This is a genomic window from Paraburkholderia lacunae (assembly GCF_003353175.1).
In the GTDB taxonomy this organism is placed as follows: domain Bacteria; phylum Pseudomonadota; class Gammaproteobacteria; order Burkholderiales; family Burkholderiaceae; genus Paraburkholderia; species Paraburkholderia lacunae.
The window spans coordinates 1-49,358 of the sequence record NZ_QHKS01000042.1 but is presented as its reverse complement, the minus strand read 5'-3'; the positions used below and the strand labels follow the sequence as shown (position 1 = coordinate 49,358).

General features: G+C 61.4%; 38 protein-coding genes and 1 pseudogene. 19 read left to right on the top strand and 20 right to left on the bottom strand.

The features are described 5' to 3' along the window. Positions 1-191 precede the first annotated feature (191 nt). The 8 genes from tnpC to DLM46_RS35555 all read right to left on the bottom strand — a co-directional run bounded on the left by tnpC (position 192) and on the right by DLM46_RS35555 (position 12,070). A complete protein-coding gene (tnpC, locus tag DLM46_RS35590) occupies positions 192-557 on the bottom strand; it encodes a Tn3 family transposase post-transcriptional regulator TnpC (RefSeq protein ID WP_115109036.1) in 366 nt (121 codons plus the stop codon). Next, positions 554-3,550: a Tn3 family transposase gene (locus tag DLM46_RS35585; protein ID WP_115109034.1), complete on the bottom strand. Its 2,997-nt coding sequence runs from the start codon at positions 3,548-3,550 to the stop codon at positions 554-556. The genes tnpC and DLM46_RS35585 overlap by 4 nt, the downstream gene beginning before the upstream one ends. A 607-nt stretch (positions 3,551-4,157) precedes the next feature. Further along, positions 4,158-5,012, bottom strand: a complete 855-nt coding sequence (locus tag DLM46_RS35580) for a 3-hydroxybutyryl-CoA dehydrogenase (RefSeq protein ID WP_115109031.1) — start codon at positions 5,010-5,012, stop codon at positions 4,158-4,160. Between the two features lie 38 nt (positions 5,013-5,050). Continuing rightward, positions 5,051-6,244, bottom strand: a complete 1,194-nt coding sequence (gene bktB / locus DLM46_RS35575) for a beta-ketothiolase BktB (RefSeq protein WP_115109029.1) — start codon at positions 6,242-6,244, stop codon at positions 5,051-5,053. 49 nt (positions 6,245-6,293) lie between these two features. Next, positions 6,294-7,919, bottom strand: a complete 1,626-nt coding sequence (locus DLM46_RS35570; protein WP_115109053.1) for an electron transfer flavoprotein-ubiquinone oxidoreductase — start codon at positions 7,917-7,919, stop codon at positions 6,294-6,296. A 76-nt stretch (positions 7,920-7,995) separates the two neighbouring features. Beyond that, positions 7,996-9,786, bottom strand: a complete 1,791-nt coding sequence (locus DLM46_RS35565) for an acyl-CoA dehydrogenase (protein WP_115109051.1) — start codon at positions 9,784-9,786, stop codon at positions 7,996-7,998. A gap of 398 nt (positions 9,787-10,184) precedes the next feature. After that, complete coding sequence (locus DLM46_RS35560) at positions 10,185-11,333, bottom strand: AraC family transcriptional regulator (protein WP_244306497.1); 1,149 nt, start codon at positions 11,331-11,333, stop codon at positions 10,185-10,187. 122 nt (positions 11,334-11,455) lie between these two features. Further along, positions 11,456-12,070, bottom strand: a complete 615-nt coding sequence (locus DLM46_RS35555; RefSeq protein ID WP_244306496.1) for an enoyl-CoA hydratase/isomerase family protein — start codon at positions 12,068-12,070, stop codon at positions 11,456-11,458. 89 nt (positions 12,071-12,159) lie between these two features. On the opposite strand from DLM46_RS35555, the pseudogene DLM46_RS41395 reads away from it, so the two are divergent. The 3 genes and pseudogenes from DLM46_RS41395 to DLM46_RS41390 all read left to right on the top strand — a co-directional run. Continuing rightward, positions 12,160-12,675 (top strand): annotated as a pseudogene (locus DLM46_RS41395) (FUSC family protein); the annotation flags it as partial. 311 nt (positions 12,676-12,986) lie between these two features. Further along, on the top strand, positions 12,987-13,310 hold the full coding sequence (locus DLM46_RS35545; RefSeq protein ID WP_165848141.1) for a hypothetical protein: 324 nt from the start codon (positions 12,987-12,989) through the stop codon (positions 13,308-13,310). 171 nt (positions 13,311-13,481) lie between these two features. After that, entirely contained in the window at positions 13,482-13,868 is a 387-nt protein-coding gene (locus DLM46_RS41390) for a site-specific integrase (RefSeq protein ID WP_165848140.1), read from the top strand. 333 nt (positions 13,869-14,201) lie between these two features. On the opposite strand, the gene DLM46_RS35530 is transcribed toward DLM46_RS41390, so the two are convergent. From DLM46_RS35530 to DLM46_RS35505, 6 genes are all read right to left on the bottom strand, one after another. Beyond that, positions 14,202-15,995, bottom strand: coding sequence for a methyl-accepting chemotaxis protein (locus tag DLM46_RS35530; protein WP_115109014.1), 1,794 nt, complete (start codon positions 15,993-15,995; stop codon positions 14,202-14,204). Between the two features lie 132 nt (positions 15,996-16,127). Further along, complete coding sequence (locus DLM46_RS35525; protein WP_115109012.1) at positions 16,128-16,913, bottom strand: cupin domain-containing protein; 786 nt, start codon at positions 16,911-16,913, stop codon at positions 16,128-16,130. Further along, positions 16,910-17,902, bottom strand: coding sequence for a M14 family metallopeptidase (locus DLM46_RS35520; protein WP_208866411.1), 993 nt, complete (start codon positions 17,900-17,902; stop codon positions 16,910-16,912). Before DLM46_RS35520 ends, DLM46_RS35525 begins: the two co-directional genes overlap by 4 nt. Before the next feature lie 2 nt (positions 17,903-17,904). After that, the gene (locus DLM46_RS35515; protein ID WP_115109047.1) at positions 17,905-19,383 is read right to left on the bottom strand and encodes an NAD-dependent succinate-semialdehyde dehydrogenase; all 1,479 of its coding nucleotides are present in this window, start codon (positions 19,381-19,383) and stop codon (positions 17,905-17,907) included. A gap of 53 nt (positions 19,384-19,436) precedes the next feature. Beyond that, the gene (locus tag DLM46_RS35510; protein ID WP_115109009.1) at positions 19,437-20,360 is read right to left on the bottom strand and encodes a 2-hydroxyacid dehydrogenase; all 924 of its coding nucleotides are present in this window, start codon (positions 20,358-20,360) and stop codon (positions 19,437-19,439) included. A gap of 6 nt (positions 20,361-20,366) precedes the next feature. Beyond that, on the bottom strand, positions 20,367-21,254 hold the full coding sequence (locus DLM46_RS35505) for a GNAT family N-acetyltransferase (RefSeq protein ID WP_115109007.1): 888 nt from the start codon (positions 21,252-21,254) through the stop codon (positions 20,367-20,369). Positions 21,255-21,525: 271 nt separating this feature from the next. On the opposite strand from DLM46_RS35505, the gene DLM46_RS35500 reads away from it, so the two are divergent. The 9 genes from DLM46_RS35500 to DLM46_RS35460 all read left to right on the top strand — a co-directional run bounded on the left by DLM46_RS35500 (position 21,526) and on the right by DLM46_RS35460 (position 31,465). Next, positions 21,526-22,140, top strand: a complete 615-nt coding sequence (locus DLM46_RS35500; protein ID WP_115109004.1) for a cupin domain-containing protein — start codon at positions 21,526-21,528, stop codon at positions 22,138-22,140. A 349-nt stretch (positions 22,141-22,489) separates the two neighbouring features. Further along, positions 22,490-23,986, top strand: coding sequence for an aldehyde dehydrogenase family protein (locus tag DLM46_RS35495; protein ID WP_115109001.1), 1,497 nt, complete (start codon positions 22,490-22,492; stop codon positions 23,984-23,986). Positions 23,987-24,123: 137 nt separating this feature from the next. Continuing rightward, on the top strand, positions 24,124-24,930 hold the full coding sequence (locus DLM46_RS35490) for an ABC transporter substrate-binding protein (protein ID WP_115108999.1): 807 nt from the start codon (positions 24,124-24,126) through the stop codon (positions 24,928-24,930). A gap of 230 nt (positions 24,931-25,160) precedes the next feature. Next, positions 25,161-25,817, top strand: a complete 657-nt coding sequence (locus DLM46_RS35485; protein ID WP_115108997.1) for an amino acid ABC transporter permease — start codon at positions 25,161-25,163, stop codon at positions 25,815-25,817. A 7-nt stretch (positions 25,818-25,824) separates the two neighbouring features. Continuing rightward, a complete protein-coding gene (locus DLM46_RS35480; RefSeq protein ID WP_115108995.1) occupies positions 25,825-26,601 on the top strand; it encodes an amino acid ABC transporter ATP-binding protein in 777 nt (258 codons plus the stop codon). Between the two features lie 36 nt (positions 26,602-26,637). Next, positions 26,638-27,966, top strand: a complete 1,329-nt coding sequence (locus DLM46_RS35475; RefSeq protein ID WP_115108993.1) for an NAD(P)/FAD-dependent oxidoreductase — start codon at positions 26,638-26,640, stop codon at positions 27,964-27,966. Between the two features lie 215 nt (positions 27,967-28,181). Continuing rightward, positions 28,182-29,594, top strand: coding sequence for a threonine synthase (gene thrC, locus DLM46_RS35470; RefSeq protein ID WP_115108991.1), 1,413 nt, complete (start codon positions 28,182-28,184; stop codon positions 29,592-29,594). 21 nt (positions 29,595-29,615) lie between these two features. Continuing rightward, complete coding sequence (locus tag DLM46_RS35465) at positions 29,616-30,593, top strand: homoserine kinase (protein ID WP_115108988.1); 978 nt, start codon at positions 29,616-29,618, stop codon at positions 30,591-30,593. Positions 30,594-30,901: 308 nt separating this feature from the next. Then, positions 30,902-31,465, top strand: coding sequence for an HAD family hydrolase (locus DLM46_RS35460; RefSeq protein ID WP_115108986.1), 564 nt, complete (start codon positions 30,902-30,904; stop codon positions 31,463-31,465). Between the two features lie 197 nt (positions 31,466-31,662). Here the strand turns inward: DLM46_RS35460 and pdxR are convergent, their stop codons facing one another. After that, positions 31,663-33,084: a MocR-like pyridoxine biosynthesis transcription factor PdxR gene (gene pdxR / locus DLM46_RS35455; RefSeq protein WP_165848138.1), complete on the bottom strand. Its 1,422-nt coding sequence runs from the start codon at positions 33,082-33,084 to the stop codon at positions 31,663-31,665. Between the two features lie 36 nt (positions 33,085-33,120). Between pdxR and DLM46_RS35450 the strand changes: the two genes are divergently transcribed. The 5 genes from DLM46_RS35450 to DLM46_RS35425 all read left to right on the top strand — a co-directional run bounded on the left by DLM46_RS35450 (position 33,121) and on the right by DLM46_RS35425 (position 41,541). Further along, a complete protein-coding gene (locus tag DLM46_RS35450; RefSeq protein WP_133300432.1) occupies positions 33,121-34,353 on the top strand; it encodes a four-carbon acid sugar kinase family protein in 1,233 nt (410 codons plus the stop codon). Continuing rightward, positions 34,350-35,375 (top strand): 4-hydroxythreonine-4-phosphate dehydrogenase PdxA, encoded by a 1,026-nt coding sequence (gene pdxA / locus DLM46_RS35445; RefSeq protein WP_115108979.1) that lies wholly within the window; start codon positions 34,350-34,352, stop codon positions 35,373-35,375. Before DLM46_RS35450 ends, pdxA begins: the two co-directional genes overlap by 4 nt. 1 nt (position 35,376) lies before the next feature. Continuing rightward, entirely contained in the window at positions 35,377-36,054 is a 678-nt protein-coding gene (locus DLM46_RS35440; protein WP_115108976.1) for a beta/alpha barrel domain-containing protein, read from the top strand. Between the two features lie 829 nt (positions 36,055-36,883). Continuing rightward, positions 36,884-38,563, top strand: a complete 1,680-nt coding sequence (locus tag DLM46_RS35430; RefSeq protein ID WP_115108972.1) for a phage integrase family protein — start codon at positions 36,884-36,886, stop codon at positions 38,561-38,563. Continuing rightward, positions 38,560-41,541, top strand: coding sequence for a Tn3 family transposase (locus DLM46_RS35425; protein WP_115108970.1), 2,982 nt, complete (start codon positions 38,560-38,562; stop codon positions 41,539-41,541). The genes DLM46_RS35430 and DLM46_RS35425 overlap by 4 nt, the downstream gene beginning before the upstream one ends. Before the next feature lie 1,039 nt (positions 41,542-42,580). Here DLM46_RS35425 and DLM46_RS35420 read toward each other — a convergent pair. Then, positions 42,581-43,006, bottom strand: a complete 426-nt coding sequence (locus DLM46_RS35420) for a GlcG/HbpS family heme-binding protein (protein WP_115109045.1) — start codon at positions 43,004-43,006, stop codon at positions 42,581-42,583. Positions 43,007-43,030: 24 nt separating this feature from the next. After that, positions 43,031-44,044: a zinc-binding alcohol dehydrogenase family protein gene (locus tag DLM46_RS35415; protein WP_115108968.1), complete on the bottom strand. Its 1,014-nt coding sequence runs from the start codon at positions 44,042-44,044 to the stop codon at positions 43,031-43,033. A gap of 97 nt (positions 44,045-44,141) precedes the next feature. Here DLM46_RS35415 and DLM46_RS35410 point away from each other — a divergent pair, with 97 nt between their 5' ends. Both DLM46_RS35410 and DLM46_RS35405 read left to right on the top strand, forming a co-directional pair. Further along, positions 44,142-45,080, top strand: coding sequence for a LysR family transcriptional regulator (locus DLM46_RS35410; protein WP_115109043.1), 939 nt, complete (start codon positions 44,142-44,144; stop codon positions 45,078-45,080). Positions 45,081-45,212: 132 nt separating this feature from the next. Continuing rightward, on the top strand, positions 45,213-45,839 hold the full coding sequence (locus DLM46_RS35405; RefSeq protein WP_115109040.1) for a tyrosine-type recombinase/integrase: 627 nt from the start codon (positions 45,213-45,215) through the stop codon (positions 45,837-45,839). 263 nt (positions 45,840-46,102) lie between these two features. Here the strand turns inward: DLM46_RS35405 and DLM46_RS35400 are convergent, their stop codons facing one another. From DLM46_RS35400 to DLM46_RS35390, 3 genes are read right to left on the bottom strand one after another with little or no spacing between them, the layout of a single operon-like run. Beyond that, positions 46,103-46,288, bottom strand: a complete 186-nt coding sequence (locus DLM46_RS35400) for a DUF2474 domain-containing protein (RefSeq protein ID WP_115108966.1) — start codon at positions 46,286-46,288, stop codon at positions 46,103-46,105. Continuing rightward, positions 46,245-47,252, bottom strand: coding sequence for a cytochrome d ubiquinol oxidase subunit II (gene cydB, locus DLM46_RS35395; protein WP_115108964.1), 1,008 nt, complete (start codon positions 47,250-47,252; stop codon positions 46,245-46,247). The genes DLM46_RS35400 and cydB overlap by 44 nt, the downstream gene beginning before the upstream one ends. Next, positions 47,252-48,694: a cytochrome ubiquinol oxidase subunit I gene (locus tag DLM46_RS35390; protein ID WP_115109038.1), complete on the bottom strand. Its 1,443-nt coding sequence runs from the start codon at positions 48,692-48,694 to the stop codon at positions 47,252-47,254. The genes cydB and DLM46_RS35390 overlap by 1 nt, the downstream gene beginning before the upstream one ends. Positions 48,695-49,358: the final 664 nt, after the last annotated feature.

Here is a 49,358-nt window from a genome sequence, read left to right as displayed (position 1 = left end):
TCGGGAAGGAGAAAGCTTTGTGTACGACTATCGCCTTGAACGAACCGCTTCATCTTGCTCATCCTCCGCTATCGGATGAAGAATTCTAGCGCTTCAAAAATGCGTTTTGACACAGTCTGGGCCGTCTGCGACCGCATAACACCGGCAGGGACTGGGCCACCCCATGGTCTCGATCAGTGGGCGGGCGCCGTTCAACCCTCGCCAAAACCGTCGTCCGGATGTAGCGCTTCGAGAGGCTCGAGGACCGCCCTTACCTGGGTGAGCTCCATGACAAATTCGTCAATCAGATCGAGCGCATCCTGTACCTGCTCCGGCAAGGTGCCATCGTGTTTCGACGGCACCGATGGCATACAGTTCAAGACCGAGTGCGCCATGCTATGGATTTGCAGCAGATCATCGCGCAGACCTTCTGGATCGTGCAACTGTGCGCGGACGCGATCGACGATATCGACGGCGGCCAGCAGGCGGGTTGTGTCGTAGCTCGATTCGAGCCGCTCGAGCGCGGCGGTGTCGACATCGCCGAAACAGGTCGCAGTGATGGCCGGGCGTGCAGTCATGGGCGGGATGCGTAGGTACGGGCAGCGTGGCCAAACAGCGGGTCCCTGATCCAGGCTTCCGGCCGACGATCCAGGTGCAGTTTATAGTGGCCGAAGCGTCGGATGTTGTGGGTCGGGTATGGGCTCAGAAACTCGATGTCTTCGGCGCGCACTTTCTCGCCGTTTGCCGCCATCTCGCGCAGCGCCTGCATCATGTCCACCGTGTTCTGCAGGATCACGGCCGACGCGACCAGGTCGTTGTAGCGCAGCCGCTTCTGCTGCTCCTCGGGCTCGTTCTCGGCGATCACGTCGCCACCGAACGACAGCCATTTGGAGAAGCCATTGTACGACTCGATCTTGTTCGTGTTCGCGGTGACCTCCTGCCGCAATTCGAGGCTGCCGATCCACTCGAGCAGGAACACCGTGCGCACGACGTTGCCGAGCTCGCGCGCGGCCAGGTACAGCCGGTTCTTGCGGCTTTCGGAGCCGAGCCGGCGCAGTAGCAGCGGCGACGAGATCGTACCCGCCTGAATCGACAGCGCGACCTGCATCAGCTCCTGCCAGTGCTGCTCGATCAGCACCCAGTCGATGGTCGCCGTGAACAGCTTGTCGATATGCCTGTATTTGGCCTTGCTGTCCGGGCGGTACAGGACGAGGTCCTTCCAGTTGCGAATCCGTGGCATCAGGTTGATGCCGAGCAGGTACGTGAACGCGAACACGGCGGCCGACTGCCCCTGCGTGTCGGCATGGACGGTATCGGCCTTGACCGACAGGCCCGCCTTCAGCAGCCCCTCGATCACATAGATCGCTTCCCACACGCCCGGCGGAATGAAGTGCTGGAACACGGCGATATAGTTGTCGGCGACGTGACGGTACGCGACCGCGCCCATTTTCCGGTAGCGGAAGTGGTAGCCGGCCAGCAGGTTGTTGTCGTAGAAGTCGTACTGCGTGCCGTCGGCGGCCACCGTCTTGCCATCGCCCCAGTGTTTCGGCAGATCCAGCCGCAGGTACAGTTCAATCAGCTCGCGCTGCGCGGTCTCGAGCTTGTCCAGACTCATATGCCGGCGGTTGACGAATGAGAGCATGTGCGCGGTCACATCAGAATCGAGATGGCGGGCCGCCTGGGTCGGGCCGAGATTGCAGCCCATCGCGAAAACGGTCAGCAGGTAGCGCTCGGTGGCCTTGCGGATCTGGGGATCGCTCCCGGACAGCGGCCCGAAGTGCCGCGTGAAATACGTCCAGTGTTCGATGTTCGTGAGGATGTCCAGCATGTTCCGCGTCGGCAGGCGGGCGTTCAGCCGCTCCTGCAGTGCGATCGCGCTCGCCGGGATCTCCTTCGCGACGGTTTTGCGCAGGATCGGTTCGCCGTGACGGTCGATCACGACGTGCTCGCGCTTGCGCGGCAATTCGTCGTCGAGCTTGCGGGCGGCGTCCGTCAGCCATTGACGGAGATACTGAACGAAGTCACTGCCGGTCGTCGGCATGCCGAGCTTGTCGCAATAATCCGGCAACTGCTGCTCGCATTGGCGCCATGGCAGCAGGTGGTCGCGATAATCCGCGTAGGCGTCGGAACCGGACACGCACAGATCGCCGACCCGTAACTCCTCGGCCATGTACGAGAACACGCAGAGTTCGAGGTACCGTCGATTGGTCGGCGCTCCGTCGCCGTGGGAGCGACGTGCGAGCTTGCGCCACCGCGGCGCGGCAAAGCCCAGATCAACGTCGGCCTCGATCCACTCGCGATGCCGCGATTCGTTTTCCAGCACGACATCGAGCGCATCGAGCAGCGAGCGGACCGGGCTGGTCGAATCCCATTCGAGCGTACGGGCGACGCGCATCATGACCGAACGGTGGGCCTTGAAGTGCTTCCAGAGCAGCGGCAGATAGTTGCGGCCGCTGAACGCGCGGATCGCCGCACAGCTCTCGCGCAACGGCTCCAGATCGCCTTTCGGCGCAAGCAGCTTCCTGACCGCCCTGGCGATGGCCGTCTCGTCGGATTCGTCGGCCAGGATGTCGGCCACGCCGTCAAGCAGGACCACGAGATCCTCGACCTGATCACGCTGCTTGCGCTGGATCCCGTCCAGCTCGTCGCTCGCGCGCTTGTGGATGGCGCCCATGCGCCGCACGAACATGTCGGCGAGATCGTCGCGGGCGCGCACGCGCATGCGGTTAAGCAGCGCGACGATCAATGTGTAGCGCTTCTCGGGCAGTGTGTCGTTCCTGAGCGCCGACGCGTCGAGCGCCATTGCCTGATTCGCGAGCGAGCGCAGCTTTGAGGCGGGAATCCCGGCGACGACCAGTGAAAAATCGCCGAGTTCGTCGAGCCAGGCAATCTGGTCGATCAGCAGGTCCAGATGCTGACGCGATGGGCGTTTCGCATGACGCTTGATCCGGTTGTAGGTGGTCTGCCGGCTCGACAGGTCGCGCGCGAGCAGCCGGTCGAGCGCGAGCCGCTGTTCATCGGTCAGGCGTCGTGTGACGCGCTTGAAGAGCCGGGACTGTGCCCGGGCGTGGATCTGCTCGGTCAGCCGGTCCAGCGTTGAGAACGCCGGCAGCTCGACATCGCGCGCGATGAGCTCGTCGATCGTCGCGTTGATGATGTCAACAGGCTGGTCCATCGTCAGCGACGCCGTGTGCGCCGCCCGTGTCGCGATCGCACTCGCATCGGTGCCGTAGTACGGCTTCACGTTCAGCCAGGCGCGTACCGCGGCGTAATGCCGGAACAGTGTCGGGGACGACGCCGTGTCGTAGCCAAATCGCACGGTGTCCGCAAAGTTGGCGGCCGCCCGGACATGATCGACGACGGCGGGTGGAATGCTGTCGACCGGCGGGAAATAGTGCAGTTGCTGAAAGACCTTCAGCAGCACGAGCAGGCCCAGTCGAGGCCGCTCGCCGCGCGTCGAACGGCGCGCCCATTCAAGTTCGTCGGACAGCGGCGTGTAGCAGGCTTGCAGTTCCCGGGGTGCCAGAACCTCGGGGAAGCGCGGGTATGCGGTGCGTTCGAGGGTAGCCATTGCGGATCGTCCGGATCGCAGAGGGCCGGTCAGATTAGCGCAAGAAAAATAGGGCTTACTGCGTCAAATCGTAATGATTGGCGCAATCTTTATAACCACAAAGCTTATGATAGGAAATTGCGTACCTTGTTCATCCCCGTTGACGGTTCCGTGGATCAGGGATGGAGTGCTGGCACTGCGAACAGGCTCGTGCCCGCGCAGCTAGGCCCAACGCGACATAGCTCCGGGCCGAGCGACTCGGCGGCCACGGGCAGGATTTTTATGTCGCGGTTCCGTGCTCGAATTCATTGACGCATGTCCAGTCAGTGGGACGGTCTACTGGTCGGCGGTTCGCGAGGGTGAACCGGCTAGTCGGGGAGACCTCAAATGATGGCCGCGGTTAGGAACCGTTCCCCGGTCCGTAGGAAGTCTCGGGTTCGGTCCCGCCTAACTGGTAGTGGTCAGGATGCGGCTCCATCGTCGGCCGACAAATTGAAAGTGCATAGACGCACCATGATCCATCGCTGTGTCCCTACGACGGGACGTGCGAACGCGCGGCACTCGGCCGGGCCGACCGAAAGGGTGCGGTCGCACTAGCGCGCATCGCGTGTCACTTGTTCGCGGCTGCTTATTTGCTGTAGTCGTACACCCCGCGCCCCGTCTTGCGCCCGAGCCGCCCCGCCGACACCATCTCGCGCAGTAACGGGCACGCGCGATACTTCGGATCACCGAAATCCTTCAGGAACACATCCATCACCGCAAGGCACACGTCGAGGCCGACGAGGTCCGCCAGTGCCAACGGCCCGATCGGGTGGTTCGCGCCGAGCTTCATCCCCGCGTCGATCTCCTCGGCCGATGCGATGCCTTCGGCCAGCACGAAGAACGCCTCGTTGATCATCGGCACGAGAATCCGGTTCACGACGAAGCCTGGCGCGTTGCGCACGCCGATCGGCGACTTGTCGAAACGCTCGGTCAGCGCACGCACGGCTGACGCAGTCGCGTCGCTCGTCTGAAGCCCGCGGATGATTTCGACAAGCGGCATCAGCGGCACCGGATTGAAGAAATGCATGCCGACGAAGCGCGACGGATCGGCGAGCAGCGCCGCGAGCGCGGTGATGGAGATCGACGACGTATTGGTCGCGATGATCGCGTCGGGCCGCGCGACCGACTCGATCTGCTTCAGGATGCGGCTCTTCAGCTCGACGTTCTCGGTCGCGGCTTCGATCACGATGTCGACCGCCGCGAGCTTCGCGTAATCGGTCGACGTCGTGATGCGCGCGAGGGCGGCATCGCGTGCGCCGGCATCGAGTTTCTGCTTCGACACAAGCCGCTCGAGGCTGCCCTTCAGTGCAGCAATGCCCTTGTCGAGCGCCGCATCGCTGACGTCGATCATCACGACGTTCAGTCCTGCAACGGCGACGGTCTGCGCGATGCCGTTGCCCATGGTTCCGGCGCCCACGACGCCGACGGTTTCGATGGCCATGACGATTCCTGTGTATTGGGGTGCTGAGCGGTCGATTATCAGATGTTCTCGAAGATCGCCGCAATGCCCTGGCCGCCGCCGATACACATCGTCACGAGCGCATAACGCCCGCCGATGCGCTTGAGCTCGTAAAGCGCCTTGACTGTGATCAACGCGCCCGTCGCGCCGATCGGGTGGCCGAGCGAAATGCCGGAGCCGTTCGGGTTGACCTTCGCCGGATCGGCGCCGAGTTCCTGCGTGACCGCGCATGCCTGCGCCGCGAATGCCTCGTTCGCCTCGATCACGTCGAGATCGGTGACCTTCAGGCCCGCACGCTCGAGCGCCTTCTGCGTGGCCGGCACCGGGCCGATACCCATGTATGCCGGATCGACGCCTGCGTGCGCATACGCGACGAGACGCGCGAGCGGCTTCACGCCCTGCGCGCGCGCGACATCCGCGCTCATCATCAGCACCGCGGCGGCCGCATCGTTGATCCCCGACGCGTTGCCGGCCGTCACCGTGCCGTCCTCCTTCACGAACACCGGCTTCAGCTTCGTGAAATCGTCCGGGCCCGCGTCGTGACGCACGTGCTCGTCGGTGTCGAACGCGACCTCGCCCTTCTTCGTGCGGATCGAGATCGGCAGGATCTGGTCCTTGAAGCGGCCTTCCGCGATCGCGCGCGCCGCACGACGATGCGATTCGAGCGCGAGCGCATCCTGCGCGTCACGCGAAATGCCGTACTTGCGTGCAACGTTCTCGGCCGTCACGCCCATGTGAATCGTCTGGAACGGGTCGTGCAACGCGCCGAGCATCATGTCGACGAGCTTCGCATCGCCCATGCGCTGGCCGAAACGCGCGGACGGCACGCTGTACGGCGCGCGGCTCATGCTCTCGGAACCGCCGCCGATCGCGACGTCGGCATCGCCGAGCATGATCGTCTGCGCGGCCGACACGATTGCCTGCAGGCCCGAGCCGCACAGCCGGTTCACCGTCAGCGCCGGCGTGTGCTGCGCGACGCCGCCGTTGATCGCCGCGACGCGCGCGAGATACATATCCTTCGGCTCGGTGTTCACGACGTGGCCGAACACGACATGGCCGACCGCATCGCCCGGCACGTTCGCGCGCGACAGCACTTCGCTCACGACATTCGCACCGAGATCGGTCGGCGAGAAATCCTTCAGGCTTCCGCCGAAATCGCCGATCGCGGTACGGACACCGCTCACCACCACGACTTCCTTCGCTGCATTGCTCATCGTCTCACTCCGGTTTGTTCGCGCCCGCAGGCGCGGAGATGCGTTTGCGTTACATGTTCGGGTAATTCGGCCCGCCGCCTTCCGGCGTGACCCACACGATGTTCTGCGTCGGATCCTTGATGTCGCAGGTCTTGCAGTGCACGCAGTTCTGCGCGTTGATGACCAGCCGATCGCTGCCGTCGTCGTTCTTCACGAACTCGTACACGGCCGCCGGGCAGAAGCGCCCCTCCGGCCCGGCGTATGTGCGCAGGTTCACGTTCACCGGCACGCTCGGATCCTTCAGAGTCAGGTGCGCCGGCTGGTTCTCCTCGTGGTTCGTGTTCGAGATGAATACCGACGACAGGCGGTCGAACGTCAGTTTGCCGTCCGGCTTCGGATACTCGATCGGCGTGCATTGCGACGCCGGCTTCAGCATCTCGTGATCCGCATGCTTGTGGTGCAGTGTCCACGGCACGTTGCCGCCCATCACCTTCTGCTCGAGCCCGGCCATCAGCGTGCCGAGATACAGTCCCTTGCTCATCCACTGCTTGAAATTACGCGCCTTGTAGAGTTCCGTGTGCAGCCAGGAGGTCCTGAACGATTTGGGGTAGGCGGCGAGTTCGTCGTTCTGGCGGCCAGCCTGGACCGCTTCGAAAGCGGCGTCGGCGGCGAGCATTCCGGTCTTGATCGCCGCATGCGAGCCCTTGATGCGCGAGGCGTTCAGGAAACCCGCGTCGTCGCCGACCAGCGCGCCGCCGGGGAACACGAGCTTCGGCAGCGACATCAGCCCGCCCGCGGTGATCGCCCGCGCGCCGTACGACACGCGCTTGCCGCCTTCGAGGAACGCGCGGATCGACGGATGCGTCTTGTAGCGCTGGAATTCCTCGAACGGTGACAGGTACGGGTTCGTGTAGCCCAAGCCGACCACGAAGCCGACCACGACCTGGTTGTTGTCCATGTGATACAGGAACGAGCCGCCGTACGTATCGGACTTCAGCGGCCATCCGGCCGTGTGGATCACGAGGCCCGGCTTGTGCTTGGCCGGATCGATTTCCCACAGTTCCTTGATGCCGATCCCGTACGCCTGCGGATCGGCGTTCGCGTCCAGCTTGAACTTCGAGATCAGCTGGCGGCCGAGATGGCCGCGGCAGCCTTCGGCGAACAGCGTGTACTTCGCGTGCAGTTCCATGCCGAGCTGGAAGTTCTCGGTCGGCTCGCCGTCCTTGCCCACGCCCATGTTGCCGGTGGCGACGCCCTTCACCGAGCCGTCGTCGTTGTAGAGAATCTCCGCAGCCGGGAAGCCGGGGAAGATCTCGACGCCCAGGGCTTCCGCCTGCTGGCCGAGCCAGCGCGTGACGTTGCCCAGCGAGATCACGTAGTTGCCGCGATTCTTGAAGTTGTCGGGCAGCGCCCAGTTCGGCGTGGTGACCGCGCTGTTTTCAGAAAGGAACAGGAAGCGGTCTTCCGTCACCTCGACTGTGAGCGGCGCGCCCTGTTCCTTCCAGTCGGGGAACAGTTCGGTGATCGCGCGCGGGTCCATCACCGCGCCCGACAGGATGTGCGCGCCGATCTCGGAACCCTTCTCGAGCACGCACACGCCGATCTCGGTGCCTTTCCCGGCGGCGAGCTGCTTGAGCCGGATCGCCGCAGACAGCCCGGCGGGGCCGCCGCCGACGATCACGACGTCGTATTCCATCGATTCCCGCGGGCCGTATTGCGCGGCCAAGTCCTGTGTGGTCAAAATCCTGTCCCCTCCGCCCCGACCGTTACGGTCAGAACTGGTCTTCCGTCAACGCGAGCACGCTCTCGCTTCCCTTCGCGCCGACGATCGACGCTTCGAGCCCGCCTGCCTGCACGAGGACGTGTTCCGCATAGCATTGTGCGATCGCGATCTTTGCATCGTAGAACGCCGTGTCGTTCGCGCGGTTCGCGTGCGCCGCCAGCAGCGCTCGTGCCATCTGCCATCCGCACAGCACCACGCCCGCCAGCTTCAGGTACGGCACGCTGCCCGCGAACACCGCATTCGGGTCCTGCTTCACGTTCGTGAGCACGTAGTCCACCACCGTCGACAACGAGCGCGCGCCCTTCTCCAGCTGCGGCTTCATCGACGCGGCCGCCGCGCCGGCGACCTTGCCGAGCGCCGCGACGGTGTCGCCGATCTCCGCGATCAGCGCCTTCGCGACCGCCCCGCCGTCGCGCATCGTCTTGCGGCCGACCAGGTCGTTCGCCTGAATCGCGGTCGTGCCTTCGTAGATCGCCAGGATCCGCGCATCGCGGTAGTACTGCGCCGCGCCGGTTTCCTCGATGAAGCCCATCCCGCCGTGCACCTGCACGCCCAGGCTTGCCACGTCGTTCACCATCTCGGTGCTCCAGCCCTTCACGACCGGCACCAGATATTCGTAGATTGCCTGATGATGCGCCCGGGTCGCCTCGTCCGAATGGCGGTGGGCAATGTCGCTGTGCGCGGCAGCCACATACGCTATCGCCCGTGCGCCTTCGGTCAACGCACGCATCGTGCCGAGCATCCGGCGCACGTCCGGGTGATGGATGATCGTCACCGACTGCCTGGCCGAACCGTCGACCGGGCGGCTCTGCACGCGCTCCTTCGCAAATGCGGCGGCCTTCTGGTATGCACGGTCGGCGACGCCGATTCCCTGCATCCCGACGCCGAAGCGCGCGGCGTTCATCATGATGAACATGTATTCGAGGCCGCGATTCTCTTCGCCGACCAGGTAGCCGATCGCGCCGCCGTGGTCGCCATATTGCAGCACCGCGGTCGGGCTCGCCTTGATCCCGAGCTTGTGCTCGACCGACACGCAGTGCACGTCGTTGCGTGCGCCGAGCGAGCCGTCGTCGTTGACCAGGAACTTCGGCACGATGAACAGCGAAATGCCCTTCACGCCTTCCGGCGCGTTCGGCGTGCGCGCAAGCACCAGGTGGACGATGTTGTCCGCCATGTCGTGCTCGCCCCACGTGATGAAGATCTTCGTGCCGAACACGTTGTACGTACCGTCGCCCTGCGGCTCGGCGCGCGAGCGCACCAGCGCGAGGTCCGAACCGGCCTGCGGCTCGGTCAGGTTCATCGTGCCCGTCCATTCGCCCGAGATCAGCTTTGGCACGTAGCGCCGCTTCTGTTCGTCGGTGCCGGCCGTCAGCAGAGCCTCGATCGCGCCGTCGGTGAGCAGCGGACACAGCGCGAACGACAGGTTCGATGCGTTCTGCATTTCGATGCACGGCGCCGCGATCAGCTTCGGCAACCCCTGACCGTCGTACTCGGCCGGATGCTGCAGCCCCTGCCAGCCGCCTTCGACGAACTTACGGAACGCTTCCTTGAAGCCCGGCGTGACGGTCACGACGCCGTCCTTCCAGCTGCTCGGATTGCGGTCGCCTTCAACGTTCAGCGGCGCCAGCACCCCGCCGCAAAGTTTCGCCGACTCGTCGAGCACGGCATGCGCGGTGTCGTAACCGGCATCCCCGAAGCCCGGAAGCTGCGCAACGGTGTCGATGCCCGCGAGTTCCCTGAGCACGAACAGCATGTCCTTGACGGGGGCGGTATAGCTCATGGTCGATGTTCCAATCAGGCGGTGAATGAGGTGCGCCACAAGGCCCGATACGGTCAAAACCGGCCAGATCCAAGAGACGTTGTGACGCATCCTACCGCCGCAATGACGGACTCCCATTGTCATATCCGGCCCTAATGGTGACAAAACCGGCCACGTTATGCGCGGACGGTGCCGGAAGCAGCCGGCCGCACGCGGGTTTCGCCGGGGCCGGTCTCTGGCGAAAGCGACGAGCCAATCGGTGTGCCGGTCGGTTGCGTCGAAGCGGTGGTGACAGTTGGCGGAGGGTCCGGCAACGGGAGCCGGTTATGGGTGGCATATGGGAGCCGGTCATGGGAGCGCGCGAAGGGAGTCGGTTATGGGAACCAGCTTCGGAATAACGGCTGCACTTGCGCCGCGCGCTATGCACGCCGCCGGTAAGTCCCCGGCGTACTCCCTGTCCAGTGCCGGAACGCGCGATGGAACGCGCTCGGATCGTCGAAGCCAATATCGGCGCCGATCGCCGCGATTGTGTCGGGCGTGTCGGTGAGCCGCTGGATTGCAATGTCTCGCCGCAATTCATCCTTGAGCACCTGGAACGTCGTGCCTTCGGCGGCCAGGTGGCGGCTCAAGGTGCGTACCGAGCAATGCAGATGCTCGGCCGCCTGATCGATCACGGGCAGGTCGGGCAGCGCCGCCGACAGGTACTGCCGCACGCGATGGCACACGAGCTGTTCGCTGAACGATTCAAAGATCCAGTCGCCGGGCGCGCGCGCGAGGAATTTGCGCAGGTTGCGCTTGCTCTGCCGGATCGGCGCGTCGAGGTAGTCCACGCTGAAGCGCAGCAGCGTGCGCTCGCGGTCGAACTGCACGGACCCGGAGAAGAAGTACAGGTGATCGACCGCATGGCGCGGCCGCGGGCACGCAAGCTCGATGTGCAGCAGCGGGATCTTCTGCCCGATCAGCCACGAACACACGCCGTGCACGAGCTTGAGCATCAGCTCCTGGCCGAGCGCGCTGATCGGGCCGACAGCCGCGTTCGGCCGCAGCAGCACCTGCGCGACGAGACCGTCGCGCCTCGATTCGACGAAGAAGTCGTCGAGCAGGATATGGAAGAACTGGCCGAAGCGATGCAGCGCCGTTTCGAGGTTGCGCGCATCGAGCAGGCTCAGGCACAGGTACTTCAGCGTGCCGCCGCGCAGCGGGCGCGAGAAGATGCCGGGCATCTCGTCGTCGAGGTCGATCGCGAGCGTGCGGTACAGCGTCGAGAATTGCTCTTCCGTCACGCGCGCATGCAGCTCGCCGAGCAACTCGATCGGGATGCCGGCGTCGTGCAGATAGCCTTCGACCACATCGCGCTGGACGCCGGCGCTCGCGAGGAAACCGTTGACGAGCGAGATCGGCACCGTGGCGCTCGGCGACGGCAGCGCGCGCCCGCGCTGGGCGGAACGTGAGTCTGAGCCGGTCATCGCGTCTCCGTCGATCAAACCGCTCGCATTGTACTTGAGCGGCCCGGAACCCCATCGACTTGCGCGTCGGCTTCCAAAAAGAGTCGGTGCAATGGGAATGATAAGCGAATGGTCCTACTTGCTGCCTTCACCCCGCTCCAACTTTAGAGGCACTATCTTCCGGGGGCAAGAAAACCGCTCAATCAGCAGGAGGCAGCTTCGCGGAGAGGTCGGGAAAGTGGAGTTCACCTTCGTAGGTCTCGGCGCCGGCTGCGAGTATCGCTAGCACGCGCGCCTGTATCGCTTCGTTCGCTACGCAAAGATCGGCCTCGTGCGCCTCCACCAACAAGCCTTCGGAGACGGAGACGTCGGACCCCATGTCCACGGACTTTTTTCAGGTGGGCGATCGTGGTGGGCGGGAAGGTCGCGATGCGGCGTGCGAGCTTGTCCACGAATGGACCCAGTTCCTTGGCCGGCAGCGCCCGATTGATATAGCCGTAGCGGTCGGCCAGTTCCGCCGAGAAGTCCGCTCCGGCCGGCAGCACCTCGAGGGCACGGGCGCGCCCCATCCGCCGCGGCGGGCGCTGCGTGTTGCCGCCGCACGGAACGAGTCCGCAGACGACCTCCGGTTGACCGAACACGGCTTCGCCGATCGCGGCGAAACACATGTCCGCGGCCAACGCGATCTCGCAGCCGCCGCAACGGGCGATACCTTCGACCTTGGCGATCACGGCCTTGGGCATGTTGCGCAGACGTTCGCCAAGCATCTGTGTCAGGCGGAAGGTGCGTGTATTCGAAGTCGTTTTCGGCGCAGAGCCGACACGGTGCAGGCCCGAGTGCGCAATAAAGAACTTCGGCACGGCGCTCTGCAGGACAACGAGTGCACCTCAGGAAAATACAATCACGTTCGTCCTGTCGCCGCACTCCTGCATCACGCTCCACATACATCATGCTCCACATACATCATGTATTCGTCGCCCCATCTTATATTTCGGATACCCAAACAGGCATCGCCATTGTCAACGCCGCCTGCAACTGGGCAAGCACGAGCGGCGTCACCGGGCTGTACGTCTTCAAGACCATTCTCGCCGCGCTTCTGGCGCTCGGTGTGGCGATGAAGCTCGAACTCCCGATGCCACGAACGGCGATGACGACGGTCTTCGTGCTGATGCAGCCACAAAGCGGCATGGTGCTCGCAAAAAGCCTGTACCGGATCTGCGGCACGATCGTGGGCCTGCTCGCCACGCTGGGGCTGATCAGTCTGTTCGGGCAGGCGCCGGAACTCTTTCTCGGTGCAACCGCACTCTGCATCGGCATATGCACAGCAGGTGCCGCGCGAAACCGCAACTTCCGGACATATGGATTTGTGCTCGCCGGCTACACTGCCGCGCTCATCGGCATCCCGTCAACGCGTGTGACGGAAGTGACGATCGGCATCCTGAGTTCGGGCGCGGTCAGCGCACTCGCGTCCTTCGTGAACGACGCGATCGCGGTGTCCTGTCCATGCAGATGGCGTCGGTCGCGTTCGAATTGTTCCTGCCACCGACGACGCGCGGATTGCGCAAACACCTGCTGGACGACCTGCGCAGGCATCGTGTTCGCATGCACCGACTCGGCCGCGACGCTGCGCACGCGCTTCGAAAGCCGCACACGAGACCTCATGTATCAGGTTCGGTCGATATCGCGTGACGACCCGCGTTGGCGAACGGCGAGTCCGTCGAATGGTTTCTGTCCGTCCTCGAGATCGGCTCAGCCGTCGTGGACCTGAGCGGCACGATGGCCATCGAGGCAGCACGGACCGGCCCGGACGCCGCACCGGCATGGCTCGACGATCGCGCGTACGCATGTCGCGCGATTCGGCTTTTGTTCGAGGCGCCGACACCGAAGGCCAGCGCCGCTGCCACGCGCGCGGTGCAGGTTGCAATCGCCACACTACAACGCACGATGCAGACCACCGACGCGGCTCGCCCGGCGGTGCCACACCTTCAGACGGTGCTCGGTAGTCTGCATTTCATTCACAGCGCGCTCGCGGCACGCGCCTCGCCACTACCCGCGCCTGCGCCAAATGACCACGCGTCGGCACAAAGCCGCGCACACTGACTCGTTCACCGGCGAGCGTCGCTATCCCCACTTCGAAGTTATGGAAGGTTCAGCATCCGCGCATCAAGGATACGTCTGATTTCGGGGCTTCTGGTCCGTCCCGCTGGGCAGGCAACCTTCCATAATTTGCTGTACTTTCCTCGTGCTGCTTATCTTGCGAGGAGAGTTGCCGTGCCCACGTACTCGCGTATCAAACGTGGCCATATTCTTGGCCGACAGTGGTTTGCCAAGGCTGCATTGGAAGCACACGCAGATGCATATGTCCTCTATCTATCCGAGCGTGGCTATGCCGCCGAAACCGTGCAGTGCTATCTCAGAAGCGTCGCTCACTTCGTTCACTGGATCTCGCAGCGGGGTGTCGGTCTTGGCGATATCAGTGAATCAGCGATTACTCGGTATCTCGCTTGTCACCTGCCTCGTTGTCGATGCGCGATGCCGCCGCACAAGGGTCGACGCCCGTGCCGGGGTGAAGCACTTTTTTGCCATGCTAGGCAAGGATCAAGTACAAGTAGTGCCGAATGTTCCCGCGACAATTGCCGTAGAACTGACGAGTCTTGACCACCATCTTGCAGAGGTCCGAGGTCTTTCCGATATCTCACGCATCGTTCGGCGGCGGCACGTCCTCGAGTTTCTTGTCAGCACAAGCCCGGTTGCGTATCTCGAGGTATGACCGGGATTCGTAAAAAATCCGCCACATCTCAACCTAAGGCGCTGATATAAAAGAGAAATTGATGGCCGGTCCCATCACGCTCAGTGCTGCCATAGACAGCGGGGGCAATGCAAGTGGGTGAAACGCTTCTTCCGTCCTACGGCCGAGCGATTCGACAAGGAACAGGTCTTCGAACTCGTTCTCGTCTTGCGCTTTTTGTTTTCGATGCAACGACAGCACGTTCAGTCGACCTTGAACCTTGCAATGGTCAATGCCAGGGTGTTTGCTTGCGCCTGCAAGGCGGCCGACGCCGCCGCTGATTCTTCGACTAGCGCCGCATTCTGCTGCACCATTGCATCGAGTTGCATGACTGCCAGATTGACCTCCTGGATCCCGCGCGTCTGCTCGGTGGCTGCACGGGCGATGCCCGAAATGACCAATTGAACATCAACGGCATTGGCGACAATCTTGCCCATCGTCTCGCCGGCTTGACGCACCTGGGCCGATCCCGCCGCAACCCGCGAGACCGTCGCCTCGACAAGTTGCTTCACTTCGCGCGCAGCCTGTGCGCTGCGCTGCGCCAGGCTACGAACCTCGTGTGCGACGACTGCGAAGCCGCGACCTTGCTCCCCCGCGCGCGCGGCTTCAACAGCAGCATTGAGCGCGAGAATGTTGGTCTGAAACGCTATGCCGTCGATCACGCTAATGATTGCACCGATCCGGCCGGAAGCGTCCTCGATTTCTCCCATCGTACCGACCGCATCGGATACGATCTCACCACCGCGCGAAGCCATTTGCGTCGCGATACCAGATCGCTCGTCGGCCTCTTGCGCGGCTGCTGCCGATTGATCGACTGTCCCCGAGATTTGGTCCATCGATGCGGCCGTCTGCTGCAGGCTCGCCGCTGCCGACTCGGTGCGGGACGACAGATCATGACTTGCCGCGGCAATTTCATTTGCGGCGGCACGCACCGATTCGCTTGCGCCACGGATCTCCAACATCACGCTTTGAAGCTTGGCGACGAACTGGTTGAACGAACGCGCGATGTTGGCCACTTCGTCTCTCCCCTCGTCCGGCAGGCGCCGCGTCAAGTCGCTCGTGCCCGAGCCGATCGCAGTCATTGCTTGACAGACGTGGCCAAGGCGGCGGAACGCGGTCGTGGTAAGCGCGGCCCCTATAACCGAAGCGATACCGACGATCACCATGAGAGACACCAGTGATGCACTTAACAGCGAACGCATTCCCGCAGTCGCCTGCGACTCGTCGAGGGCCACCACGACGTCCCAGTCCGTACCCGGCACCTCCTGTGCGCGTACCAACTTTATTTTTCCATCAACCGCTAGTTTCGTCGGCGCGTTCCCCGGGCCAGCCGACGCCGTGGTAACCGCGGCGAAATCGGCCGCAATGTCAGTGACCGGCTTGAGCCTGAATTTTGGATCCGGGTACGCAATAACGCGGCGGCTGTGGTCGATCAGCATGCCGAAACTTGCTGGCGTCGGATGAATCGACTTCACGTTCTCAACCACGCTGTCCAACGCGATATTGCCATCCAGAACTGCCTTCACCACGCCGTCGCGTATCACGGGAATTCCCAAGCCAACCAGCAACGCCCCGCTCGTGCTGACGTAAGGGATAGCAACGGGTTTACCAGTTTCGACGGCGGCTTTGTACCAAGGGCGGCTAGTCGGATCGTAGCTGGAAGGAGGGTTCGGCCAGTCGTTGAACTTCGCGGTTTTGTCCGGGTAGCCGACGCCGACGTCAAAGAATCCGCCCGCGACGGCGATCTGCTGAAGCATGGGCAAAGGATCCGCCGTCAGCACAATATCCTGCAGCGATGAAATCATTTGAGTTTTTCCAGCGATCCACTCGCTGATTGCCGCAGCGTGATCGTTGGCGGACGACGTCAAGTCATGGTCGATCGCTGTCTCCATGCTCGCCTTCGCGATCGAATAGTCAATCGCGGTGTTGCAGAAGACGGAGAAAACAACCAGTGCTACGCAAGCAAGAACAACCCGGGCGCGAATGGACGATAGCATCGGTGGATTACGGTTCTTATGATTTTGAGTAAGTTGCATACGCGTGTGCGCCCGCGCCTGGTGCGTCAAAATGAGTCCCACAGACATGGACTGCCTGCGGGCGAAGCCACATCAGGGGCGTGATTCGCGACGTTATGCCGGACGATAAATCGCGTATATCTTTGCGACTTGCTCGCGACTTTCCCAACTGCACTGCGCGCCTTGCTCAACGAGGAAAATGTCGCCGCGCGAAAACGTGCCGGTGCGGCCCGTTTCGTCCACGAACGTTACGCTGCCTTCGAGCAGATGCATGAGTTCGTAATGGTGGTAAAGCATTGCGACCCGATGATAGGGCGTTGAATCCCACGTGCCGCAGGTGAATTTCCCATCAGGCGAACGATAGTCTGTCTGATTGCGGCATTGCGGCGTCGGCGTGAGTAGCAGTTCCGCGAGAGGCGCCCCCGAAGGCTCGAGTTGCGGCGCTCGGTCGATTGGCACGATTGCGCCGTCGGTACCCTGGCCGCCCTGATAGCGCATAAAGATGACCAATACTGGCGCTTGCGTCGACCAAGAAAATTCAGCTCCGTGGGGGATCACGCCGCTCTCTCCAGCGTTCAGCGTCAGTTCGCGCCCAGCTTGCGTGAATGATATCTTTCCTTCGGAGACGATGACGAACTCGTCAGCCGGTTGGTAGGATACGGCCCCTCTGCCTTTGGTAAGCGTGATGACCCCGGCCGACACGGGGCCCGGCGGAAAATCCAGGTAGCGGCGGCTCGTTTGGAAGCAATCATCCTTCAGTGAAGCCCGGGACGGGATGCCTTGATTCGCGTCCGACGCGAACGCTTTCAAATCGATGAAGGACCGAGGGCGGCCGGTTAGCGCTGCCGGTTGCTGCGTTTCGGACGTTTCAGCTTTGGATAGTGCTTGCTCAACTTTCACGTTGCTTGCTCCTGTTTTTGCTTCAGATGATCAATGCGCTGTAATATCCGACCTAGCCGCACCACAGTCACGCCGGGGCGTAGCTGGCGTACAGACGGCATTACGAGCACGCAGTCGTCATACGGCGTAGTGACGGCTTTTCCATCTGACCAGCCAATCACCGTACCGGCCTTCTCAAACACTTCTAGACCGGTGTATGACCCGGCGAAACGAAAATCCATGCTCCGGGCAACGACAGGTTCTGTCACGCGTACGACGCGCATTTCGTCAGGAAGAGGTACGAGCCATCCCGCCGGAAAATCGCTTTCGACGGCTACACCTGCCAGCAGAAGGAAACGTGCGGTGCAGTCGCGAGCGACCGTGACGGCACTTTTCTCCCAGTGCTGACCGCATTCGATGAGGAGAGCGGTCCTCGCGCTGGCATCATCGCCAAAGCCTTCGTAATCGCGCATCCGGCGTCCCTCAGGATGGCCTTCGTCACACATCACTGTGCCGGGGGCGCCTAGACGGGTTGCGAGTTCGACGCCTCTTCTCAGCGGTCCGGCTACGATCAACGGCGCGCTTTTCTCGTGCATCGAGTGGAGGTCGAGTAGAAGGTCCACCGTATCGACTACCGGCCGCATCTCGCGGGCGCGATCGAGCTCCGACGAGCGGGTCGCGAGATCGTCGAGCTGGGCGGCCGTCCATACGCGATTAAAGTCGTGATCGATAAAGCGCGCCTTGTCCGGCACCGCAGGATCGAAACGCGCATAGGCGGCCACGTTCGCGAACGACAGGGTGAGCCTGCCGCGACGCGGACGCAGCCGCGCGCGCAACAGTTCGTCCACAATGACCGCGCCGCACACCTCATTACCGTGCGTTAGTGCGTTAATCATCACGTGCGGGCCGGCTACGCCGGATTCAAACGTAAAGAGGAACGGGATGCCCGTATTGCCAGGCGCATGCACGCCGATATCGGGAAACTCGACCTCGATCGGGTAGGCCTCCATCTTTATTGCAGCCCGCCCTGGCACAGATATTTGATCGACAGATAATCGTCGAGGCCGTACTTTGAACCTTCGCGTCCATAGCCCGATTCCTTCACGCCGCCGAACGGCGCGGCTTCCGACGCCAACGCGCCCTCGTTGATACCGACGATCCCCGCCTGGAGCGCCCGCGAGACGCGATCGATGCGGCGCAGGTCCATGCTATAGAAGTACGACGCGAGGCCGAACGGCGTGTCGTTTGCCGCCAGCACTGCCTCCTCTTCCGTATCAAATGAAAAGAGCGGCACCACAGGGCCGAACGTTTCCTCCTCAAATAGCACCATGCTGGGCGTCGCATTGGCGAGCACCGTCGGTGCGTAGTAGTGCGGCCCCAGGTTCGTGAGGCGTTGGCCGCCCGTTAAAACGAGCGCACCGTTTGCAACGGCATCATCGACGTGGCGCGCGATTTTCTCGACTGCACGTAGGTTGATCATCGGGCCGATCTGCGAAGCCGGATCGCTAGCGGGGCCCACACGCAGTTCCGCGACCTTTGCGCTAAGCAGGGCCGAAAAGCGCGCATACACGTTGCGCTGTACGTAGACCCGGTTTGGGCTGACGCAGGTCTGTCCACCATTGCGGAACTTGGCCGCCAGCAGGCCCGTCACAGCAGCGTCGAGATCGGCATCCTCGAATACGATAAACGGAGCGTTGCCCCCCAACTCCAGCGAGGCCTTCTTTAGCGAACTCGCCGATTCGCGGGCGAGGTACTTACCGACTGGGGTGGAGCCGGTGAAAGTGATCTTGCGCACGCGCCCGTCCGCGAGCCATTCGCCCACCGCCTCGGCGGTCGCCTCGCGTGACGCCGAAATCAGATTGAGAACGCCGTCCGGTACACCCGCCTGATGTGCAAGCATCGTTAACGCGATCGCGGTGAGCGGCGTATCTTCCGCCGGTTTGGCAACCACGGTGCAGCCGACGGCCAGTGCCGGCGCGATCTTGCGCGCAATCATCGCGAGCGGGAAATTCCACGGCGTGATTGCCGCGACCACACCGATCGGTTCCTTGATTGCACTCATGCGCTTGCCGTGCTGCTGCTGCGGAATCAGGTCGCCGTAGATCCGCGCGGCCTCGTCGGCGAACCACACGACGTACGAAGCGCCGTAGGCGACTTCACCACGGCCTTCGGCGAGGGGCTTGCCTTGTTCCAGAGAGATTAACGCGGCAAGCGATTCTTGCTGCTCCAGGATGAGGGCATGCCAGCGTCGGAGTATGGCCGCGCGTTCCTTGGGTAACATCGCCCGCCATGCGGGTAACGCGTCGGCGGCGGCGTCCGCCGCCAGGCGCGCGTCGGCCGGACCGCTGTCGGCTACGTCGGCGATCAGCTTTCCGGTCGCGGGGTCCGTGACCGCGAAGCGCCGGCCGCTGACCGCGGCGAGCCATTGCCCATTGATGAAGTTATCGGCGCGGATCAGCGCGCGTGCCTTCTGCTCGAGATTCGTGCTCAAAAGAACACCTCCTTTCATGATTTGCGTTGCCGGGCGAACGCCGGCCGATAGCCTCAATATCCGCGCGCCCGATCAATCTCACCGATCATGGGCTCGCCGGAGCTATGACGGCGCAGGTTTTGCAGCAGTGCGTCGGCGGCCGTGACGGCGCTTGTGGCGCTAGCGATATGCGGTGTTATGCGCACGCGCGGCTGACTCCAAAGCGGGTGATCTGCGGGCAAGGGCTCCGGATCCGTCACGTCGATGACAGCACTGCGGATCTGACCGCGATCCAGTGCATCGAGCAGATCGTCGGTGACGAGTTGTGGTCCTCGACCTGCATGCACGATCGACGCGCCTTCGGGTAACGCAGCGAACACGCGCCGATCGAGCAAACCGCGTGTCGCGTCGGTGAGCGGCAGGAGGCAGACGAGCACGTCGGTGCGCGCGAGAAACGTATCGAGCGCGGCATTGCCGGCGAAGCATTCAACGCCATCGATATCGTGCGGCGAACGACTCCATCCGGCACACGCGAAACCGAAGAGCCGCAGCCGTTCGAGCACTGCGGTTCCGAGTACGCCGAGCCCCAGTACGCCGACGCGCCGTGAGGCGGCTGGCCGTAGCGGTATGGGTTTCCATATGCGAGCCTGCTGTTGCAACGCGTAGTCGTACAGATCGCGATGAATCGCCAGCACCGCTTCCGTGACGTACTCGACCATGCCGTCCACAATCCCCGGCTCAATCATGCGCACAACCGGTAGACGGGCAGGAATGCGGCTCAGATCAAGCTGATCGACGCCAGAGCCGATCGAAAACACCACTTCGAGATTGGGCAAAGTGAGGACGAGATCATCGGGCTGCCAGGCAACGAGATAGCGTATCTCGGTTGGGTCGCCTATATCTGGCCACATGCGAAATGCAATGTCCGGTGCGAGTTGAGCAAAGCGCTCGGCCCAGATTGCACCTCGCACCGGATCGGATTTGTATAGCACGCTCATCGTCGCTTACCCCATCGCCTGATTGATGATGCCGAACACGCGATATATCGGGTCCGGTTCGCCGCCGTGGCGCTCGGCCGGCTCATTGCGCACCATCCTCACGACCGTGTCGACGCGCGTCATGCCAAGCCCGTTCAACCAGTCGTTGAGACCGGCACCGCCAGGCAGGTCGATGCGCATGAACTCGCCGGCGTACTGCGCGAGCCAGTGGGCGATTAGCGCCTTCGCGCGCCGATCGTCTGGCGAATGTGCCGCCACGACGGGACCGATTGCGTAACCGCGACCGAAGCGGCGAAACAGCGAAAAACCTACAAGTTCGCCGCTGCGTTCGAGCAGGACTCCCTCCGCGAAATCGAGTAGCGCCGGGAAAGTCTCGCCGCGATCCAGCCCACTCGCGCGCGACGCGAGTTCGATGACATGCGGTATGTCGTCGCCCGTCAGGGGGCGCAGTTGGTCTCCGGCCGGAAGCAAGACAGCCTGCACGCTGCCGACAGTGCCTTGATGCTGATCGACCGTGCTGCACGCTTCGAAACCGAGTTTTTCGTAGAGCGGTTTGCCGGCGGGCGTGGCATACAGGAAGGTGACGCGGTTACCGAGTGCTTCGAGCACCAGTTCCATCAGCTTCCGGCCGATACCGCGCCCCTGCTCTTCTGAAGACACGATTACTAGGCCGAGGGTGCCTCGACCGGCACCGCACTTCCAGTAGAGTGCTGTGCCGATCACTTCACCGCTGTCATCCTGCGCGACGAACCCGTTGCCGGTATCGAACATCAATTGCCAGTCTTCCGCTCGGTGCGGCCAGCCAGCGGCAATCGAAAGTGCATGCGCGGCGACGATGTCGCTGGACCTGAAGGCTCGGTATGCGGGCGCCTTCTTGAGGCGTATTTCGGACATGAGAGCTCCTATAGCGGGATGCGTGACCTCAGGAAGCGCCACCATTGCCAAGTCGGTCAGTGGATCGTCGTGTTTACGGCTAAGCCACCGCCGAACGTTCAGCGAAATATGGCATTATTCAATATAATGATCAAGAGAATTCCGATCTTCATCGCGCTGACGGCCGGTTGCGTCGCGTCGGACAGAAGGTCCCCGGCCCGCAACCGAGCCTGCGAATGAATGTGCGTATAGGGCACGGAAGGGGCGTTGAACCGTTTAAAGAGGGGTTTGCATGAAGGCAACACAGGCGAGAAAGAAAGACGTGAGCGAACTTCACCATTCCGATGTCGGCGCGCGCTTACGGGCCCTGCGCATCGGGCAACGGTTGTCCGTCAACGAACTGGCGATGCGCGCCGGCGTATCGGCCGGCACCGTGAGCCAGGTCGAGCGCAACAAAGCGAACCCGTCGGTGCGCATCCTCGAGCGTCTAAGGCAGGCGTTGTCAGTCCCGCTTACCGCTCTGCTTGAGGAGGACGACGCAGTGTCGGATCCGGTAGCCGGCGACTTCGTGCGCAAGGCGGACGAGCGGCCCCTGTTCGACGTCGGAAAGCACGGCATGCAAAAAGAGCTGCTTTCGCCGCACGGGGATCATGACCTGAAGATGATGATCATCCTGTTGCCGGCAGGTGCGGGCTCGGATGAGGTGCTCGTCGGCGTGGGCGAGAAGGCGGGGCTCGTGCTCGAAGGCACCGTCGTGCTCCACGTTGGCGACCGCCGCGCCGTGCTGCGGGCTGGCGACAGCTTCCAGTTCAAGAGCACGGTGCCGCACAGCGTACGCAACGAGAGTGGCGAGATGGCGCGCGTGCTGTGGATCATGAATACGCTGCCGCCGGTCGTTCATTTGTGATCTTTCGCGCGCATTCACCGTGCGCCCCGGCATCCGCCCGTCGCCGAACGGCGCCCCTCTTCCTGCTGCGATGCGGCGCAAAGGGGATCGTCCGCTCTCCGTAGCCCAGGCTGTGCGCGCGAGATTCCGCCGTTCCCCGACGCAGAAAGTCTTCCCGCACTGCACAACAAAAACTTCGTGGTTTTTTATTTTTGATCACTGGAAATTCATTTCACATTCACTATACTGAACACTATCCTAGGTTTGTTCATTGAGCGTCGTGCGATGGACACGTCTTGCAACTCATGGCGACGCGTGGAGCGAATCCTGATGTCGCCGCTTTACTCCAGGTTTTGAGGTCAGGCCGAGCATGTCCACTCCGTCACTCGATTTTGATCCGTCTAATGTCTCGTTGCCGCAAGGACATTTCATTGGCGGCACGTCGTACTACTCGACCAATGAGGCATCGATCGCTGTCTACCGTCCTTCTGACGGTCAGTTGCTCGGTTACATTCCGGATGCCTCCCCAGACACTATCGACCATGCGGTCAGCAACGCGTTGCAGGCATGGAAGACGAGCAGGTGGGCAACACAGCCGCCACGCGAGCGAGCAAAGGTACTAACCCGGTGGGCAGAGCTAATCGACCGGAATGCAGTAAGCCTGGCGCAGTTGGAGGCGGTTAGCTCGACACGCCCGGTAGCCGAGGCGTACGCCTCGGATGTGCCCTTCACTGCGGATGCGATCCGCTTCTTCGCAGAGCTCGCCGACAAGCATGGCGGCGATTTTGCGGCAACGCGGCGGGAAAGTCTGGGATTCGTGGCATCGGAACCTTATGGTGTGATCGGTGCAATCACGCCATGGAATTTCCCGCTGTCGATGTGCTCGTGGAAATGCGGGCCCGCGCTCGCCGCCGGGAACGCGGTCGTGCTGAAGCCGTCGGAGCTTACGCCGTTCTCCACGCTGCGGCTCGCGGAACTGGCGATCGAAGCCGGCATACCGCCCGGCATCTTCAACGTGGTGAACGGTCGTGGTGCAACGACCGGAGCCGCAATCACCCGTCATCCCGACATCTCGAAGATCAGCTTCACAGGCTCGACGCGCACTGGTGCGGCGATCATGAGCGACGCAGCTTTGCATGGCACAAAGCCCGTTACGCTCGAGCTGGGCGGGAAAAGCCCGCAGCTTGTGTTCGAACGGGTACCAGACCTGGCACACGCGGCGCAATGTATCGCGCGAGGGTTCACGAGCAACGGGGGCCAGGCATGCGTCGCCGGCACGCGGCTTATCGCGCACAAGCGGATTGTCGAGCCGCTGCTCGAAGCGGTGCAGGGTCATCTGGCAAACATTGCCCCAGGGCCGCTATGGCGGAGCACCACGAGCTATTCGCCCCTCATCAGCCAAAACCAGGCTGAGCGGATTGCCGCACTCATCGACGCGAGCCGGGCGAGCGGCGCTGAAGTGATTTTTGGCGGCGGTTACTTCGAAGATACGGACGGTGGCTATTTCCACCGGCCGACGCTCCTGGCGAATGTGACCGAATCGACTCCAGCAGTACGGCAGGAATTGTTCGGCCCGGTGCTAACCGTTCAGACCTTTGAGGACGAAGACGAGGGAATTGCACTGGCCGGGCACCCGACGTACGGCCTTTGTGCGGGCATCCATACACGCGACATCGGCCAGGCGATGCGCGCGATGCGCCGTATATCGGCGGGCACTGTCTGGATCAATCGTTATGGTCGCAGCGGGGACATGATTATCCCCACCGGAGGATTCAAGCAGTCCGGCATTGGCAAAGATCTTGGACGCCAGGCTCTCGAGGCCAGCATGCGATACAAGAGCGTGCTGATCGATTTTGATCGGACGTGACTTCACGGCCCGCAGTTGATCGCTATTGCAATGAATGTTTCTATCCGTTGCCTTACACCGACGTGTAAAGGAGGTCCAACGTCTGATATGCACGCTTTTTCCTCACCTGTCTGAAGAACCCTTCTTAAGGATAGACCATGTTCCAACGTACGTCGCAAAGTGCTTCGGGGAAGCACACCAGTTTCGTGAAACGCATCCTCATTGCCGCTGCCGTTGTGGCGGCAGCGGCCTGCGGGGCAAGCGAGGCAAGCGCTGCGCAAGTAACGGTATCCGCCGGGACGACGCCGTCCAGCATTCCTAACGCGTTTCTCAATATCAAAACAAACCAGATCGAGGGAGTCATGCCGGATGTGATTCGTGAAATCGGGAAGCGCGAAGGTTTCGACGTGTCGTTCGACGTTATTCCTTTCCCGGCATTGATCCAATCCGTCGTCTCCGACAAGATCAACCTTATTGTCGCAGGCATGTCCCCAACGCCGAAGCGTCAAGAAGTTATCGACTTTTCTCAGCCAGTGGCGTTTTTTGGCAAGGGCATCATCGTCGCGGCAGATGATAAGAACACTTATCGCACGGTTGAGGATTTAAAGGGCACGGTCGTCGGATCGGGCGCTGGTGAGGAAACCTCTGAGGAGCTGATCAAGCTTGGCATCTTTAAGGAAGTCAAGTTGTACAACACTGCGGCGGATATGGCCCGTGATGTTGCTTTGGGCCGTATTACGGCAGGCTTCAATGATTATCCCATCTGGAAGGCCCAACAAGCGGCTGGAACGCTGCAGGGCTGTCGCGTGGTCGATGGTTTTACTCCGCTGCGGAAAGTGCCAATTGCATTCGGGGTAAAGAAAGGCAACACGGCGTTGCTGTCCAAGATTAATGATGGGCTGAACAAAATGAAGGCAGACGGATCGCTGGACAAGATTCTGAAGAAATGGAACTACGTGGATTGACGCACGTACTTTCGATGGATTTTCGTAGGAGCGCATAGTCATGCGCGTCTTGGGGTCGGTTGTGCATCAGGTGCGACCCGGCCCGCGAGATGTGCATGAGTATGCCGATGGGTAAGGAGACGCCGGTTTGCCGGATGATTTGAGCGTAGCTATCGAGGTCATCTATCTTTGATAGCTACGTTGAAGATCGGCATCGGTCATGCAAGTAACGATTATTAGAAAGGCGAATCATGCGTTGGAGCGACGTAGTCGAGTTTGTCCCGATACTCCTTCAAGGGGCCGGGCTGACCATCTTCATCACAGTCAGCTGCCTGATCCTCAGTACTGCGCTTGGCCTTGTCTGGGCGCTACTGAAGATGTCGCGGCATGCGCCGGTCAGGCGGGCAGCCACCATGTTGATCAACGTGGTTCGTGGCCTGCCGATGATCGTGCTGCTGTTCTACATCTACTTTGTATTGCCTTCAGTTCATGTCCAGATGAGCGCGTTGCAAGCAAGCATCGTTGGTTTGGCGTTTGGCTATTCAACGTACGTCGCAGAGATTATTCGATCAGGCATCGAATCGGTAGATCCCGGCCAATATGAAGCGGCGCAGTCCATAGGAATGGGCCGCTTCAAGACCATGACCCGGGTGGTTCTTCCCCAGGCAATCAAGGTCGCACTGCCGCCCTACTCCAATACGCTTGTGTCGATGCTCAAGGATTCGTCTCTTGCATCGACGATCACCGTCGCTGAAATGACGCGCCAAGGATTTCTCATCGCGGCGGCGACCTTCCAGAACCTGACGGTCTACACGCTCGTGGCGGTCGCATATCTCGCAATGAGCCTTCCGTTGATGAAATTGACGAAGGCGCTGGAAAAGCGCTTCGGAAAACACCAGGTGAAGTGAGGTTGCAATGATCGAAATCACAGACGTGCACAAAAGCTTCGGCACCGTGCCGGTGCTCAAGGGCATTACGCTGAAGGTGAATGAGGGCGAGGTCGTGTGTCTGATCGGAGCATCGGGCTCCGGCAAGTCAACGCTTCTTCGATGTATAAATGCGCTTGAGTCGTACGATTCGGGCGAGATTAAACTGCTGGATCAGGTGGTTGAGCAGCGCTCGCGTCATATTAATCAGCTTCGCACCCAGGTAGGCATGGTTTTCCAGCGTTTCAACCTGTTCCCGCACCGTACTGCGATCGAAAACGTAATGGAGGGGCCGGTGCATGTCAAGCACGAGCCGGTCGCCCAAGCCAGGCGCGAAGCGATCGACCTGCTGCACAAGGTTGGCCTCGGCCAGAAAATAGATGCGTATCCGCATCAACTGTCGGGCGGACAGCAGCAGCGTGTCGCGATCGCGCGATCACTCGCTATGAAACCAAAAGCGATCTTGTTCGATGAGCCCACTTCAGCCCTCGACCCAGAACTGGTGGGTGAGGTGCTGAGCGTAATGCGCACGCTAGCGCGTGAAGGTATGACCATGCTGGTTGTCACGCACGAAATGGGCTTCGCCCGCGAAGTGGCCGACCGAGTTTGCTTCCTGCACGCCGGGCTCATCATCGAGGAGGGCAGTGCCAACCAGGTGCTTGGCTCCCCTCGCGAAGCGCGGACCCGAGAATTTCTGCGCCACGTGCTGACACACAGGGCCGAGGATCCGCATGCGCACAACGGTGGAACCGGAGCTGTGGCGTGACGCGCCGCTCGTCGAACCAAATGATGGAAGTCTGAAATGCTCAGAGTTGAAGAGGTGTACGACACGCCGGAATTCTCGGGCACGGCCGACGTGATCGTAATCGGTGCAGGAATCGTCGGAACATCCACGGCCTATGAACTAGCGCGACGCGGTGTTTCCGTCGCACTGGTTGACAAAGGTATCGTCGGGGGCGAGCAGTCGGGGCGGAACTGGGGCTGGGTTCGCCAGCAGAACCGCGACATCTTCGAACTCCCGCTTGCGATGCGTAGCCTTCGTCGATGGAGCGAATTGCGAGACGAAATCCAGATTGACCTGGGCTTTCGCCGCGAAGGAATTCTTTATGCCAGCAGCGACGCAAAGAGCATTGCTCAGTGGGAGGCGTGGTGCAGGCGGGCATCCGAGGTCGGGTTTGTCAGTCATATGCTAAGTTCCGCCGAGGTGAACAGCCGTGCTCCCCGCGGCGGTCCACAGTACGCCGGAGGCGTCTGGTCGCCCACCGACGGGCGGGCCGAGCCCTCGCGTGCTGCGCCTGCTCTTGCTGAGGGGGCCAGGCGCAACGGTGCACTGCTTTACCAAAACTGCGCGGCACGTGGCCTGGAACTCAGTGCAGGGCGCGTCAGCGGTGTGTGGACCGAGCGCGGTCTGATCAAGGCGAGCACGGTGGTATGCGCGGGTGGGGCGTGGAGTTCACGCTTCTGCAAGCGCCATGGCATCGAACTGCCGGCAGTAAACGTGATCGGAACGGCCATGCGTACGTCCGCCGCTGCGGACGTGGTCAACGGTTGCTTCAGTGGCCCTGGGTTTGCGCTGCGTCGTCGTCTGGACGGCGGTTACACGCTGGCCGTTCCGGGTTTTGGGCGTATCGACCTCGCGCCGCTTGGCGTGAAGAACGCGTTAAGGTACTACCGCAATTACCGGAACGATATCGGCAAGAAGCTCAAGTACCGCCTTGCAAAGCCCTGGTTCGAAGGGCCCGAGGCATCGGCGAACTGGCAGTTCGATCAGATTTCGCCATTCGAACGCTGCCGCGTGCTAGACCCAAAGCCCGATCTCGAGTTCGTGAAGCTTGCTCTGGACAACGTCAAGCGCGCTATCCCACAGTTGTCCGATCTGCGAGTGGTGCATGCGTGGGCCGGGGCAATCGACACGACGCCAGACCTCATTCCAGTCATCTCTGATGTTGCGACATTTCCTGGATTTTACGTCGCCACGGGGTTCAGTGGTCATGGCTTCGCGTTGGGTCCGGCGGCCGGAGAGCTGGTCGCCGATATGGTCACAGGCGCGGAGCCCATGATGGATACTTCCCCTTACCGATTGAGCCGTTTTACAGACGGCACACCCATCAAGGTTCCAGAAATGATGTGACGGCGAACGTTGTGGACGCCGTTTGATCGGTCGTTTGCACCGCACCAGCCGCGCCATCGCCGGCCCCCGGTCCGTCTCTGCCCGCAGCGTTCTCAGATGAACGCCAACTTCTCCGTCACGGTTCCTGTTGGGATGTCGCAGTTTATTCGAGTTAACTTTGATATCCCGTACTCAAGCATTTTTCATTTATTGAAGACTCAAGTAGGAGCGTCGTTATGAGATATGTGTCGACCCGAGGCGGCAGCGTCGATCGGCGGTTTTCCGAAGTTTTAATGGAAGGACTGGCGCCGGACGGTGGCCTATACGTACCTACCTGCTACCCCACGGTCGATGAAGTAACGCTGCAGCGCTGGCGTTGCCTGCCCTATGCTGAACTGGCCTTCGAGATCCTCTCGCTGTATATCGACGACATTCCGTCCGACGAACTCCGCGCCATTATCGCCAGTACCTATACCCCCGAAACCTTCGGCTCGGCACAGATCGTTCCGCTGCGAAAGCTGGACGAGTCGATCGCTTTGCTCAACCTGTCCAATGGCCCCACTTTCGCCTTCAAGGACATGGCAATGCAGCTGCTGGGCAACTTGTTCGAAGCCGAACTCGGGCGCCGCGGCGCACAACTCAACATCCTGGGCGCCACATCGGGTGATACCGGCAGTGCAGCGGAATACGCCATGCGAGGCAAGCAGAACGTCCAGGTATTCATGTTGAGTCCGCGTGATCGCATGAGCCTGTTTCAGCAGGCCCAGATGTTCAGCCTGATGGACAAGAACATTCACAATCTCGTTGTCGAAGGCAGCTTTGACACGTGCCAGGATATTGTCAAGGCTGTTTCAGCCGACCTTGCGTTCAAGCGGCAATACAACATCGGTACGGTCAACTCCATCAACTGGGCCCGCTTGCTGGCGCAGGTCGTCTACTACTTCTCCGGTTATTTCCAGGCGACGAACGACAACAGCGAGCGCATCTCCTTTTGCGTCCCTTCCGGCAATTTCGGCAACATATGCGCTGGCCACGTCGCCCGGATGATGGGGTTGCCGATCGCGAAGCTGGTGCTGGCGACCAACGAAAACGATGTGCTTGACGAGTTCTTCAAGACCGGCCGATACCGTGCGCGCGCCAGCAGCGAGACAATGGTTACCTCGAGCCCGTCGATGGACATCTCGAAGGCATCGAATTTCGAGCGCTTCGCCTTCGACTTGCTGGGCCGGGACGCACAGCGCGTCGAGCAGTTGTTTGGCATGGAGCTCTCGCAGCGCGGCCAGTTCCGCCTCACGGACCAAGAGACTGCGAGCATCGCCCGCTATGGCTTTGTGTCGGGCAAGAGTACGCACGTGGACCGCCTGAGGACGATTGCCGATGCCTGGCAACGCCATCGCAATATGATTGACCCGCACACCGCCGATGGTGTCAAGGTGGCGCGAGAGCACCTTCTCCCGGACACCCGCGCCATCGTGCTCGAAACCGCACTGCCGCTGAAGTTCGAGGACATCATCCGGGAGGCGACCGGCCAGGAACCGCCGCGGCCCGCTGCGGTGGCAGGCCTGGAACAGCGCCCGCGACGCTGCGAGGTAGTCGCGCCGTCGGCTGAGGCGGTGATGGCATACATCGCCCGGCATTGCAACGCCTGACCTCGCTCGGAGAGTTCTACCATGGCTGTATTTACCCTGGTCTCCGAGGAAGAGGCTGCAGCTTTCATCGAGCCACTCGCACTGGGAAAGCTGACGTCATTACGGGGCGTTCCAGGTGGGATTGAAAACACTAACTATTTCGTTACGACGAACGCCGGTGAATTCGTGCTCACGCTCTTCGAGCGGCTGAGTGAAGCGCAATTGTCGTTCAGCTTGCAATTGATGCTGCACCTGGCTCGGAAGGACATTCCCGTACCTGAGCCAAGGGCAGCTGAGAACGGCCAGATCGTGTCCCGGTTGAGCGGGAAAGCCGCCTGCGTTGTTACCAAACTGCAAGGACATCATTGCCTGGTACCCGAGCGATACCATTGCGAGCAAGTCGGCGAAACGCTAGCTTGCATGCACCAAGCCGGTAACGACTTCGAATTGGAGCGGGTCAATTCGCGAGGCTATGACTGGTGGTTTCGGGCCGCTGACCGGATTGTGCCATTTCTCGATGAGGAAAGACGCAAGGTCCTGATTGACGAACTGCGATTCCAGGAGGAACTCGCCAGTTGCAGTTCCTACCGTGGATTGCCTCGAGGCCCCGTTCATGGCGATCTTTTTCGCGACAACGTCTTGTTTTCCAAAGCCGCTTCACTGGAGACCCACACGGTCGCCGAGAAGCTGTCAGGATGCTTTGACTTTTACTTCGCCGGAACCGACGTTTTGATATTCGACGTAGCGGTGTGTCTGAATGACTGGTGCATCGATCGCCAGACGGGGGCAATGCTGCCCGCCATGGCCGCTGCACTCGTTGAAGGATACGAACGCGCCCGCGCGTTGACATCGACGGAGCGACGCTACTTGCCTGCGGTTCTCAGAGCCGCAGCGTTGCGGTTCTGGCTATCGCGCCTGGTGGACCTCCACTTCCCCCGTGATTCTGCACTGCTCCGAGCGCACGACCCAGAGCACTTCTTTCGCGTGCTATGCCACCACCGCCGCTCGTCCGCTTTCTGATCGCGAAAGCGGAAGTACGCCGGCAGCATTCGTGACTCTATCGCAGCAGCGACCACGACTAAATGGGTACGACCATCGAGGAGCCGTGTACGAAGTGGTCGGCCCGCAAAATGCGTTGTGGACATCCACTGCTGTATTGCGCCACAGACTATGCCGTCTGAGCCTTTAATACAACGTTGAACTCCTGTTTTGCGGCCGAGAACCAACAACATCTCCATTTTTAGGATGCTTAAATACTCCCCACAAATTCACTTCCTTTTTCCACCACCCAACTCTTCACGGGTTCACAAAACGGTAGGACTGAGACAATGATCGATTTCGAGCCAAAGTACATTACCTTCGACTGTTACGGCACGCTGACGAAGTTCCGCATGGGCGACAAGGCCCGCGAGATTTACGGTAACCGCCTCCAGGGCGTAGAACTGGAGCGATTTGTCGCATTTTTCTCGGGCTATCGCCGGGACGAGGTGCTCGGCGCGTGGAAGCCATATCGTGACGTGGTCGCCAACGCAGTGCGCCGCGCATGCGAGCGACTGAACGTTGAGTTTATCGAAGCGGAAGCGGAACTGTTCTACCTCGCTGTGCCGACGTGGGGTCCGCATCCCGATGTGCCGGAAGGGCTGTCGCGTCTCGCGAAGAAGTACAAGCTCGTGATTCTGTCGAATGCGNAGTACATGTTCGACCAGCTGAACTGCAACCCCGAGGACGTGTTGCACGTGTCGTCGAGCCCGCGCTACGACCTGATGACGGCACACGACATCGGCATCAAGCACAAGGCGTTCGTCAAACGCGGGCATGAGCCGGACGCGCCGTACTACGAGTACTACGAAGTCGACACTATCGGCGATCTCGCCACGAAACTCGGTCTGTGACTCCCTGGCTCCGTCTATCCCTGCGCAAGGACCCTCGACTTGTAAGATCTCGAGACGGCGGGTAACGCTGTACTGCGCGACGGCCACCGATGGCAATATTGAAACTACGATGACTGGCCAGCCGTTCCATGGGACTGTCCGCCCGGCCGGCACTCGGTCCACACGGCGCTACATTGTCGCGCCGGAGGCTGGTGTCGTCACCGTGGCGGATCATTACGATGATTGATTCGCTTGATACATGCCTCGAACACATCTAGCGACTGTGTCAGCGCTTCACTGTCCATATGCCCATATCCGAGCAGAAATCCATCAGGGGCTGATTCAAGCATTGCGAAATCGCGAACGTCATTGAACACGACGCCGTTGCATCGCAATGCGGCTCGCAAGTCGCGATCAAAGGAGCTATGGCGACCTGCGATGATCACATGCAGGCCGCCCTCTTCGCCCCCCAAGGTGACCAGGTCCGCGTATGGGGCCAGCCGTTGGCGTATGGTGTCTCGCATCGCCCCATAATGCCGCCGCACCCTTCGCAGGTGCCGATCCAGTTCACCGGACAGGAGCAACGTCTCGACTATCTTCTGCACCGGCCACGACACATGCGTACGCTCACGCTCGATCTGCGCAACCAGCGCGGCAGCTACGACCGGCGGAGCAACGATGAAACCAAGACGAAGTGACGGACTGACCGCCTTTGCGAACGTGTTCAGCAGCACCGTGCTTTCCGGCGCATAGCTGAAAATCGGCGGATGGTTTGTTCCCGAGTAGTGGAACTCGCAATCGTATTCGTTCTCGACAATTAGCATTGCCCGCGTGCGCGCAAGCTCGACCAGTGCCGTGCGCCTCGAACCCGAAAGACGCCCGCCCATCGGATATTGATGCGCCGGCGTCACATGCACGAGGACCGGCGAGGCGCTGTCATCGACGATTCTGTCAATAACGAGACCTTCAGCATCAACCGGCGCGTAGCGCATTAATGCACCGGAGCGCAGGAATGCCAACGTCGCGCCCGCGTAGCCCGGGTCCTCTGTCGCGCACAGGTCGCCCCGCCGCAGTAGAGTCTGTGCAACCAGATGAAGTGCATGGCCCGTGCCGTGCGTAATAACGATCTGCTCAGGTGTAACGTAGACCGATCGGTGTTCACGTATCCAGTCCGCGATCGCGCGTCTAAGCCCCGGCTCACCACGAGGATCGCCATAGCCCTGCGGCGGCAAATGCCGCCCCGCTTCACGACAGGCGTTCCGCCATACATCGAGCGGCAAGCTCCGGGTGCTGGCCTGTCCGGGCCGCCAGTCGAAGTTCGCACCGGCCGATCCTTCGGGTGGGCGGATTTCATCGTGACACACACGCTGCAGCAACAAAGGCTTCCAAGCTGGCCGATCTGCTGCGGCAGGGACGGCGGGTACCCTTGCCACCACGAAAGTACCGCGACGGCCGCGCCCTTCTAGGATGCCCTCGGCGATCAGCTCGTCGTACGCTTCAACTACGCAGTTGCGTGCCACCGCCAAGTGGCTGGCAAGTTCGCGGCTTGGAGGTAAGCGAGAGCCGGGCAGCAGCGCATGACTAACTATTTTTTCGCGCAATTGTCTTGCTATCTGCCGGAAAACTGGCACACCTGACACTCGGTCGAGTTCAAGCGCGACCAGCGCGGGCAGCGGGTGCCTAGAGGGACGGGTCGCAACCATAAAAGCCTAAAACTGCTCCGGTTTTGGTTCTTAAAAATCCTGCGTAAACCGCCAGAATTGACGAACCAACGATACCACGGGATCGCCATGCGCATCCGCATCATCACTGACGACTTCACCAGCGCCCTCGACGGGACGGCTTGCTTCGCAGAGCGTCGCTGGGAGACATCTGTCCTTGTCCAACCGGAAGGCATCGCTACAGCCCAGGTCGTTAGCCTAGACACGGATTCCCGCGAATACACGCCAACGCTCGACCACGACGCTGTCGCCAACGCCGCACACGCATGGCGCGATGCCGACGTCCTCACGCTGCAGTTCGACTCAACGCTGCGTGGCCGCGTCGCTCGCGACTGCTCGACTGCGCTTGCCGCTTCCGGCCGGCGTAAGCTGCTCATCGCGCCCGCGTTTCCGTCGGCCGGGCGCACGGTCGAAGAGGGGTGCGTGCTAGTTGACGGCGTGCCAGTTCACGAAACCGCATTCGGATACGATCCCACGCTGCCGGTACGCGAATCCAGCATCCCAGCACTGCTCCGTGCCCATGGCATCGAAGTAAAGGTCGCACGCGACGCGGCTCAGGCCCGCGCGCTGCTCGATGTGCATGACGCTGTGGTTGTCGATGCACGCACTGAAGCGGAACTGGATGCGATCGCCACTACCTTCGCCGGAGCGCGCGATCTGCTGCTGGCCGGTTCGACGGGTCTTCTGCGAGGGCTCGCCCGCGTATTGCCCCGCCCACAAAGTGCGCCAGACGATCGAGGAAACTGCGGCGATCACGCAGCTTCGCGCGTGCCCTTGGCCGGCCGGCCATGGCTCGTGGTGGGTAGCCTGAATCCACGCTCCAGACGGCAACTCAGCATCGCCCAGGCGCAATGCCGGGTGAACGTACTGGCAACCGGTGAAACGCGTCTACCAGCCAGCGCCCCCCCGCAAGCGGCGCTGCGCGATCTCGTGGTCCAGGCGGTGAATGTAGTGAGCAGCCGTGCGTGCGACGGTCTCGTTGTAACCGGAGGGGAAACCGCCCGGCGCATCATTGACGCGCTCCCGGTTGTGTCACTGCGCGTGTGCCGAGAAATCATGCCGGGTGTGCCGCTGGCAGAGGTTCAAACCGCGATTGGTACGTTTCCCATGATCACAAAGGCTGGTGGATTCGGCGACGACGACGCCTTGCTCACCTGTATCTACGCATTGACTGGGGCACAACCATGAAGCAGAAACTGATAGCCGTCACAATGGGTGACGCCGCAGGCATTGGGCCAGAGATCATCGTCAAATCGTTTGCCGATGTCGCGTTCATCGCCAGCCACCCGTCCTTTGTCATCGGTGATGCCGGCGTGCTACGACGACAGGCTGCCGCGTTCTGCGTCAAACTCGATATCCGAGAGGTAAGCACCGTTGCTGATATCACACCGCAACCGGGTGTGCTCGACGTGTTAGGGGTCCCAGGCGCAATTGCACTGCCCCACGACCTACCGATCGGCTCGGTCAGTGCCACTGCCGGACAGGCCGCATTCGACGCGATCCGTACCGCGATCGATCTCGCCGTCCGGGGCGAAATCGCCGGCATCTGCACGGCGCCGATCCACAAGGAAGCGCTCGCCGCCGCGCACGTGCCTTATCCTGGTCACACCGAGATGCTCGCGGACCTCTCGGGCGCTCGCGACTACGCGATGATGCTCGTCAACCCGACGCTGCGCACGATCCTCGTAACGGTTCACTGCTCGATGCTGGACGCGATCGCAAAACTCTCTATCGAGAGCGAACTGCGCATCATCCGGCTCGCTTATCGCGCCATGCGCGATCTCGGTATCGAATGTCCCCGGGTGGCGGTTGCCGGACTCAATCCGCACGCGGGTGAAGGAGGCCTCTTCGGCCGGGAGGACCTCGACATCATCGCACCCGCGGTACGACTTGCGCAGAACGAGGGCATCGACGCCAGTGGCCCATGGCCAGGCGACACCGTGTTCATGAACGCGCGCCGCGGCCGCTTCGATATCGTCGTTGCGCAGTATCACGACCAGGGGCTGATACCGGTGAAGCTCGCAGGGGTGGAAGACGGCGTCAACATTACCGTCGGCCTACCGTTCGTACGCACGAGCCCAGATCATGGCACCGCCTTTGACATCGCAGGAAAAGGTATTGCCGATCCGGCGAGTCTTCAGGTGGCCCTGAAAACTGCCCACCAGTTCATCCGCCAGCAGGCGGTACATCCATTTATAACCGGAGCTTGATGTGTCCCACTTCATCCTGATGCTGACCGAAAATGACGCGACTGTCAGCGACGCACTGGCAACCTACGAAAGCCTGCGTTATAGCCCGGTCCGCTATGTTGGCTTCAAGGACATTGGCTTGCCCATAGCGGCCCTCAAACAGCTTGCGCAGCGCATCCGTGCCGACGATCGCAAGGTCATGCTGGAAGTCGTCGCAACCACCCGCAAGGCAGAGCTGGAATCGATCAATGCTGCGCTCGAGATCGGCGTCGACTATCTGCTCGGCGGGCGTCACGTCGAAGACGCGCTGACCTTGCTGCGTGGTTCGGCGATCCAGTATTTTCCCTTCGCAGGGCGCACTGTTGGCCATCCGACCGTACTTGAAGGCTCAATGGACGATATCGTCGACGATGCGCGTCGCATCGCAGCGATGCCTGGCGTACACGGCCTGGACCTGCTTGCATACCGCTTTGCTGGCGAGGGCGATCCGGCAGAACTGACAGCGCGTGTTGTCGAGGCAGTCGACGTACCCGTCATTGCCGCGGGCAGCATCGACCGCGAGGCGCGGGTGAAGGCAATGATCGATGCAAAGACGTGGGGCTTCACTGTCGGCAGCGCGCTTTTTCAGGAGGCCTTCGTCGATCGACGTCTGTCAGCCCAGATCGATACGATCTTCAAAATCGAAGGGGTTATCGCGTGATGCTCAATAAGGTTGACAATATTAAGTAGAGGATCCGCGGGCATCCCGGGATAGTGGCGCTGAAGATCGACGGCGACATCAGCGACTCACAGATGTGGAGGAAACTAGCGAGCGGTCACTCTCTGAATGATAATCACGGGGCGGTGTCGGGGTGATCTAAGCCAATCGTGCTTTCAGACACCTGCAATTCGTGAGCCCCAAGAGAGGCGAGGCTGAACGCGCCAAGGGTGCGGCAGCTGTAGATGTCAATACCGTTGCGACCGAAACTTCATGGGCATTTTTGAAGGAGCCGTCGCGTCTTTGGGAGCTGCACCATCGACTCGGCCGTGACGGTCAGACAGGAAGGAGAAGTTGATGGCAAGTGCAGAAAGATCGTTGAGAAGGATGGTTGAGCATTGGCTGGCGCCGGACTTCACGCAAGCGCTTAGAGTCAGTCAGTTTCGACGATCCAAAAGCAAATGCTACGTACGCGTTGAGGCGATAAGCGCGGCAGGTCCGGTTGCAATGTTCTTTTTCCGTCACCGTGACGGGACATGGTGTATTTTCCCGCCACGGCCAGAGACACCGACCATGCGCCTCGCTGAACTTCCGTCGGCGGAGACCACGGCCTGAACGAAGGAGTGCGGCGAACGAGGAGTATGGTCAGCTCCAACCGACAATGCGTCTTGAATTTTTCATAGCTGTACGGCATGCCGACGAATTTCCATGCATCTCTATCGCTAACAGATATTATCGATAGGGATACATTTTTTGATAAAACTCCCGTTTCGGGAAACGTGCCACACCTGACGTGCCGCTCCCCGGCCATCACGTTGCCTATAATCTCCGGATGCCGAACGTTCCGTTGCCCCCGTCCTTTCCTGACACTGCGTCTCTGTCCGCGCTGCGCGCGTGGTACGCCGGCGTCGGCGCGCGCGAGGCGGTCGAACGTTATTGCCCGCAGGCGCTCGAAGGTGGCCAGTCGGCGCGCGGCGTGATCGGCCGGATTCGCCGGCAGCTTGCCGGTTTCGCCCTCAGCCGGCATCGTGCAGATCTGGCCCGGCTGTTCCAGTGCGCAGTGGGCGAACGGTCCCGTCACCGCAAGGCCGCGACCCGGGCACTGGATAACCTGCCAACGCTTGCGATCCCGCAACCGCAGGTGAGCGATGCGGTCGATGTCTGGCTGCCAGCCCGTGTTGTCCCCATGCTGCATCAGCATGGCATCCGGACGCTGGCTGATCTGACCGTGCGCATCCCTCGTCGGCAGCGCTGGTGGCGCACGATTGCCGGACTCGGCGTGCGCAGCGCACGTCATATTGAGGCCTTCTTTGCCTCCCACCCGGTACTTACCGAGCGCGCCCGCGCGCTGATCGTGGTGGCTACGCCGGAACCCGTGGTGCCGTGGGAAAACATCCACGTGCCACATGACGTCGACGGCTCGCGTGGCGCCTTCCGCGCACCGAAGCCGATGTGCGCGCTCGAGGCCGATAACGACTATCAGGCGATCAGCGCCTGGCTCGACCGGCACGAAGCCGCCGAAACTCAGCGTGCCTATCGCCGGGAAGCCGAGCGCCTGCTGCTCTGGGCGATTGCCGAGCGCGGCAAAGCGCTGTCTTCGCTCACGAGCGAGGATGCGACCGCTTATCGTGCCTTTCTGCGCCATCCCACACCCCGCGCCCGGTGGGTCGCGCCGGCGCGACCGCGACCGTCGTCCGAATGGCGGCCGTTCACGGGCGCGTTGTCGCCAGATTCCATCGCCTATGCGCTGTCAGTTCTGAGTGCAATGTTTCGCTGGCTGATCGAGCAGCGCTACGTGCTCGCGAATCCGTTTGCCGGCCTCAGGGTGCGCGGCGCGCAGCGCAATGGTGAGTTGGACATCTCGCGCGCCTTTACGGCCGGAGAGTGGGAGTTGATCCGCACGATTGCCGATGGCCTGGAATGGTCGCATGGCTGGGCGGTTCCCGCCGCACAGCGTCTGCGCTTTCTGCTCGATTTCGGTTACGCGACCGGCCTGCGCGCAGGCGAACTGGTCAGCGTTACACTCGGCGGCATCATGACCGGCACGCGCGGCGAGCGGTGGCTTCACCTCACCGGTAAGGGGGCGAAGGCTGGCAAGGTGGTGCTGCCGCCGCTCGCACGATTTGCGTTGGACCAGTACCTGATGCAGCGCGGTCTGCCCGTGAGCCCCGCACGCTGGGCACCGGATACGCCGCTGCTCGGCCATCTCGACGAACCCGGCGGCATCACCACGCCGCGTCTGAGGGAGGTGCTGCGCCGGTTCTTCCAGACCGCCGCCGACGCCATTCGGGCCGACCACCCGGCACTCGCCGACAAGCTGCAGCGCGCGACGCCACACTGGCTACGCCACACGCACGCGACAAATGCTCTCGCACAGGGCGCCACGCTGACGACTGTGCGCGACAATCTGCGTCACGCGTCGATCACAACGACCTCGATCTACCTGGACGACGACGAAGTTCAGCGTACCCGGCAGATCGAGCAGATCTTTGCGCGGCGGCAGCCAACGTGACGACTGTCCACGAGACCATCTATCCGGTGCTGCCTGCGGAGCCGGGCGCGGCGGAGCTGAAAGCGGCATTCACGCCGAGCGCCGCGGAAATCCGCTTCGTGCGCCGGCAATCCCGGCAGGAAGCCTCCGCCGTATTGATCATGGTGCAGTTGAAGCTGCTGCAGCGTCTCGGTTACTTCCCGATGCTCGTGGAGGTACCGCCCGCCATTATCGATCACATCCGGACGTCGATGCGGGCCCGCGTCCAGTCCAGGACGGCGATCGCACGGTATGACGTGTCGGGCACCCGCATTCGTCACCAGAAACTGCTGCGCGGCTGGCTTGACATCCGGGCGTTCGATGCGAGTGAGGCGGCGTCGCTTGCTGAACTGGCGTCGGCGGAAGCCCGGACAAAGATCGAACTGCCCGATATCATCAACGTGCTGATCGAGGAACTGGTCCGGCGCCGGTACGAGCTGCCGCCACTGGCAACGCTGCAGCGCATCGCCACGCAGGCGCGCAACGATCACAACGAGGCGATCTATGGGGCCATCACCGGCGCACTCGACTCAGCACTCGTCGAACGCATCGACGCGCTTCTCGTCGTCAAGGCCGGCAAGTCCGGTTGGGGCGATCTGAAACAGGAGCCGAAGCGACCCGCCGCGCGGGCGATCGCCAGCTTCCTCAAACATATCAATGGGATCAGGACACTGGCGGAAGGCTTGCCGGCGCCACCCTCGATCCTGTCTGTTAGCAAACGAGCCCAACTGGTCACCGAAGCGCGGGCCCTGGACGTCGCGGAACTGCGTTCGCTCAAGACCGCGAAGCGTCATGCGCTTGCGGTACTGTTCATTCAGGCGCAGTTGCAGAAGGCGCTTGATGACGTCGCTGAGATCTTCATCAAGGTGGTGCGCAAGCTGGAGTCCTACGCAAAGGTCCGACTGCAAAAATACCAGCTTGAACACGCCGGTATGCTGGAGGGGCTGGTCGGGCAGTTCCGGGACGTCCTGCAGATTCTCCAGGATGAGGGCGTACCGGAGCCTAAGCGGTTACCGAAAATCCGCGAGGCGCTCGGCGACCCGGCCGAAGCGCTCGCGCAATGCAACGAGCACATCGCTTATGCCGGGCAGTTCGATCTGCCGTTCATGCTCGTGCCGTACCGCACCCGGCGCTCGCTGCTGATCCAGTGCCTGGACGTACTGCCGCTGCAATCGAGCTCGCAAGACCGCGCGGTGCTGGTCGCGCTCGCGTGGCTGGAAGGTTTCCGCAACGCGCACCGCGAATTCCTGCTGCTGACCGACAACGACCTCGCGAACCTGCCGCTGGACTGGTTGCCGGAGAAGTGGGAGCGCGCGGTGTTCCCGCACGGCCGGGACAGCCGGATGCTGCACCGCCGGTTCTTCGAGCTGGGCGTCTTCAGCCAGATCATGCGGGAACTCAATTCCGGCGACCTCTATGTGGAGGACAGCGACCGCTTCGACGATTATCGGGTGCATCAGGTCACCGACGAGGAATTCCGGCGTGAGCTGCCGCGCTACTGCGAGATCGTGGGCTTGCCCACGGACGGCAAGAGCTTCGCGAAGGATCTGCGAGACAGGCTGAACGCGGCGCTCGACGAGGCCGACGCGAACTTCCCGGCAAACGACAGCATCGAGTTCGTCAATGAGGAACTCGTCATTCACAAGCCGGGCAAGGAGCCCGAGCCGCCGAACCGCACGCTGATCGATCAGGCCATCACGGCATCGATGCCGCAGCTCAGCATCCTGGATCTGCTCACCGAAACCGAGCTGTGGCTCGACCTGCATAAACTGTTTGGACCGCTGTCCGGGTTTGATACGAAGATCGACGATCCGCGCAAGCGTTTCATCACGACGCTGTTCTGCTACGGCTGCAACCTGGGGCCGAGCCAGACGGCGCGCTCGGTGAAAGGGCTCACCCGCAAACAGGTCGCCTGGCTGAACCTGAAACACGTCACGGAGGAGCGGCTCGACAAGGCGAACGTGAAGGTGATCAACGCGTACAACCAGTTCGCGTTGCCGAAGTACTGGGGCAGCGGCAAGCGCGCGTCGGCCGACGGCACCAAGTGGAGCCTGTACGAGCAGAACCTGCTGTCCGAGTATCACGTTCGCTATGGGGGATACGGCGGGATCGGCTACTATCACGTATCCGACATGTACATCGCGCTGTTCAGTCACTTCATCCCGTGCGGCGTCCACGAAGCCGTCTACATCCTCGATGGGCTGATCCTGAACGGCGCCGACGTCAAGCCCGATACGATCCACGGCGATACGCAGGCGCAAAGCGGTCCGGTCTTCGGTCTGTCGTACGTGGTGGGCATCAACCTGATGCCGCGCATGCGCAACATCAAGGATCTCGTGCTGTACAAGGCGGACCGGCGGCGCAAATACAAGCACATCGACAGCTTGTGCCGTCAGGCGATTGACTGGGCACTGATCGAACGTCACTATTCCGACATGATGCGCGTTGCAGTGTCGATCAAGGCGGGCAGGATGACGCCGTCGACGATCCTGCGCCGCCTCGGATCGGAGAGCACGAAAAACAAGCTCTACTTCGCATTCCGGGAGCTGGGACGCGTGATCCGGACGCTGTTCCTGCTGAAATATCTCAATGAACCGGACCTGCGGCGCACGATTCACGCGGCGACCAACAAGAGCGAGCAGTTCAATGACTTCGCTCAGTGGCTGATGTTTGGTGGCGAAGGCGTGATCGCCGAAAACGTCCGGCACGAGCAGCGCAAGGTGATCAAGTACAACCACCTCGCCGCGAACATGGTGATCCTGTACAACGTGCAGTGGATGTCGCGCAAGTTGAAGGAACTGCAGGCGAAGGGGCATCCGGTCGATGCCGAGGTCCTCAAGGTTCTGTCGCCGTACCGGCGCGAGCACATCAACCGGTTCGGCGACTATCTGCTGGATCTCTTGCGCTCCGTCCCACCGCTCGATCCGACGATTGATTTCGCATTCAAATCAGCAGCTTAGATTGAGATGTGGCGGATTTTTAATGAATCCCGGCCAGGCCTCAACTCTCTACGGTGCCGCGAATCCGCACGGCCGCGCGACTGCCAATCAACCTGAGCGACGGCCGTGAACTCACCAGCACAATATACAGCTTCGACGGTCTATTCGACGGCGAGAAGCATTTTGGCATCCCCGTGATTTCCATGCAGATTACGACGGTAGCGCGATCTAGGTGCGACAATGGTTAGCGGTAAGCCCCCAATATAATATTCAATCAAATCAACCGCTTTCTGTCGGGTCCTACCATGACGGCTCGCGGCCTTGGGGCGAGGCCGAAACGGGCTGGTTTCGCGGCAATAAAGGCGCTTTTTGCCGATAGCCTACCGGCGGCCGCTCGAAAAGAGGTATTCCAACGACTAATTCGTATGCCATCCGGGGCAGACAGACGTGATGCTCGCTGCCGGCTTACCTGTCAGAGACACTCCGCTGTCATCACGAGCTGACCGCTCGACTGGCCGGAAAGCCAGACTGGACAAGGCTCTCCGGCGGGCACCGGCGAGTTTCACGAGGCGCGCTGCCGCGCATGCCGACGCCAGAAAAGGCAAACAGCAACTATCTGATTTTCTTGGATATTTAAATCGTGCCGGTTCGCAAAACCTTGTCGGGCTTGAAACGGCCTACCGTCGCAATCTGCATGGAAATCACGGGGATGCCTCCTCCCGGCTGAAACCGGACGGAAAAGGTCAAACTGGGGCCAGTGTCCGCAAATGAAGGGGTAGATAGCCCCAATTATGTGGAATTGGACGATTTTTCGGTCGAAACCCAAGACTGGCGGGCTTCGGCCGGCCTGCGACAATGCGTTGCGAGTTCCCGATAGTGAAATGCCCAGAAACCAACTCGACAGGCAAATTTCGACCCGAAGCTGCCGATCGATCCGCCAGGGCTTCAGGCAGTTATCGGAGTGATCCGGCCGTCCGCGCCGGTCGCTCACGAGCAACGCTTCCACCTCTTTGTGGACGTTTGTCGATTGACGGCAAGGCGATCGTTCAACGGCCCAGGCTTACTGCTTAAACCCTGCGTGACGCAGCGCTTCCTCAGCGGCCTCGTGGTCTTGAACCGATGTTCCGCCAGAAACACCGATGCCACCCACCAGACGCCCTTCGTGGAAGATCGGTACGCCACCGCCGACCGGCGTCAGCCGCGGATGGTGCGCCAGTGGGGCAACGGTGGGCTCGGCCATGTACTGATTCCATTGGTGCGTGGCCATGCCGAACGACGCGGCGGTCCATGCCTTGTCGATGGCGACATCAACGGTAAGGAACGGGGCGGTATCCGCTCGCTCGAAAGCGCGCAGGTGGCCTCCTGCATCGGTAATTGCGATCGTCGCGGCGAATCCGCGCGCTGCGCAGGCGCGGCGCGCTTCTGCCAGCAATGCTTGTGCAGCTTCCAGGCTGATCGTTGTCGTGCTGATGATTTGCGATGTCATGTTGATGCCCATTGTCAGAAGAGTTCAGCGGTTGGCGACGACGACCTTGCCGATCATATTGCCTGCCTCGACCAGCGCATGCGCCTCGATCAGACCTGCGGCGTTGATGCCGTCAATGCGTCGGGTCAGCGTGTGCTTGAGGCGGCCCAGATCGACCAGCTCCGCCGCGCGGCGCAGCAACGCGTATTGCCGTGCGAGGGTGTCGGTGGTGAACATCGCGCGGGTGAACATCAGCTCCCAGTGAATCGAGATGGATTTCCCCTTGAACGGCCCGATGTCCAGACCCACCGGGTCGTCGATGAGTGCGAACTGGCCTTCCGGGCGCAGCACGGCGGCGATTTGCGGCACATAGGCGGCGCTGTTGTTCAGCCCGGCAACGTGGGTAACGTGCTCGATACCGAGCGCGGCCAACTGGAGTGCCCAGGCCTGATGATGATCGAGGACGTAATGTGCGCCATGGGCCAGCACCCACTCGCGGGTTTCCGGCCGCGAGGCCGTGCCGATGACGGTCATGCCAGTCAACTCGCGCGCCAGTTGGGTCAGAATCGAACCGACGCCACCAGCCGCTCCAATGACGAGCAGCACGTTGTTGTCGGTCGGGTCCGCTGCGTGAACACGCAGACGGTCGAACAGCAGCTCCCACGCAGTGATCGTCGTCAGCGGCAACGACGCGGCCGCGGCGAAGTCCAGTGAGATCGGCATAGGTCCGACGATGCGCTCGTCCACGGCGTGCAGTTCGCTGTTGCTGCCGGGCCGCTTGATGTCACCCGCGTACCAGACACGGTCGCCTGCCTTGAAGCGGGTTGCCAGCGGACCGGTCGCGCGGACGATTCCCGCCGCGTCCCAGCCGGCGATGCGCGCACCGCCTTCCGGAATATCTCCACCGCGCCGGATTTTGGTATCGACCGGGTTGACCGATACCGCTTTCACTTCCACCAGCAGATCGTGGTCGCGCAGCTCCGGCGTCGGCAGCTCGATATCCTGCAGCGCCTGCGGGTGGCTGATGGGATGGTTCTGATAGAAGCCAATTGCTTTCATACACGTGGTCTCCAAGGGTGATTGAGACCATGTTATCTTTCGTCGATATACGGATAAATACCCGCCGAACCAAAACAATTTCGGCATTTCAATGAAAATGATTCGACTCGATGACGTTCAGATCTTCGTACACACGGTGGACTACGGCAGCTTCTCGGAGGCGGCGCGCCAGTTGAATATCGCGCCCGCACATGCGAGTGCGTCAGTGCAGCGACTCGAAAAGGCGCTGGACACGCGCCTGTTCACCCGTTCGACGCGAAGCATGCAACTTTCGGACGCCGGGGAGCGATACCTGCCGCATGCGCGGGTCATGATTGGCGCGCTGGAGCAAGGCCAGCAGGCCCTGGCCGACGGCCGGGGGGCGCTGTCCGGGCGGCTGCGGCTGTCCGCTCCGTCTGACTTTGGTCGAAACCTGCTGTTACCGTGGCTGGATGAATTTCAGCACCAGCACCCTGGTTTGTCGCTGCACGTGAAAATAAGCGACCGTGCGGCCGACCTCATCCGCCAGCCGCTGGATGCGGTCGTGCGCTACGGAGCGCTGCCAGATTCGTCTCTTCTGGCCATGAAACTGGTCGACAACAATCGACGCGCATTGTGTGCCGCGCCGTCATACCTCGAACGGCATGGCGCACCGGCCAAAGTTGAGGATCTGAGGCGACACAACTGCCTTCGGTACGTCTGGAGCGAGCAGATACATGAACGCTGGCACTTTACCCCGCCTGGCGGCGAGCGCACCGTGGCCGTCACAGGCAATCGCATCAGCGACGATGCCGATGCAGTTCGTCGCTGGGCGATAGCCGGGGAAGGCCTTGTCTACAAGTCGCGGCTGGACCTCATTGACGATCTGAAGGCAGGTCGGCTGGTGGAGTTATTTCCCCCGGAGTATTGCGACCTCGCGCCGCTGCACTTGATTTGTGCTCACCGTGCGCAACTGTCGCCGGCGATTAACGCGTTGCATGCTTTCTTGCGGGAGCGCTGCACTGCATTGCTTGCCAGCCATCCATCCGGAGGCACTCAGGCTGTACTCGCGATCTAATTGGCCGCCTACAGGGCGCAGCGGACGTCTGAATGTCCGAACCCCGTTGCCCGCGAAGGTCGTCTGTTGGCCGGTTATCGCCTCCGACGGTTCGCGCAGACTGGTACCCCCTTCACTCGAAAGGAGATCGTCATGGAAGCTACTGCCGCCGCCAGCCCGGCACACGTACCCTGGAACAAAGGCAAGCTTACGGGGCAGAAACCCCCGTTAAAACTGAAAGAGATCTGGGCGATACGGATTCGTCTGCAACTGGCCGCGAGAACCCGCGACCTTGCGATGTTTAACCCGGCCATCGACAGCAAGCTGAGGGCATGCGATCTGACCAGGCTACGCGTGCGTGATGTCTGCCTTGGCCAGCGTGTAGCGTCACGGGCGATGGTCATGCAGCAGAAGACTCAACGTCCTGTCCAGTTTGAAATCACCGAACAGACCCGCGATAGCGTGGAGGCCTGGATCAAGCTGGCGAAGCTAGTGCCGCCCGACTTTCTATTCCCGAGCCGCATTCACGGGTCGCCGCACCTGTCCACGCGCCAATACGCCCGTCTGGTGCACCGTTGGATAGGGTCGATCGGCCTTGACGATACCGCATACGGAACGCACACGATGCGTCGAACCAAGGCGTCGCTAATTTACCGCCGAACGAAAAACCTGCGAGCGGTACAGTTGCTGCTCGGTCACACGAAACTGGAAAGCACAGTTCGATACCTCGGCATCGAAGTCGACGATGCACTCGAGATGGCAGAGCAGACCGAGGTTTGAGCTACGGACAGGCCAAATGGTAACGGTCGCTGTCCGGCCATTAAGAGACTTTCCCCACCGGCCTGCGAACGGCCGATCGCTGTCCAACAGCGGCCGTCCAAGATAAATTCCCTTGCCTTGCGGTCGGCCGTCGAAAAGCGTGTCATCGGCAGCGATAATGCTGGTCTGAGCGGTGATGCCAGGCTGGTGCGGACCCATCGTACCCCGGGAAGTTGACACCGTGTATGCGCGGCAGGTCAGACGTTGCGCGGTGCGCTGGCGATTCAGTGGCTCAGTCCGGCCGCGTGCATTGCGATGTGCAACGCGCTCGCAACGATACCGAGCGCGGCGACGCTCGCCGCCCAGATCGCGATGAGCCACGCGATGCGCTTGCTCCAGACACACAATGTGCCGTGTTTTTTGTCATCAATGATAGTGCTCGCCCTGTCGCACCTTGCCGCGAAACACATAGTACGACCACGTGGTATAGACAAGGATGAATGGAATGATGAACAGTGTGCCGACCAGCGTGAACAGCTGACTTTGCAACGGTCCAGCTGCGTCCCAGATCGAGATGCCCGGCGGCACGATGTTCGGCCAGATACTGATCGCCAGACCGCTGTAGCCGAGAAAGACCAGCGCCAGTGCAAAGAGAAACGGTCCCAGGTCAGGTTCGTGTCGCAGCGAACGTTGCAGCGCATATACGAAAAAGGCAACGAGTAGCGGCACTGGGCAGAACCAGAGCAGATTGGGAAGCGTAAACCACCGCTGAGCGATGTGCGGTTGTGAGACTGGCGTCCAGATGCTGACGACGACGATGGCGGCGAGCAACGTCCAGACGAGCCGTCCCGCGAGATGGATCATAGCCTGCTGCAGTCTGCCGTCGGTCTTCATGATAAGCCACGTCGCGCCGAGCAGCGCATACGCGGCAAGCACGCCGATACCGCAGAACACCGGAAACGGCCGCAGCCAGTCGAGCGGGCCGCCGACGAACGCGTAGCCGCTGACACGCACGCCGTCGATGTACGCGCCGAGCGATACGCCCTGGAAGAACGACGCTACAAGCGATCCGCCGATGAACGCGGCATCCCACAGGGGGCGCTCCCGGTCGTTCGCCTTGAAGCGAAATTCAAAAGCGACCCCGCGGAAAATGAGCCCGAGCAGCATGAATATCAGCGGCAGATACAGCGCGCTGAGCAGGATCGAATACGCTGTAGGGAATGCAGCTAACATGCCTGCGCCGCCTAGCACGAGCCATGTTTCGTTGCCGTCCCATACCGGCGCGACGGTGTTCATCATCACGTCCCGTTCGGCGCGCGGCGAGATGAAAGCAAAGAGCAGCCCGATGCCCAGATCGAAGCCGTCCATGATGACGTACATCATCACGCCAAAAAATATGATCGCGGCCCAGATCAGCGACACGTCGACGCCCATTATCGCGATCTCCTCGAGTTGGCGTGCAGCGTAGTATTTGGTGACTCGTCGCCGACAGCCGACAGAGGTCGTGCCGGCGTGCGCTCCTTCCCCGGGCCGCCTGACGGTAGCCCTTCTTCGAGGTACTGCGACGGTCCCATTCGCACAAGGCGCAGGATGTAGGCAATGCCAACGCCGAACACGAAGAAGTACGACACTATGAATAATGTGGTCGATAGCGCCAGTTGCGGCATGCCGCTCGGCGAGGTCGCTTCGGCGGTGCGCTGCAGGCCGTAGACGACCCACGGTTGCCTGCCAATTTCCGTTGTCAGCCAGCCGGCAAGAAGCGCGACCAGGCCCATCGGACCCATTAGCAGTGTTGCCCGCAGGAACGGGCGAGTTCGGTGGAGCCGCTCGCGACGGCGCAGCAGCAGGCCCCACAGACCGAGCATGATCATCAGCGCCCCCAGCCCCGCCATGGCCCGGAACGTCCAGAAGATGATCGTCGAATTGGGCCGGTCCTCGGGAGCAAAGTCCTTGAGGCCTTTGAACTGCCTCGTCCAACTGTGCGTGAGAATCAGACTGCCCAGGTGAGGAATCTCGACGGCGAACCGTGTCTGTTCGCGCTGCATGTCAGGCCAGCCGAATATAATCAGCGGCACCGCTTCATTGCCACGATTCTCCCAATGCCCCTCCATCGCGGCAAGCTTTGCGGGCTGATGCTCCAGCGTGTTAAGGCCGTGGGCATCGCCGACAACCGCCTGGACTGGCGCCACCACCAGCACCATCCACATCGCCATCGACAGCATTTTCCGGATCGCAGCGTTGTCATTGCCACGCAGCAGATGCCATGCCGCCGACCCGGCCACGAACAGGGCGGTCGCGAGAAACGCCGCCAGACTCATGTGAACGAGGCGGTACGGAAATGACGGATTGAAGATGACTTCGAGCCAGCGCACCGGCACGATGCGGCCGTTGACGATCTCGTATCCCTGTGGCGTCTGCATCCAGCTATTGGACGCGAGTATCCACGTCGCCGAGATCAGCGTACCGATCGCGACCAGCAGAGTTGCCAGGAAGTGGAGCGCGGAGCCAACCTTGTTCCATCCGAATAGCATGACGCCAAGGAAGCCCGCCTCGAGGAAGAACGCGGTGAGCACTTCATACGTCAGCAACGGCCCAGTCACGCCCCCGGCAAACTGCGCGAAACGAGACCAGTTAGTGCCGAACTGGTAGGCCATCACGATTCCCGACACGACGCCCATTCCGAAATTGACAGCGAAGACTTTCAGCCAAAAGTGATAGAGATCGCGATAGACGTTCTGCCGGGTGCGCAGCCAGCACGCTTCAAGGACGGCCAGATAGCTGGCCATGCCGATCGTAATGGCAGGGAACAGGATGTGAAATGATATTGTGAAGCCAAACTGAAAACGGGCGAGGTCGAGCGCCGTCAGGCCGAACATTGCGTTTTGCTCCTTCAACATGACCAAATAGTCAGCGATGTTCGCAAATGGAGTCGTCGTACCTGCCCTGGGACGTGGCCGATCGCGCGGTTGGCCTCGACGGCCAGCGCGACGTCTGGCAAATGCCAACTCGTCGACGGTGGTCCTGCAACACGGTAGTCATAATATATGAGCTGCGCGACATGGTGGTCGAAGGCGAGGAAATCGGCTTGAGGATATCGATTTCATGAGCCTGTATCAGACGCACAACGCCTGGCGTTTGGGCGTTACAACTCCTTCGACCATTGCATCAGGTCGGCGGTCGTCGTGCGACGACCGGCCGCGTCCTCGTCCGACCACCTACGATTGGCCCGTCCGCGCCTGAGAAGGAGACGGCCGCAGTTCTTGTTCGAATGGCTCCAAGGGGTCGCGTGCTGCCGATCGAAATTTAGGCCGCGTATGCTCATTGCATGAGGCTGCACCCGGCCCAGACTGTGTCAAAACGCATTTTTGAAGCGCTAGAATTCTTCATCCGATAGCGGAGGATGAGCAAGATGAAGCTGTTCGTTCAAGGCGATAGTCGTACACAAAGCTTTCTCCTTCCCGAAGCGCTTGATGACTACGTGACCGACACCAATCCCGTGCGCGTGGTGGATGTCTTTGTGGATGAGCTCGATCTTCAGAA

Coding starts and splice junctions, on each gene's coding strand:
- tnpC (WP_115109036.1), bottom strand. CDS start 557: ATGACTGCACGCCCGGCCATCACTGCGACCTGTTTCGGCGATGTCGAC.
- DLM46_RS35585 (WP_115109034.1), bottom strand. CDS start 3,550: ATGGCTACCCTCGAACGCACCGCATACCCGCGCTTCCCCGAGGTTCTG.
- DLM46_RS35580 (WP_115109031.1), bottom strand. CDS start 5,012: ATGGCCATCGAAACCGTCGGCGTCGTGGGCGCCGGAACCATGGGCAAC.
- bktB (WP_115109029.1), bottom strand. CDS start 6,244: ATGAGCAATGCAGCGAAGGAAGTCGTGGTGGTGAGCGGTGTCCGTACC.
- DLM46_RS35570 (WP_115109053.1), bottom strand. CDS start 7,919: ATGGAATACGACGTCGTGATCGTCGGCGGCGGCCCCGCCGGGCTGTCT.
- DLM46_RS35565 (WP_115109051.1), bottom strand. CDS start 9,786: ATGAGCTATACCGCCCCCGTCAAGGACATGCTGTTCGTGCTCAGGGAA.
- DLM46_RS35545 (WP_165848141.1), top strand. CDS start 12,987: ATGGCCATCGAGGCAGCACGGACCGGCCCGGACGCCGCACCGGCATGG.
- DLM46_RS35530 (WP_115109014.1), bottom strand. CDS start 15,995: ATGCTATCGTCCATTCGCGCCCGGGTTGTTCTTGCTTGCGTAGCACTG.
- DLM46_RS35520 (WP_208866411.1), bottom strand. CDS start 17,902: ATGGAGGCCTACCCGATCGAGGTCGAGTTTCCCGATATCGGCGTGCAT.
- DLM46_RS35510 (WP_115109009.1), bottom strand. CDS start 20,360: ATGAGCGTGCTATACAAATCCGATCCGGTGCGAGGTGCAATCTGGGCC.
- DLM46_RS35505 (WP_115109007.1), bottom strand. CDS start 21,254: ATGTCCGAAATACGCCTCAAGAAGGCGCCCGCATACCGAGCCTTCAGG.
- DLM46_RS35500 (WP_115109004.1), top strand. CDS start 21,526: ATGAAGGCAACACAGGCGAGAAAGAAAGACGTGAGCGAACTTCACCAT.
- DLM46_RS35495 (WP_115109001.1), top strand. CDS start 22,490: ATGTCCACTCCGTCACTCGATTTTGATCCGTCTAATGTCTCGTTGCCG.
- DLM46_RS35490 (WP_115108999.1), top strand. CDS start 24,124: ATGTTCCAACGTACGTCGCAAAGTGCTTCGGGGAAGCACACCAGTTTC.
- DLM46_RS35485 (WP_115108997.1), top strand. CDS start 25,161: ATGCGTTGGAGCGACGTAGTCGAGTTTGTCCCGATACTCCTTCAAGGG.
- DLM46_RS35480 (WP_115108995.1), top strand. CDS start 25,825: ATGATCGAAATCACAGACGTGCACAAAAGCTTCGGCACCGTGCCGGTG.
- DLM46_RS35475 (WP_115108993.1), top strand. CDS start 26,638: ATGCTCAGAGTTGAAGAGGTGTACGACACGCCGGAATTCTCGGGCACG.
- thrC (WP_115108991.1), top strand. CDS start 28,182: ATGAGATATGTGTCGACCCGAGGCGGCAGCGTCGATCGGCGGTTTTCC.
- DLM46_RS35465 (WP_115108988.1), top strand. CDS start 29,616: ATGGCTGTATTTACCCTGGTCTCCGAGGAAGAGGCTGCAGCTTTCATC.
- pdxA (WP_115108979.1), top strand. CDS start 34,350: ATGAAGCAGAAACTGATAGCCGTCACAATGGGTGACGCCGCAGGCATT.
- DLM46_RS35430 (WP_115108972.1), top strand. CDS start 36,884: ATGCCGAACGTTCCGTTGCCCCCGTCCTTTCCTGACACTGCGTCTCTG.
- DLM46_RS35420 (WP_115109045.1), bottom strand. CDS start 43,006: ATGACATCGCAAATCATCAGCACGACAACGATCAGCCTGGAAGCTGCA.
- DLM46_RS35415 (WP_115108968.1), bottom strand. CDS start 44,044: ATGAAAGCAATTGGCTTCTATCAGAACCATCCCATCAGCCACCCGCAG.
- DLM46_RS35410 (WP_115109043.1), top strand. CDS start 44,142: ATGATTCGACTCGATGACGTTCAGATCTTCGTACACACGGTGGACTAC.
- DLM46_RS35405 (WP_115109040.1), top strand. CDS start 45,213: ATGGAAGCTACTGCCGCCGCCAGCCCGGCACACGTACCCTGGAACAAA.
- DLM46_RS35400 (WP_115108966.1), bottom strand. CDS start 46,288: ATGTGTTTCGCGGCAAGGTGCGACAGGGCGAGCACTATCATTGATGAC.
- cydB (WP_115108964.1), bottom strand. CDS start 47,252: ATGGGCGTCGACGTGTCGCTGATCTGGGCCGCGATCATATTTTTTGGC.
- DLM46_RS35390 (WP_115109038.1), bottom strand. CDS start 48,694: ATGTTCGGCCTGACGGCGCTCGACCTCGCCCGTTTTCAGTTTGGCTTC.